This window comes from Pseudomonas putida, from assembly GCF_028682175.1.
GTDB classification, from domain to species: Bacteria; Pseudomonadota; Gammaproteobacteria; order Pseudomonadales; family Pseudomonadaceae; genus Aquipseudomonas; species Aquipseudomonas putida_AD.
Window position 1 is genome coordinate 1 of sequence record NZ_JANHKS010000005.1, and the last position, 57,324, is coordinate 57,324.

A 57,324-nucleotide genomic window follows, 5' to 3' on the forward strand; every position below is an offset into this window, starting at 1 on the left:
TATAGAGGGGGGCAACATCACCTTCGCCTGCCCGGGGACGATGACCTTGTATGCGGCTGAGCATTTGTTTGATCCGGAAATAGCGGTGCCTTATGGGTTGCCGCAATTTCCTGAGTCGGTGTGCATTGAATGCATGCTCAAAGCCGCACGCGACGGCGCTGCTTTTGCGGAGTTGCAGTAAATGACGTTGCACTTTGCTTGTGATCCCATCGCGGAAGGTACAGCCGAAACACTCCTGGACTGGATGCAGTCACGCCCTGCGCCATGCTTCGCCTTGATCGACATGGCACTGCTTGATGCGCAACAACGACAGACGCTCATCCAGCGCCATCAAGGAGCACTGGTCAACGCGTTCGCCAGTACCTCACTGGCCACGTTCGGCGAGCACGCCCCGCACCTGCTAACGCTCAGCACTGACCCGATCCAGCGATCAGCAGAAGTGACATGCTTGCTGGAGTTCATCGGGATCGCCCCGGCATTGAGTTGGATATGCAGCGCCTCGCCGCTTGCCGAGCTGCACTCACTGTTTGGCTATCTGGGGAAGGTCCAGGCCGAGGGGCGTCCACGCCCCATGCACTGTCGTTTTGCTGATGTGCGTGTCCTGTCCGGCCTGCTCGATGACCTTGCGCCCACGCAACAACGCCGTATCGCCAAGGTCATCGAGTCCTGGGGCTGGGTGAACCGCGATGGCCATTGGCGCACCTGGGACGAAGCACCCTCATCAGATCATGAACGGGCACCCGACAACGAAGCGTGGCTGCACCTGTCATTGCAGCAATTCACACGTATTGACGACCGCACCGAGGCCGACGGCATCTTTCGGCAACTGATGGAGCAAGGTCCCCACACCCCGAATGGCCTGTCAAACGCCCAACTGCATCAACGACTACAGGCGTGCCTGAACACTGCGACCACACTGCATCTCGCGTGCGCGCAGGATCGTTATGAGTTTGTACAGTTGTGTCTGAACTTTGGCGACGAATTCCATCGCCATGAGCAGCTGCAACCGACCTGGGTATCCATACGGAAAAACAGCGACTCACTCGTCGAATTGAAACGCTTGTGGCCTGAGGAACTGTGGGCAGCATTACAAGTAAAGCGCGATATCGCTAATCAAGGTCTGCACCCATGACATCATTTAAACCTATGCAGTCCCAGTTGAGCTATTCATTAATTTTTTTACTATTGATGCTGGGGTTGGTTGGCTGCGAGAAAAAGCCAAAAGTTATTGAACCATCCTTTATAAACATCACTGCGTACAACCATACCGAGGATTACATTCATCAGTATTATGTTGATCAGAGTGGGGGGGCAAATGTTCGTGCTTATGGCGGGGGTGGGAAGTTCACCTGCTGCATCGGCGTGCCCGGCGAGTGGCGGCCAGGGATGATGGCGACGGTGCGCTGGACGACCTCCGCTTCCCGTAAGAGTAAAAAACCCTATACCGGCGAAACCTGGCATGAGGAGCGGGTACTGATAGAACCCTACGACGAAGAGGCGACCACACTGGGTGTGCATTTTCTGCCGATGGGTAAAGTCCGCTTGATTATCAGTCGGATGGGAGCAGGTCATCCAGACTACCCGGGGCCCGCATATCCCGTACCGCCCGCCGACTGGCCGGTTGACTAAGTTTAAAAAGGAGAAGTAACGATGAAGGAATTCAAACCCGGCTGGTATCGCGCCAACCTTTCAAGGACTGCATCATGAAACTGCTCAACTCTAGTCGAATCTGGCAGGGCTATCTGTTCACTGTTTTAATACTGACGCTGGGATTAAGTGGGTGCGATAAAAAGCCAGAGGTAGCCGAAACTGCCTACGTCAAGATGAGAGCGTACAACCATACTGAGGATTACGTTCATCAATACTACATCGACGGTGCTTGGGGTGGTAACTCGTTCGCTTATGGAGGCGGCGGAAAATTTGTCTGCTGTATTGGGGTGCCCGAAGAATGGCGGCCGGGTTTGACAGCGACTGTGCGCTGGACGACCTCGGCTTCCCGTAAGAGTAAAAAGCCTTATACCGGCGAAACCTGGCATGAGCAAGTTGTAATAATCGAGCCATACGGTGAAGCCGGTAGCACAATGAACACCCATTTCTTGCCTGATAATAAAGTGCGTTTAATTGTCAGCAACTTCAGCTCGGGTTACCCCAACTACCCTGGTCCCGCTTACCCGGAAAAACCTGCCGACTGGCCGGTCGACTAAATTTAAAAAGGAGAAGTAAAGATGAAGGAATTCAAACCCGGCTGGTATCGCGTTGACCGTACACTCCTTGGCGTCGAAGAGTGCTGTTACTTCGATACGCCGACGACACACACCGCGCAATGCTCGATTGAACTTAATGGCAGTCAGTCGCACTGGTGGGACGCAGAACGCAATCCGCCCAAGAGGGAGAGGGTCTGGCAGAAAGAATTCAAGCCAATGCCTGCTCTGCTGAACGCGGCGCATTGGGATGACTATTCCTGCACGGTGGGCAGCCCTGAAACCCAATCACCTATTGAAATCGCCCGGCTGGGACGCGAGCACACCGAACGGGAGCAGTTCCTGCGGTCTAGAACTACGGACTTCACGGGATCGGACGGCAGCTGTGTGCAGGCAATTCATGTCGGGGTGTTTTTTGATGACATCCATAACAACCTGCCGCAGGCACCTGCGCCTATCTTTTTTCATATAAAGCGCAATGTCGCTAATCAAGGACTGCACCCATGACACCATTTAAATCTAGGCACTCTCGACTGAGCCGGCTATTCATTTTTTTACTATTGACGCTGGGGTTGATTGGCTGCGAGAAAAAGCCAAAAGCTATCGAGCCTTCATTTATAAAAATAACCGGATACAACCATACCGAAGATTACATTCATCAGTTTTATGTTGATCAAGGGGGTGGCGGAAATGTATTTGCTTATGGCGGGGGGGGGAAGTTCACCTGCTGCATCGGCGTGCCCGGCGAGTGGCGGCCAGGGATGATGGCGACGGTGCGCTGGACGACCTCCAGCTCCATTCCCGGCACTCATTCCGGCGAAACCTGGCACGAAGAACGGGTACCGATAGAACCCTACGACGACGAAGCGACCACACTGGGTGTGCATTTTCTGCCGATGGGTAAAGTCCGCCTGATTATCAGCCGAATGGGCGCTGGCAACCCCGACTACCCTGGCCCCGCGTATCCCGAAAAACCTGCCGACTGGCCTTACTAATCGAGTTAAAGGGAGTTATAACGATGAAGGAGTTCAAACCCGGCTGGTATCGCGTTGACCGTACATTGCTTGGCGTCGAAGAGTGCTGTTACTTCGATACACCGACGACATACACCGCGCAATGTTCTATTGAACTTAACGGCAGTCAGTCGCACTGGTGGGACGCAGAACGCAATCCGCCCAAGCGGGAGAGGGTCTGGCAGAAAGAATTCAAACCAATGCCTGCTCTGCTGAGCGCGGCGCATTGGGATGACTATTCCTGCACGGTGGGCAGCCCTGAAACCCAATCACCGATTGAAATCGCCCGGCTGGGGCGCGAGCACACCGAACGGGAGCAGTTCCTGCGGTCTCGCACCACGGACTTCACGGGATCGGACGGCAGCTGTGTGCAGGCAATTCATGTCGGGGTGTTTTTTGATGGCACCAATAACAACATGCTGCGCGACCGCCCCACCAATAGTCACTCCAATATCGTCAGCCTGTATGACGCCCACAAGAATGACAAGAAAACCCACTTTGCCTATTACCTGCCTGGAGTGGGAACAGCCTTTCCGGAAATCGGTGAACCGGAGGAAACCACTTCCGGCAAGAGCTTTGCCACCGGCGGTGAGGCGCGGATTCACTACGCAATGCTTCAGATCTACAACGCCGTGTGTTGGTCTTTCTATGAGTTCGACTTGATCCCGCAGAAGGAAATGAAAACCCTCGTCGCCGAGGAGCTGAGCAGTTTCTATCGACGCAAGATCAACGACAACCAGATGCGCCGAGTCTTTCAGGCGCTGAATAAACGCTTGCTCAAGGCGATCCTGGGCAAGCGGCCCCGCATCATCAAATTGCACCTGTCGGTGTTTGGCTTTTCCCGCGGCGCAGCAGAGGCGCGGGTGTTCTGTAACTGGATCCGCGAAGCCAGCGGCGGAATGATCGGCGAGGCGGAATTGAACCTGCGCTTCCTGGGTATCTTCGACACCGTAGCCTCCGTCGGGCTGGCGGACTCCTCGCCGGTAGGCCGTGGTTTTCTCGATTGGGCGCACAACAATCTGGGTATTGGAGACATCGACAATACCGTGCATTACCTGGCGGGCCATGAGATTCGCCGCTCGTTTCCGGCGTCCACCGTTCGCGATGGCAACCGCTGGCCAAAGAACACCAAAGAGTACGTCTACCCCGGCACGCATTCGGACATTGGTGGCGGCTACTCCGTGGGGGATCAAGGTAAGTCGCTTGGTGGCCGCAGCGCCCTGCTGTCGCAGATCACCCTGAACGACATGTACGAAGAGGCCTTTATAGCCGGGGTGCGACTCAAGCCTCGTATTGGCATGATCGACACCCTCGCCGCAGACTTCGCCATCGACCCAGACATGCACGCCGCCTTCATGGCTTACCTGGCCTGGACGCACGAGGTGAATGAACAGAAAGAGGACCTGTCCGGCAGCCGCGTCGGCGTGGTCAACAACCGTTTGCACACGCAGATGCAGCACTACTGGCGCTGGCGGGCAAGCAAAAGAACCGAGGCGCAGTTCAAGGCCATGCAAAGCTATCAGCAGGCGTCGGATCAGGACAAACACGATTTGTGGGAGTCCGAGCAGGACTGGCAGGCGGACATCGCCCAGGCACGCAAGGCCCATTTACCAACGCTGCGCACGGTGATCCGCCAAGGGGTCGGCATGATCAGCACCGTGCCAGCGCCTGCACCTGCCAGCCAGACCCAACGCGACCTGGTGCTGGCCGTGGACGATCGAGCACCCATACCCCCGCTGGTAGACCGGTTTTTCGACCGGTACGTGCATGATTCCCACGCAGGGTTCTGGCTATTGGGGCCGATCACTCAGTGGGACAAACAGCAGTTCGTAGCGGAAATCCGCAGGAAGAAAGCGTTCTACGACGCGTTGATGGCCGAGGCACAAACCCCCGTTCTGCCGGTGGAACAATCTGCCCTCGATGCCAGCCTCTTCGCCCTCAACCGCTTCGAACAAAAGGTGTATGACGCCAACGGTCCTGACCCCGAGCAGAAACCACCCACTACGCCGCATATTCCCGTGATGACCGACGACGACGCCAGCGATTTGCGCGCTAACGCAGGCATCGCCGGCCTGGTCGTGAAATATGGAATGGGCAGCGCCACGCGCCGCGAAGCCAACGGACCGGGGCAATACCGACGCCTCTTTGACCGCGACCATGAAGGCTTCGCTGTGATTGACGAGGTCGGCTATCAGTTGGGTATGGCAAGTGACGCGCTCAAGCACAAAGCCAACGAAGTCGCTGATGGCATCGGCAAGTCGAAAGATGAGGCACTTGAGGGGCTCATGAGTATTCCTGGCAAGGCTGCCGATGCGACTTTGGATGCTGGCAAAGACGTTTTAGGAAAAGTAATACCGAAAGGGTTGGGGCCGTTTAGATGAAGAGGCGAAGGATCAATCCGTGGCGGGGTGTTAATGGTGCGCAAACGACCGGGGTTTGACGTGCGCAGTACTATCACGCTGGCGAAACGATGACGCGTGGCAGCGGCCAAGTCATCGGTTACCTCCGCGGCGCGCAACAGGCCGAGGCCATCGGCCTCTCGCTGATCAGCGGTGCAGGCCTGCTCGACGTGCGAGCCCAACAGGACGAAAGAAGGTGCAAAAAACGCCAGGCCAAAGACAGCTCGCCGCTGCTTCGCCTCCAGATTGAGTTATCGGATAGCTGTTGATACATCCAGTATCAGCCGCTAATCTTGTCAGGAGAACATTTGTACTCCAAACGGTATCCCCATGACTGACAAAGCCTCTATCCCAGAAGACACTCCTTTCGATCTCGGTGTACCCACGGAGCTGGAAAGCTATCAGCATCAGTGCCTGATGCTTCTGGATGAGCTCCACGAAGCATGGGCAGATATCAGAAAGCTCAAGGGCGACACACGTACACTAGTCGCCATGAATGACGCGCTGACGGCAGAGCTGAACGCGCTCAGGGCCGCCCGACCGAGCACGCATTGAACAAGACGTCGGGCTCACAATCAGGGGCTAGTTTCTCTGCTCCGCAAGATTGCGATACTGCCCTTTGAAATACAGCAGCGGCTGCTCAGCCGCTGCCTCTTTAAGGCTCAACGCCTTGACCTCACCAATAACAATCAGGTGATCGCCAGCGGGATACTCAGCGTGGATTTCGCAATCAAGCCAGTGCAGGCTGCCGCCAATGATCGGGTTGCCCAAGGGCGACTGATGCCAGTCAACGCCTTGCCACTTGTCCGTGCCTCGGCGTGCGAACTGATTGGAAATATCGACCTGCTCACCGGAGAGGATATTGACCGCAAACCGGCCGGCCTGGCGAATCCTGGGATAACTGGCCGATTGGGACATGACGCTGAATGACACCAGTGGCGGACTCATCGACACGCTGTAGAACGACTGGCAGGTAAAGCCAATCGGCTCGCCGGCGATGTGCGAGGTAACCACGGTGATGCCCGATGCGTAATGCCCGAGCGCTTCGCGAAAGTGCAAGGGCTCGATGGCAGTACCGGTAAGCGACATAACAGATCCTGGATAAAAGTCCGCCACTTCAATAGTGGTTCAGCCTTGGTTTGAAAGTTCTCTGCGCACGATCTCTGCGCCCGCGCTCAATGCTTGCAGCTTGCCGCTGGCAACCCGACGAGGCAGAGGTGCCATGCCGCAGTTGGTGCAAGGGTAGAGCTTGTCGGCGTCAACGAACTGCAGCGCCTTCCTAAGGGTGTTGGCAACTTCCTCAGGGGTTTCAATGGCGTGGTTCGCCACATCGATAGCCCCGACCATCACTTTCTTGCCGCGAATGAGTTCAATCAGATCCATGGGCACGTGAGAGTTGTGGCACTCCAGCGAGACGATGTCGATGCTGGACTTTTGCAGTTTGGGGAAAGCTTCTTCGTACTGGCGCCATTCCGAGCCCAGGGTTTTCTTCCAGTCTGTATTGGCCTTGATGCCGTATCCGTAGCAGATGTGCACGGCCGTTTCGCATTTGAGTCCTTCAATGGCCCTCTCCAGCGTCGCAACGCCCCAGTCGTTCACTTCGTCGAAGAACACATTGAATGCAGGCTCATCGAACTGGATGATATCGACCCCGGCGGCTTCCAGCTCCCTGGCTTCCTGGTTGAGGATCCTGGCGAATTCCCAGGCCAGCTTTTCACGGCTCTTGTAGTGGGCGTCGAACAGGGTATCAATCATTGTCATCGGGCCTGGCAGCGCCCACTTGATTGGCTGGCCGGTCTGTTGACGCAGGAATTTTGCATCTTCGACAAACACCGGCTTGCGCCGCGCAACTGCTCCCACCACTGTTGGCACGCTTGCATCGTAGCGGTCACGGATTCTCACGGTTTCGCGCTTTTCGAAATCCACGCCGTCCAGGTGTTCGATAAACGTCGTGACGAAGTGCTGACGTGTCTGCTCGCCATCACTGACGATATCGATACCCGCCAGTTGCTGTTCCTGCAATGACAGACGCAGCGCGTCCTGTTTGCCCTCGACCAATGCGTCGCCTTCCAGCTTCCAGGGTGACCAGAGTGTTTCGGGCTGGGCCAGCCAGGAAGGTTTGGGCAAGCTGCCGGCGGTCGAGGTGGGCAACAGTTTTTTCATGAACGATAACCTTGTTTTAAATGATTCAAAGGGCGCAGCTGACGGACCACTTCTCAAGCACGGCCTGATAGGGTTTGATGAACTGCTCTTCGGCAAACTTGCCTTGCTCGATCGCCAGCCGGCTGCGTTCTTCCCGGTCATAGACAATGCGAGTCAGGGAGTAATCCTGGTGTTTCAAGTTCGGCTGGTAGGATTTCCCCGCAGCCGAGTTGGCGTTGTAGATTTCAGGCCGGTATATCTTCTGGAAGGTGTCCATTGTGCTGATGGTGCCAATCAGCTCCAGAGGGGTGTAATCACTCAGCAGATCGCCTGAAAAGTAGAACGCCAAAGGCGCCGCGCTGTTAGGCGGCATGAAGTAGCGCACGGTCAATCCCATCTTCCTGAAATACTCGTCAGTCAACGAATACTCATCCTGCTTGTACTCGAACCCGAGCACCGGATGCTGGTTCTCGGTCCGGTGATAGGTCCTTGAACTGGACACACTCAGGCAGATCACCGGCGGTTTGTCGAAGTGCGCCTTGTAGGCACTCGAATTGACGAAGCACTTGAACAGCTTGCCGTGCAAGTCGCCAAAGTCTTCCGGCGTGCTGAACCCGACGCGGTTCTTGTTGTGTTCCAGCAGGCGCACACTGAAGTCGTAATCGCGCACGTAAGAAGAGAAGTTGTTTCCGACAATGCCATTGATACGCTCATGGGTGTGTTGATCGACGATGGTTGTTTTCAACACCTCGATCAGCGGGATGGCCTGTTCACGGCCTTGGGCATCGAGCGTCATTTCAGCGGAGATAATCTCAAGTTCCACCCGATAGCGATCGCCCGTAGGGTTGTCCCAGTGCGCCAGGGCATTGAAGCGGTTATCTATCATTTTCAGGGTGTTGCGCAGATTCTCCTGCCGGCTTTCCCCACGGGCCAGGTTGGCGAAGTTGGTGGTGATGCGCGTAGTGTCCGAGGGAAAATAATTCTCGTCGAAACAGATGCTCTTGATAGCGAATGCGAAGTCTGTGTTCATCTTGATCTGACACCCTGTGTTCTTTGCGCCAGACCTGAATGTGCTGCTTGTCTTCTCAGGCGTGGCCGACGTTCTGTTTTTTCACCCGGCAGGCTGCACGCCATCTGTGGTGAAGAGCAGTCCGCATGTTAGGGCGCTGGCTGTATGAACAAAAACGAATTGATTTCAATGGAGCATTAGCCAGATTCATGATGATGTGCGGGGCCCGGCAGCCATCCATCAACGCCCCGCCGCGAACCGATGTTGGTTCTGGTAGATTGCCGGGCTTTAGCGAACCGTTTGAGAACAGCCACAATGAGAGTGATTCGGAGCAAGGAATTCACCGCCACCCGTGCCTGGGGTGCTGACGACATCGCTAACATGGACGGCACCACCGTGCGCCTGCACTGGACCGATCAGCCCTACAAATGGCATGTGAATGACGGTGAGGAAGTGTTCGCCGTTCTGGACGGCACGGTAGAGATGCACTATCGCGAGTCAGGCATCGAGCGCGTCGTGACCTTGATGACAGGTGATGTGTTTTTCGCAGGGATTGGATGTGAACATGTTGCCCATCCCCGAGGCGAAGCGCGAATTCTGGTCATTGAACGTGAGGGCAGTGTTTGAGTGCCTCGCAAGCTCAAAACACAAGTGCCCTCACGTCGTTGATCTCGCGGCAGGGTCCGGGCACCAAGGTGCGCTAGGGTTCCAGTTTCAACAGCGGGACGTCTTTCTTCACGATGTAGGTTGCCAACTCCGAGCCGGTGGTGGTGCCGACGTTAGTTGCAACATGGGGAACCCCGGCCGGAATGTATAACGAGTCACCGGTATGAAGCGTCACGGCGGGTTGACCTTGCAACTCATATACGAAAGTGCCGCTGATCACATACGCAATCTCTACCCCCGGATGCGAATGCCTGGGGGCAGCGACGCCCGGCTCGAAGTCGACCCGGACTTGAATGGCCTCACGATCCGCGAAGTCCAGGTCCCTCTTCACCAGATCAGTGCGATGAAGGCCGGTTTGCCAGCTCTTTGCGGCCGATGAACTAGGTGGGCTTGCCTGCGCACTGGCATCTTGAGCCTGTGATATCCCGGCGAATCCGCAAAGGGCAGTCGCGAGGGCGATGACGAGCCGGGTCTTGCGAGTTAAGTACTGTGACATGGGTCTATTCCAGGAGTGAGCCGTCAGGGTGGCTGTTTCCGCTTGTGCGGTACTCCATTTGAATGACTCATTGTATCTGGCTCATTTCTGGCCGAAGCCTACTTGTATGCAAACGTGGCCCTGCCCCTGGGCGATACGTTGTGATACAGAACGGCCCTGATGGACGATGCGCCCCATGCCCGCTCGGCTGGCCGACTTCAGGTCGAAGATCGAAACCAGCAGGGCGAACGGTGCAGAGCCGATGCCGCAGGGCGAACCCCTACCCTTTCAGGCGTGATGTGGGCACCACGGTTTCAACCTTGCCGGTGGTCACGTCATACACCAGCCCGGTGACCATCACATCTGCAGGCAGGTTCGGATTGGCCTTGAGGGCCGCCACATCGATCTCGACCGATCTGTACGGATCGTCGATGGCCAGCGTTGCCAGTTTGCCCTCCTCCACGCCCATGTATCGAGCAAGGAGATGAGGCGCATGATGCAGGCAACCGGTGATCCCGCATTGGGTGTGGTGCAACACCACCAGATTCCAGCCTTCGCCGACGGGGTTGCCGCCGACTTTCGACACCGTGCCGAGAATCGCCATGGTCTGAAACAGCTCGGGGGTCACGCGGCCGCCCACGTTGCGAATGATGGCGGCCTCACCGGCGTCAAGTTTGAAGATATCCATCGGGTCCACCCGAGGATCAACGCAACCGATGATCATGGTTTTCTGCGAAGGGATGATTTTGAGATCTGCCGAGAAACCGTTCTCTGCGTACTCGGCATTGCGTTCGGTCAGGGTCTTGATGAAGTCCATGATTGTCTCCGTCATCAGGTTGAGGCTGGGGAAGTCAGGTCAGTCAGGGAAACCGGCTCGAGATGCACGAACCGGTCGAGCCCGTTTCATTTGCCGTTGAGCCTGACGGCATGCAGGCGGGCGAATTCGCCAACGGCGAGCACCGCAGCGTCTCGCTTGCGATGGAGCCAATATCGTCGCTTGGCGGGGCCGCCGGTAGCCGTCGATTTGGTCTAACATCTATCTCGAATCAGCATTAATGAACCTCCGTTCATGGCATGATCGCCCGCTGTGGGGTGCACCTCGCCCGCACGCTGATCGGGCCTGATCGATCACGGGTCGACGCGAATGCACCGGGCTGTGTGGGCTGACGAAATGGACGGAGCACTGGGAAGATGGCGCTGAAAGACATCGTCGCGTTGCGCATCTACACGCGGGTCGCGCGGCTGGGGAGCTTTTCGGCAGCGGCCCGGGAAAGCGGGCTCGCGCAATCCCAGGTCTCGCGAATGATTGCTGAGCTGGAAGCCAGTCTCGGCGCCCGCCTGCTGTCCCGAACCACCCGCGCCGTGACGCCAACCGAAGCAGGTCTGGAATTCCTCATGCGCGTCGAACCCATCCTGGCGGCGGTCGACGATGCCGAAAACAGCGTGCGGGAAACCGGGGAGCTTCGCGGGTTGCTGCGCATCGGCATGCCTGCAACGATGGGGCTGCGCATCGTCATCCCGAGGCTCTCGACCTTCACCGAACAGCACCCGTCCCTGCATCTGGAACTGCTGCTTGAAGACCAGTGGCAGGACATGGTCAAGGACGCCGTTGACGTCGGCATCCGCGTCGGGCACCTGCCGGACCTTTCCGGGACGGCCCGGCAGATAGGCCTGATGCGGCGCGTGCTGGTGGCGTCCCCAGGCTATCTGGCCGAGCACGGCACGCCTGAGTGTCCAGCTGACATCCAGAGTCATCGAGTCGTCGGTGGCCCGGCAGGGTCCCAAGTCACCTCCTGGCAACTGGAGCGCAACGGCGAACAATCCTCAGTAAGCCCCAACGCGCAGCTTTCCATCAACAATACGGCCGGGGCACTGACCGCTGCCGTCGGTGGGCTGGGCATTGTGTCCACCACGTCGTGGGCCTGTGCCGCAGACTTGAAAGCCGGGACGCTGGTCCAGGTTCTGCCTGAATGGAAGATGGCCGAACTGCCCGTTCATGCCTATTTTCCGATGGGGCGAACCACTCGCATGTCTGCCCGAGTGTTTGTCGATTTCCTGGCCCGGATGCTGGCCAGCGAGCCATAGCTTCGGCAATCCTGCCGCATCAGAGCGGACAGCTCTGCACTCACCGAGCCCCCCTGGCATCTCGCACAGTGCGAGCGGGCTGTGTTCGCGCAATAAGATTACAGTTATCATTTGAATTGATTATGCAAATCAAGAAGCCGCAATTGCCCGGTTTATATGATAATCATAATGTTATACGCAGACGCACTCCACAGGGAGCGTTCATTTCATTGCTTGCCGCCGCTCACGGCCTGCCGGTGCCGGTTTCGTGAGCGAGCAGAGCCAGCCTTTCGCTAGCCAATCCATCCGACTTCTGAAGAGAACCTATGAAAACTGTTCATCACCCAAATACCCGCATCCGCCCTCTCGCCGGTGCCGTGGCGATGGCAATGGCTGGCCTGCTGGTCCTGAACCTGTCCGGTTGCGACGACGCCAGCGGAAAACCCGCTGATTCAGCGGTTGCCGCTGGCGCCGTGGTGTCCGCCGCGACGGTCGTGCAGAAAGCCGTGGTCGAAACCCAGGAGTTTTCCGGTCGAATGGAGGCCATCGAGCGCGTCGATATTCGTGCCCGGGTCCCGGGTTTCATCACCAGCGTCAACATTACCCCCGGTGCCATCGTCAAGAAGGGCGACGTGCTCTTCGTCATCGATCCGCGCCCTTATCAAGCCGAAGCCGACCGCACCGAAGCCGCCGCGGCTGCCGCACGGGCCAAAGTGGACCTGGCGCGTATCGAGCTGGCCCGCTCTCAGAAGCTGATCGGCGAGAAAGCCATCGCGCAGCGTGAGCTGGACGAAAACCTGTCCAATTTCAAGCAGCTGGAAGCCAGCGCCCGTGCTGCCGCAGCCGAGTCTGACAACGCCAGGCTCAACCTGAGCTATACCCGCGTGACCTCCCCCATCGATGGCCGCGTCGGCAAAGCCGATATCACGCTGGGCAACCTGGTCGACACCAGCGCCGTGCTGACCAAGGTGGTGTCCGACGACAAGATCTACGCCTCCTTCGACGGTGACGAAGACACTTACCTGCGTGTCGGTGCCGCTCACCACGGCGGCAAGGATGTAGACGTCAGGGTTGGCCTGGCCAACGAGCAAGGCTTCCCCCACGAGGGCAAGCTCGAATTTGTCGACAACCAGCTCGACCCGCAAACCGGCGGCGTGCGCATGCGCGCCATCTTCAGCAACGCCGACAAGACCCTGGCCCCGGGCCTCTTCGCCCGCGTGCAGTTGCTGGGTGGCACCCATGGCGGCAATGAAACCCAGGCCATCCTGATCAACGAGCGGGCGATCAACACCGATCAGGATCGCAAGTTCGTGTTCGTCGTCGATCCTCAGGGCAAAGCGGAATACCGTCAGGTCACCCTCGGAAACACGGTGGATGGTCTGCGTGTCGTGCGCAGCGGCTTGAAAGCTGGCGAGCAGATCGTGGTCAACGGCCTGGTGCGGGTGATGCCGGGCGCCCCCCTGGCACCGCACATGGTTTCGATGGATTTCAATCCTGATGAACCTGTCGCAGAAACCACCCCCGAAACAGCCTCCAAAACCACACCTGACGCCAAGTCAAAGGGTTGATCGATCATGAATTTCTCGAAATTTTTCATCGACAAGCCCATCTTCGCGGGGGTGCTGTCGATCATCATTTTCGTGGCAGGGCTCATCGCGCTGTTCACGCTCCCTGTCGCCGAGTACCCGGACGTGGTGCCACCCGCCGTGCAGATCCGCGCGCAGTATCCGGGCGCTGACGCCAGGGTCATTGCCGAGACGGTGGCCACGCCGCTGGAACAAGAGGTCAACGGCGTCGACAACATGCTCTACATGTCGTCGCAATCGACGGCCGATGGCAACCTGCTGCTGACCGTGACCTTCAAGATCGGCACCAAGGTTTCGCAAGCCGAGACCGACGTGGAAAACCGCGTGCAACGGGCCTTGCCACACTTGCCCGAAGAGGTGCGCCAGATCGGCGTCACCACCATCAAATCGACGCCCAGCCTGACCATGGTGGTGCACCTGACCTCGCCGGACGGTCGTTACGATGACCAGTACCTGCGCAACTACGCCACGATCAACGTCAAGGACCAGCTCGACCGCATCGCCGGCATCGGTCAGGTGCAGTTGAACGGCTCGGGCGACTACGCCATGCGTATCTGGCTCGACCCGGTGAAGATCGCCGCGCGCAACATGACCACCCTGGATGTCACCGACGCCATTCGCGAGCAGAACGTACAGGTGGCAGGCGGTGCAATCGGGCAGTCGCCGTCCAGAGGCAGCGATTTCCAGTTGTCCGTGAAAACCCAAGGCCGGCTGCAAACCCCTGAAGAGTTTGGCAACATCATCGTGCGCACCGGTGCCGATGGCGCCCTGACCCGCCTGCGTGACGTCGCCCGCATCGAGTTGGGTGCCAACGCCTATAACCTGCGTGCCCGCCTGAACAACCAGCCGGCTGTGGCGCTGGTCGTCTTCGAAGCGCCAAACGCCAACGCGCTGCAGATGTCCAGCGACATTCGCGACCGCATGGAACAGTTGAAGGCTGACTTCCCGCCGGGAATGGAATACAGCATCGTCTATGACACCACCCGCTTCGTGCAGGACTCGATCAATGCGGTGATTCACACCCTGCTCGAAGCCATCGCGCTGGTGGTGCTGGTGGTCATCATCTTCCTGCAAACCTGGCGCGCCTCGCTGATCCCGCTGCTCGCCGTGCCGGTCTCCGTGGTCGGCACCTTTGCCGTGATGCTCGCATTCGGTTTCTCGATCAACACCCTGTCGCTGTTCGGTCTGGTGCTGGCTATCGGTATCGTCGTGGACGACGCCATCGTGGTGGTGGAAAACGTCGAACGGAACATCGCGAGCGGTCTGTCGCCCCGTGAAGCCACACTACAGGCCATGAAGGAAGTGAGCGGTCCGATCATCGCCATCGCGTTGGTGCTCTGTGCCGTATTCGTGCCGATTGCCTTCGTGCCGGGCCTGTCCGGTGAGTTCTACAAGCAGTTCGCGCTGACCATCGCCATTTCCACCGTGATCTCGGCATTCAGTTCCCTGACTCTGGCGCCGGCATTGTCCGCTGTGTTGCTCAAGGGCCATGACGCGCCGAAAGATGCCCTGACCCGCATCATGGACACGCTGTTCGGCCGGTTCTTCCGGGTGTTCAACCGCTTCTTCGGGCGCTCGTCCGAGCGTTATGAAATGGGCGTCAAAGGCACCCTCAAACGCAAGTCCGGCGCCATCGCCGTCTACCTGATGCTGGCCGCCTGTGCCGGGTTGATGTTCAAACTGGTGCCTGCGGGCTTCGTGCCGCTGCAAGACAAAGGCTACCTGATCGGCATCGCGCAACTGCCGACCGCCTCCTCGCTGGACCGTACCGATGCCGTCATCCAGCGCATGGGCAAGATCGCCACTGCAACGCCCGGCGTCAGCGACGCTGTGCAGTTTCCGGGCCTGTCGGTCAACGACTTCACTGCCTCGTCCAGCGCGGGTATCCAGTTCAGCAACCTGCAGAGCTTCGCTCAACGCAGCTCCAGAGACCTGAGCGCAGGCGCCATCGCCGGTGAGTTGAACAAACGCATGACGTCGATCGAAGACTCGTTCATCCTCGTCGTGCCACCGGCTCCAGTGGACGGCCTGGGCACCCTCGGCGGCTTCAAGCTGATGGTGGAAGACCGCGGCAACGTCGGCTACGACGCATTGAACAAAGCGACGCAGGAACTCCAGGCCCGTGCGCGCAAAGCGCCTGAACTGGCGGGTGTCTTCACCGGCTACCAGATCAACGTGCCGCAGATCTACGCCGACATCGATCGTGACAAGGCCAAGCAGTTGAACGTGCCGCTGCAAACGATCTACCAGACGCTGCAAGTCAACCTGGGTTCTGTGTACGTCAACGATTTCAACCGCTTCGGGCGTACCTATCAGGTGCGGGTGCAGGCTGACGAGCAGTTCCGCAACCACGTGGAAGACCTGAAAAAGCTCAAGATCCGCAGCACCAACGGCGACATGATTCCCCTCGCCTCGCTGATGCGCGTGTCCAACACCTACGGCCCGGAACGGGTACAACGCTACAACGCTTATGTGTCGGCAGACCTCAACGGCAGCCCGGCGCCTGGCTATTCGTCCGGCCAGGCACAGGCCGCCATCGAACGTCTGGCCAAAGAAGTGCTGCCAAAAGGCATCACCTACGAGTTCACCGACCTTGCATACCAGGACATCCTCGCCGGCAACACCATGTTCTACGTGTTCCCGCTCTGTGTGCTGCTGGTGTTCCTGGTGCTCGCCGCGCAGTACGAAAGCTGGACCTTGCCACTGGCGGTGATCCTGATCGTGCCGATGTCGATCCTGTGTGCTCTGCTGGGCGTGAAGCTGACCGGCGGCGACAACAACGTTTTCACCCAGATCGCGCTGTTCGTACTCGTGGGACTCGCCTCCAAGAACGCGATCCTGATCGTCGAGTTCGCTCGCGAACTGGAGCACCACGGCCGCACGACCGTGCAGGCAGCACTGGAGTCATGCCGCCTGCGTCTGCGTCCGATCCTGATGACCTCGATCGCGTTCATCATGGGTGTGCTGCCGCTGGTGTTCTCCCATGGCCCAGGCTCGGAAATGCGTCATGCGATGGGTGTGGCCGTGTTTGGCGGCATGCTCGGCGTGACCTTCTTCGGACTGTTCCTGACACCCGTTTTCTACGTGTTGATGCGCTCGCTCGCCAAATTCCTGAGCCGCAGCAAAGCCACTAACTCGGCGGTCGTTCCTCACGCTCTTGAAGAGACTCACTAACATGAACGCCAATGTCTTCATCAAACGTACCGGTGCAGTCCTCATTGCCTTGGCGCTGGCCGCCTGTGCTGCACCCGATTTCAAACAACCGGAAATCGATGTGCCACAGGCATTCAAGGAAGCCCCTGATACGCCCGTCACCGCGCCAGATGGCACCCGCTGGCAGGCCGCCAGGGCAGCCGAAGCACAGCCACGCGGTGAATGGTGGCTGGCCTTCAACGACCCGGCGCTCACCGCCCTGATCAATGAAGCAGCCAGGGGCAACAACAACCTGGCAGAAGCCACAGCGCGTCTGAAACAGGCCCGTGCCATTGCCGGCATCGCCGCAGCGGACCGGATACCACAGATCGGTGTCAACGCTGGCGCGCAAAGAAACCGTGAATCCCCCAACAGCCTGCCTGGTGGCAGTGCTGTAGGGGCCCGCACGACCTATCAGGCCAGCCTGACCGCCAGCTACGAAGTTGACCTGTTCGGCCGAGTGTCGTCCAACGTCAACGCCGCCAACTCGGACGCGGCTGCCAGCGAAGCCAGTTACCGCTCGGTGCTGCTGTCGCTGCAAGCGGACGTCGCGCAAACCTATTTCCGCTTGCGCGAAACCGATGCCGAACTGGCAACCCTGAATGAAACCGTGCGCTTGCGCGAACAAACCGTGCAGGTCACCCAGAGCCGGTTCGATCTGGGAGATGTAGGCGAGTTCGACCTGTCGCGGGCCAGGACAGAGCTGTCGACGGCGCGCGCGGAAGCGGTTGCCCTGCAACAGCAGAGAACCACCCATGAGCATGCGCTCGCGGTGCTTCTGGGCAAGCCGGCATCGAATTTCTCGGCCAGCAGCCAACCCCTCGATGACATCGCCTCGCTGCCGCAGATCCCTTCGGGCATGCCGTCGAGCCTGCTGCAGCGCCGCCCGGACATCGTCATCGCGCAGCGTGAGATGGAAGCGGCGAACTCGCGTATCGGCGTTGCCCGTGCCGCGATGTTTCCGGCGCTCAACCTCAACGGCGGGATTGGTGGTGTCGGCACTTCGGTGGCGGACATCTTCAACTGGAGCAGTCGCTCCTGGGTCCTGGGTGCGCTGATGTCGATGCCGATCATCGATGGCGGCCGCAACAAGAACAACGTCAAGCGCAGTGAGGCCGCGCTGGAGGAGTCGGTCGCGACGTACCGTCAACAGGTACTGGTGGCGTTTGCCGAAGTCGAAGACAACCTGGCGGGCCTGCGCATTCTGGCCGATCAGGCGCAGCAGACCGACGAGGCCGTCGTCTCGGCACGCCGTTCGGCACAACTGGCCCAGATGCTGTATGAAGCCGGTCGCACGGGCTACCTGGACCTGCTGGAGGCACAGCGCAACCTCACCACGGTTGAGCGCAGCGCCGTGCAACTGCGCGGCAGTCGGGCCGTCACCACCGTTGCGCTGGTCCGCGCATTGGGCGGTGGATGGGATGGGCAGTCCGAAGTGACGTCTTCGCCGACGCCTGTGGCCAGCCGCTGAAAGCGCGGGTGTGGGCATCACCGAAGCGGCCGAGCCTTGCCTGCGCAAGACCGGCCGTTTTTCAGACATCCAGCGTCACACGGCTGGCTTCTGGACAGCGTCCTCCACAGCCACACGATCCTTACTCAGCAACCCCAGAACCACCGCCGCTGAAAACAGCGTGATGACGGTCAGGATGTGCAGCAGGTACTGGAAGGCCTGGGCATAACCGGCGATCAGCGCTTCATTGGCCAACCCCGGGATGCGGTCGATCGCATGGGCCATGTCGCCGGTGGTGACCCGCTGGGCGGTTTCGGCGATGGCGACAGTGTCCAGGCTTCCCGGCACGCCCTGCAGAATGTCGCTGAGGTGAGTGTGCAGCAACGAGGCCAGGATGGCCGCCACACTGGCCAGTGCAATGCCCTCCCCGGCGACCCGTACGGTGTTGAAAATACCGGCGGCCATGCCGGCACGCTCCTTGGGCACCACGCTGACCGACAGCCCGTCCATCAATCCCCAGGGCAGCCCGGCACCGATGCCGATCAACAACATGGGGCCCACCAGACCGAACCTTGGCTCACCGACGTTATACAAACTCAGCCAGTGCAGGCCCACCGCCGCAATCAGAAATCCCGCGCCGGACAGAATGCCGGGGGACACAAAGCGCGCCAGCGATGCCGCCATCATCGGCACCACCAGCATCGGGGCGGACAGCGCCAGCAACAGCAGGCCGGCGTCGATTTCGCTCAGCCCTTCGACACCGATGAAACGCAGCGGCAGCATCACCACCAGGACGATGTAGCAGTAGCAGGTGCCGATCGGCAGCATCTGCACACCAATGAAACGCGGGTAACGGAACAGGGTCAGGTCGAGCATCGGGCGCTTGACGCGCATTTCGATCATCACGAACAGGGCCAGCAGAACCGCCGAACCGATCAGCAGTCCGGACACCAGTGGGCTGCCCCAGCCGCTCTCCGGTGCCTGGATCACGCCAAAGGTGAACAGCGCCAGCACACCGGTAAAGGTGACAGTGCCGGGCCAGTCCAGGCCCTGGGCGTTCGGATCACGGGTTTCACGCATGCGCGGCAGGCCGAAGACCATGGAGATCACGCCGATGACGGCGGTGAACACGAAGATCGCCCGCCAGCTGAATGCTTCGATCAGGCCGCCCGCCAGCAGCGGGCCAAATGCCAGACCAATGCCGAACGTGGTGCCCAGCATGCTGTAGGCCCGTGTGCGCGCATGCCCCTCGAATTCCTGGGCGATGGCCGCCGAACCGCTGGCCAGCGCCGCAGCACCGGCTACGCCCTGCACCGCCCGCAGGATATCCAGCCAGAACACCGTCGGTGCCAGGCTCTGGGCAATCGAGGCGGCGGTAAACAGCATCATGCCAAGGGTGAACAGCTTCTTGCGGCCATAGACATCGGCCAGTGCGCCTGCAGCCATCAGCAGGCTGCCGAACGACAGCATGAACGCGTTGGTGATCCAGGTGAGCGCCACCGGGCTGCCCCCCAGTTCACGGCCAATCGCGGGGGTTGCGACAGCCCCACCGGTAAAACTCAGCGGCAGGACAAGCGCTGACAGGCAGATGGCCGCGAGAATCAGCAGCCTGTCGCGAGCAGTTGCCTGGTGGGCAATATTTGTCATGAGGGATATACCTGTTGTGCGAAAAGATGTGTCATTGTTGCTGGCGCAGATTCATCGATAAACGCGCCATCGAGAGACACTTAGTCGCTTGAAGAGAGACAATTATGGAACGTGCCGACACGTCATTTCCCGACATCGCCGCCTTCGTCGCCGTCGCCCAGACTGGCAGCTTCACGCGCGCGGCGGAGAACCTGGCCACCAGCAAATCCAACGTGGGCAAGGCCGTACAGCGCCTGGAGAGCCGGCTCGGCACGCGGATGTTTCAGCGCACTACACGGGCAGTGCGCCTGACCGAGGACGGCGAAACCTACCTGATCGCCGCCCAGGCTGCGCTCGACGGGCTGCGTGATGCGGCCCAGGCGTTGGCGGCACGCAAGGAAGAGCCCACGGGCCGAGTGCGCCTGGATATCCCTTCGGGTTTCCGCCAGTTGTTTCTGCCGAACATTTCCGACCTGCGTACCCGCTACCCGAAGGTCACTCTGGAGATGTCCATGACCGACCGCATGTCCGATGCGGTGGGTGAAGGCTGGGACATCGTGGTGCGTGCCGGGGAGTTGCCGCTGGACAGCGACATGACCGTGCGCAAGCTGTGCGACATCACCCTGAGCCTGTATGCGGCGCCGGAATACCTGGCGCGTCATGCCCCGGTCGAATCGGCCGCGGACCTGGTCAACCACGAAGCGGTGATCTTTCGCGGCTTTACCGGGCGTCTGCGGCCATGGTCGCTGGTGGAAAATGGCCACGCCCGCGAATTCTCGCCGACGCCAGCGCTGATCGTGTCCGATGGTCAGGGGGTGATCGATGCGACCGTGCTCGGCCTGGGCATCGCGCAACTCTACGACAAGGTTGCCCAGCCTTACGTCGAGTGCGGCAGGCTGGTGCGGGTGCTGCCTGCCGTGGATGCTCCCGGGCCGCCGGTGCATGCCTTGATCCCGCTGGGTCAGCGCATGCCGGCCAAGACCCGGGCGGTGTTGAATTATCTGGCGGACCGGCTGCGCTGAAAAAAACCATGACTGGCGCGGCCCGGCTTGTCAGCGGCGGCTCAGATATGGCCATCGCCGGCAAGCCGGACTGCTACAGCACGGCGGCGCGCTTACAGGGTTTTGTGGTCCCAGCCACCGCCGAGGGCGCGAATGAGATTCACCGTCGAGGCCATCTGCAAGCCCTGCAGCTGCACGGCTGCGCGGCGGGCCTGGAGTACGCTGCGTTCAGCGTCGATCACGTCCAGGTAAGTCACCGCACCTTCGTTGTACTGCGAACGCGACAACTGCGCGGCACGGGCCGTGGCATCGACGGCCACGGCCTGGGTGCGGGTCTGTTCCTCGAAAATGCGCAGGTCGGACAACCCGTCCTCGACTTCCTGGAACGCCACCAGCACTTGCTGACGGTAGGTCGCGACATTTTCTTCGTATACGGCGCGAGCGTTGGCCAGGTCGCCCTTGCGTTTGCCGCCGTCGAAGATCGGCAGGTTCAGCGCGGTGCCCGTCAATGGCCCGAGCAGGAAGGTCCTGCTGCTCCATTTGAACAGGCTGCCCAGGGAATCGGACTCGAACCCTGCAGCACCGGTCAGCGTCAGCGACGGGAAGAACGCCGCCTTGGCCACGCCGATCCGTGCATTGGCGGCGGCCATCGCGCGTTCGGCTGCGGCGATGTCCGGGCGACGCTCCAGCAGCGATGACGGCAAGCCTGCCGGGGTGCGCAATTTGACCGCAACCAACGGATTCGGCGCGATGGAAAACTGCGCCGGTGCCTTGCCCAGCAGCACCGCCAGGCTGTGCTCGGAGGTTGCCCGCAGGCGCTCGACCGTCATGCTGTCGGAGCGCGCCGTGGCCAGTTCGGCCTGGGCCCGGGCCAAATCCAGTTGGCTGATCTCGCCCAGGTCATAGCGCTGCTGCACCAGCTTGAGCGCCTGTTCGCGCAGCGCCACCGCATCGGCAAACACCTGGGCTTCAGCGTCGTACTCACGCAGCGCAAAGTAGTGTTGCGCGACGTCGGCCTGCAGCGCCAGCTGCACCGAACGCAGCAACGCTTCGCTCTGTTGCAGGTCGTCCCTGGCCGCTACCACCGTATTGGCAACCCGCCCGAACATGTCGACCTCGTAGGAGACCCCGGCCTGCGCACGCCACAGGGTTTGCGCGGGCAAGTTGGCGTTGTTCGACAGCCCCTGGGATGCGCCGGAAACTTTCTGCCGGGTCGGGCCGATCCCCGCGTCCAGCGTCGGGAACAGACCGGCCCGCGCCGCCACGTTCAGCGCCCTGGCCTCCTTCAGGCGGGCGGCGGCAGCGGCAAGGCTCTGGTTGGCACTGGCGGCCTGGGCCTCCAGATCGTTGAGGGTCGAGTCCTTGAACACTGTCCACCAGTCGCCTCGGGCCATCTCTTCGGACGGCTCGGCGGTCTTCCATGAACCGGCTTCGGCCGCCGACAAGGCCATGGGCGGCTCCTGGAGCTTTTCTTCCTTGTAGGCGGGCGGCATCGAAACGTTCGGCTTCAGGTAAGTGGGAGCCAGTGAACAGCCCGCAGTGGCCAGCACCGCAGTCAGCCATACCGAGCCGAAGAACATCCGGCTCAGAGCAAAGGTTTTCATGTGATTCTCCTTACTTCTCGAGCGCGGCTTGCGGCGCGCGAGTGGTGGAATGGGTGCTGTGGCCAGCGACGAAAGCGGCGTAGTCAGCTGTGTCATGGCTCTCAAGGTCCGCGGCCAGGTGCGGGCGCCGGCCGTGCCTGTCGATCAGATGCTCCACGCCCGACAGTTTGCGCAGGAGCACGTAGAACACCGGGGTGAGCAGCAGGCCGAACAGGGTTACGCCGAGCATGCCGAAGAACACCGCAACGCCCATGGCATGGCGCATCTCTGACCCTGCCCCGCTGGAAAACACCAGCGGCACCACGCCCATGATGAAGGCGATGGAGGTCATCAGAATCGGCCGCAGGCGCAGGCGGCTGGCCTCGATGGCGGCCTGCACGATGGTCCGCCCCTGCATTTCCAGTTCGCGGGCGAACTCGACGATCAGGATCGCGTTCTTGGCCGACAGCCCCACCAGCACCATCAACCCAATCTGGGTGAAGATGTTGTTGTCGCCATTGGTCAGCCACACGCCCAGCAGCGCCGACAGGATGCTCATCGGCACGATCAGGATGATCGCCAACGGCAGCGTCAGGCTTTCATACAGGGCAGCGAGCACCAGGAACACCAGCAGCACGCTGATCGGGAAGACCCACAGCGCCGAGTTGCCCGCCAGCACTTGCTGATAGGTCAGGTCGGTCCATTCGTACTTGATGCCGCGGGGAAACACCTCCTTGGCAATGCGATCGACCGCAGCCTGGGCCTGCCCGGACGAATAGCCGGGTGCCGGCCCGCCGTTGATGTCGGCGGCGGTGTAGCCGTTGTAGCGCACGACCATCTCGGGTCCGTAGGTGGTGCTGACCTTGACCAGCGACGACAGCGGCACCATCTCGCCCCTGACGTTGCGGGTCTTCAGCAGGCCGATGCTGTCGGCGGTGGCGCGGAATGGCGCGTCGGCCTGGGCCCGCACCTGATACACCCGGCCAAAGGCGTTGAAGTCGTTGACGTACATCGAGCCCAGGTAGATCTGCAGGGTGTCGAACACGTCGGTCACCGACACGCCCAGTTGCTTGGCCTTGACCCGATCCAGCTCGACATTGAGTTGCGGCATGTTGATCTGGAAAGTCGAGAACGACGGCCCCAGTTCCGGTGCCTTGGCCGCAGCGGCGAGGAAGTCCTGGGTGACCTTGTTGAGCGCCTCATAGCCCAGCGCACCACGGTCCTCGATCATCAGCTTGAACCCGCCCACCGTGCCCAGGCCGGCCACCGGCGGTGGCGGGAAGACGGCAATGGCCGCGTTCTTGATACCGGCGTACTGAGCATTCAACTTCCCGACAATGGCGGCTGCCGACTCTTCCTTCGAGCGGAACTTGGACGGCTCAAGCACCGGGAACACCAGCGCGCTGCTCGGGGAGTTGGCCAGGCTGACCGACAGCCCCGGAAACTGTGGCAAGTCCCTGACGCCGGGGATGGCCATGGCGATGTCGCCCATTTCATGCACCACTTTGTCGGTGCGATCCAGGGTCGCACCGCTGGGCAACTGCGCGATGGCAACCACGTAGTCCTTGTCCTGCGCCGGCACGAAACCTCCCGGCACGATCTTGCCCATCCACACCGCTCCACCCAGCAGGATGGCGTAGATCACCAGCATCACCAGCTTGCGGTTGACCACACCGCGCACGCCGCTGCCATAGTGCTCAGAGCCGCGATGGAACACGCGGTTGAACGCCCTGAAGAAACGGCCGAACAGCGCGTCCATCACGCGCGTCAGGCGGTCCTTGGGCGCATCGTGGCCCTTGAGCAGGATCGCCGACAGCGCAGGCGACAGGGTCAGGGAGTTGAACGCCGAGATGACTGTGGAAATGGCGATGGTCATCGCGAACTGCTGGTAGAACTGTCCGGTCAGGCCAGACATGAACGCCAGCGGCACGAATACCGCCACCAGAGTCAGCGCAATGGCGATGATCGGCCCGCTGACTTCCTGCATGGCTTTGTAGGTGGCGTCACGCGGTGACAGACCGTCGGCAATGTTGCGCTCGACGTTCTCCACCACCACGATGGCATCGTCCACCACGATACCGATGGCCAGCACCATGCCGAACAGCGACAGCGCGTTGATGGTGTAGCCAAAGCCCAGCAGCAGCGCGAAGGTACCGACGATCGACACCGGCACCGCCAGCAACGGAATCAGCGAGGCGCGCCAGGTCTGCAGGAACACGATCACCACCAGCACCACCAGGGCGATGGCTTCGAGCAGGGTCTGGATCACCGCATGGATGCTGTCGCGCACGAACTGCGTCGGATCGTACTTGATGCCGTAATCGACACCTTCGGGCATGTCCTGCTTGATCTCTTCCATGACCTTGCGCACGTCATCGGAAATCTGCAGCGAGTTGGCGTTGGGCTGCTGGAAGATGATCATTTGCACGGCCGGCTTGTTGTTGAGCATCGCCCGCAGGGTGTACTCGGAAGCGGCCATTTCCACTCGCGCGACGTCCGCCAGCCGGGTCACCGCCCCGCCGCTGGTCTTGAGAATGATGTCGCGAAACTCCTGCTCGGTCTTCAAACGCCCCTGGGCGTTGACGCTCAGTTGCAAGGGCACGTCAGTCAGCATCGGCGCGCCGCCGACGATACCCGCCGCGACCTGCACGTTCTGTTCGCGAATGGCTTTCACCACGTCGGTGGCCGTCAGGTTCAGGCGAGCGACTTTCTGCGGATCGAGCCAGATGCGCATCGAGTAATCGCCAGCGCCCCACATCACCACTTCGCCGACACCAGGGATACGTGCCAGCCGGTCCTTGACGTTGATCAGCGCGTAGTTGCGCAGGTAAGTCAGGTCGTAACGCTGATCGGGCGACAGGATACTCACGCCCATGGTCAGGGTTGGCGACGACTTGACCGTGGTCACGCCCAGGCGCTGCACGTCTTCGGGCAAGCGTGGCAATGCCTGCGCCACGCGGTTCTGCACGAACTGCTGGGCCTTGTCCGGGTCGGTGCCGAGCTTGAAAGTGACCGTGGTGGTCAGCTTGCCGTCGCTGTTGGCCAGCGATTGCATGTAGAGCATGTCTTCAACGCCGTTGATCTGCTCCTCGATGGGCGAGGCCACGGTTTCGGCGATGACCTTGGGGTTGGCTCCCGGGTACTCGGCGCGCACCACCACCGAAGGCGGTACGACTTCAGGGTACTCGGCGGTCGGCAGCCTGGTCAGGGCGATCAGGCCGGCAAGCAGCACCAGCACCGAGAGCACGCCGGCGAAGATCGGCCGGTCGATAAAGAATTTCGAAATGTTCATGATGAGTTCTCGTTAGGCCGCAGGCTTGGCAGCACGGCCGACGGCGGCCATGTCCACGCTGTTGACGCGAACCGTGTCGTTGGGACGGGCGCGCTGGATGCCGTTGACGACCACGCGGTCACCGGCCTTGAGCCCCGAGGTCACCACGCGCAACCCCTCATGCAGGTTGCCCAGGGTCACTTCGCGGTACTCGACCCGGTCCTGGGCGCCGACCACCAGCACGAATTTCTTCGCCTGATCGGTGCCGATGGCCGAGTCGTCCACCAGCACGGCATCGAAGGGCTTGCCGCCGCCGACCTTGATCCGCGCGTACAAGCCCGGCAGCAGCGCGCCACTGGCGTTGTCGAAGCGGGCACGGACCCGGATGGTGCCGGACTGGGTATCGAGCTGGTTGTCGATGGAATCGACAGCGCCCTTGCGCGAGTAGCCCTCCTCGTCGGCAAGCCCGAGAGACACAGGCGCCGCACTGCCGGACGCCTGATTCAGGTAGCGCAGGTAAGTCTGTTCATCGACATCGAACGAGGCGTAGATCGGCGACACCGACACCAGGGTGGTGAGCAACGGCGAGGTACCGGCCGCCACGATGTTGCCCACCGTCAGTTCGGCACGGGAAACCCGGCCGGCCACCGGTGCTGTGATGCGGGTGTACGACAGATTGACCCGGGCAGCGTCCAGCGCAGCCCTGGCCACCTTGACGTTGGCCACAGCCTCGCGGGATGCATTCTGTTTCTCATCGAAATCTCGTCGGGCAATGGCGTTCTGTTCAACCAGACGCTGGGCACGTGCGGCATCGGTCGCGGTCCAGGCGGCGCGGGATTCGGCGGCGGCAAGTTGCCCGCTCGCCCGATCCACTTCGGCCAGGTAAGGACGCTCGTCCAGCGTGAACAGCAGGTCGCCCTTCTTCACCAGGGCACCATCCTTGAAGTGCACCGCGACGATCGTGCCGGAAACCAGGGGACGGATGTCGACCTTGTCCACCGCTTCGAGCCGACCGGAATAGCCCTGCCACTCACTGATCGTCTTGAAGACCACGGTGGCCACATCCACTTCGGTCTTTGCAGGCATCACGTCCGAGGCCGCATGGGCCGAACTGACAGGCTCAAGGTGATCGCCATACTTCACGACGATACCGGCGGTGCCGGCCACCAAGAGCGCACTCAACACGACGGATAGCCGTTTGGGATTGGCGTTCATTGACTCTCTACTGCTCATGAATATCACTGAAAAAACACAAACTGCGGGCGCAACAGTGCCGCTCGGCCATTACTGAAAATGTCGATCAGCGCATCGTTGTAAGAACGCGGAAGTCAGAGGCCAGCAACCTGGCAGCCCTGTGAGTCCGCTGTCAGTTGCAACATCTAAAACATGATGTGGGCGGACAACGTGTCGATGTATTCATCGGTCATTCCACTGTCAGCCAGTGCGGCGCTCAGCTTGTGGACGTAGTCCGCGTTGCTGCCCATGGGGCCTTCTGCCCGGGCAATGCTGCTGGCGATGGCAGCCACGGTTGAATCGCTTTCATAGAGGGGGTGATCGGGCGCTGCGACAAACACCAGAGCGGTCACTTCGCGGCCATCCTCCAGTTCGATCCGGGTCCAGACCGGCTGGTAGGCTCCGGTAGGCATTTCCCGGATCCACAGCAGCAGCAACTCTTCATCCGCCATCGCCTCGGTCAGGCGAAACGCGATACCTTGAGTCGAGCCACCCGGTTCAAGCGCCAGCATCCGCCCCGGCCGCTCCGCCGTCGCCCGCCCGGCGATCATCCGCAGGCAGAAACTTCGGTGCCAGCCGTGGAGCGTCGCGGCCTGCTGTCCCGCAAAGCTCAACAGCGGATTCCAGATCAGCGAGCCGTAGCCGAAGATCCAGAAGTCACCCTGATCGGGACGTCGGCTGAGGGTGTCGTGCATGGACTGTTCGATGCGCTCCAGCGTCCACAGGATGCCCTCGGGTATATGTCCGAAGTTCAGCAAGTAGTCACCAGAAGCAATCATCTGTTTGGTCAGCATCGCCTGAAGAGGGATGCCCTGCGTATGCTCGGACATGATGAACTCCGGACCTGTCGGTGGAACGACGCCGTTGCAGCCGTCGTTTACTGGCCTCCACTATGCCCGGATACGTTGAAGCGATAAGCCAGGAATAAAGCGACGCTCTGTATCCCTGAGAGCGACAAATCCAGCGGTTTGGTCACGAGAGTCGCGCAAATGCGTGGCGTAAAAGAGTGTGCGGCGATTTTGCTCACTGTCTCCCCAGAGGCTACAGACAGTCTCGAACAGCGGTGTTTATCATTGATTTGGCCGAGAACAGACTGTGCTCACCGACCCGATACCCGGGTTCGAATCCCCCTTCGAGGTAGCACAGCATGAAACTCTACATCGCCAACCAGACCTGTTCCCAAGCGGTTCAAATCATCGCCAACGAGCTGGGCCTGGAACTTGAACTGGTGCACTTCGACGTGTTCGGCAAAAGCACTTCCAACGGCGACGATTTCGCGCAGATCAACCCCCTGCTCTACGTACCGGCGCTGGTGTTGAACAACGACCAGCAAGACATCCTGTCCGAAACCATCGTCGTCACCTCGTATCTGGCTGACCAGCATCCACAAGCCGGCCTGATTCCTGCCCATGGCACGCTGGAGCGCGTGAAGTTCGATCAGCTGCTGACCTTCATCGCCACCGAAATCGCCCAGAAACACATCCCGCTGATGCGCAAACTGCTGACCGAGGAAGGCACCGCCTGGACCCGCGCCAAACTCGTCACCGCCTATTCTGCGCTGGATACGCGCCTGGCCGATGGCCGCGCATTCCTGACAGGCGACACCTTCACCGTGGCCGATGCCTATGTCTTCGGCACCTGGTGGCACACCCGCTCCGGGGCGCAGATCGAACACCTGGAACACCTGATGGCCTACAAGGCACGCATGGACGCTTTGCCGTCAGTGCAAAAGGCCTTGAAAGAGGAAGCCGCGCTCTTCGCTGCGCATTCCGAAGCCATCCCTGCATAACTGCGTGCAACACAAAACGGGGCAGTCAATGACTGCCCCGCTTCTGTGTTGCACTTCAGACATCCCTTGCAAAACACCCCATGGCCGTCAATCCCGATACCCAGGCGCAACCCTGTCCAGCATCCGCAACAATGCGGACCAGGCCAGTTGCATGCCGTCCGGGTCGTTGAGCTGGCCTTCCTGGAGTGGCCGTTGCGGGTCGTTGAATTGCCGCTCGGTGTGCGCGCACACCTCATGGGACGGCAGCACCAGTTGACCGCTGGCTTGTGCGGCCAACTGGATTTCGCAGGCTTTCTCCAGGTAGTACATGCGCAGGAAAGCCTCGCTGACGCTGCGGCCCACGGTCAGCAGGCCGTGGTTGCGCAGGATCATCGCTGACTTGTCGCCAAGGTCGGCTACCAGGCGCTGTTGTTCACTCAGGTCCAGGGCAATGCCTTCGTAATCGTGATAGGCAATGCGCCCGTAGAACTCCATGGAAATCTGGTTCACTGGCAGCAAGCCACACTCCAGCGCCGCCACTGCACAACCGGCGCGAGTGTGGGTGTGCAGCACGCATTGGGCGTCGTCCCGTGCGCCATGAATGGCGCTGTGGATCACGAAGCCTGCCGGATTGACCGGGTAAGGCGTCGGCTCCACCGGGTTGCCCGCCAGGTCGATCCGGACCAGGTTGGACGCTTTGATCTCGTCGAACATCAGTCCGTAGGGGTTGATCAGGAAATGATGCTCCGGCCCCGGCAGGCGCACCGAGATGTGGGTGAAGATCAGGTCAGTCATGCGAAAGTGCGCGATCAGCCGGTAACAGGCGGCCAGTTCTTCACGCAATTGCTGTTCGGTTTTCATCGGTACGGGCTCACAATCCGGAGGGTAAAAGACAGCCGCCGGGCCGCCAGGCGACCCGGCACCCCGCGCTACTACTGGCTGGCCCAGGCGTTGAAGCGCTCTTCCAGCTCTTCGCCGTGGTCAACCCAGAAACCAACATTCATCGACAACGCACCCGCCATGTTCTCCTTGGAGGTGGGCACCCACCTGGCCAGTGCCGGATCCAGCTTCGCCGCCGCCAGGGTGTTGGTGGGGCCGTACGGGATCGCTTCGACATAGCGCACTTGAGCGTCGGGCTGGTTGGCGTAGGCTATCAGACGCTTGGCCTGATCGACGTGCCTGGAGCCCTTGATGATCGCCCAGTAATCCATGCCGTACAGGCTCCCCGGCCAGACCACCGCCAGCGGCGCACCGGCCTGCGCGGCGGCAGCGATGCGGCCGCTGTAGGTGGAGGTCATCACCACATCACCGGAGGTCAGCCACTGCGCAGGCTGAGCGCCGGCTTCCCACCACTGGATGTTCGGCTTGAGCTGGCTGAGCTTGGCGAAGGCCCGGTCCACACCGGCCGGGGTCGCCAGCACCTTGTAGACATCCTCGACCTTGACGCCGTCGGCCAGCAGGGCGAATTCCAGATTGTACACCGCACGCTTGCGCAGGCCGCGCTTGCCGGGGTACTTCTTCACGTCCCAGAAGTCGGCCCATGAGGTGGGCGCCTGGGCCAGCTTGTTGCGGTCGTAGGCGATGGCCACGCTCCACACCAGGGCTGCCGAACCACACTCCTCGGCCGCATCGGGAATCAACTGATCGGCATGGCCCAGGGCTTTCCAGTCCAGGCGCTCGTACATGCCTTCGTCGCAGCCGCGCATCAGGTCCGGCCCTTCGATCTGCACCACGTCCCAATCGACATTGCCGGTGTCGACCATAACCTTGATCCTGGCCATCTCACCGTTGTATTCGCTCTGGATCAGCTTGCTCTTGTCCTGGGCGCTGAAGGGCTGGAACAGCGCCAGGTCCTGGGCTTTCTGCCCCGCCCCGCCATAGCCGACCACCACCATGTCCGATCCGGCCTGGGACACGCCCGAGGCCAGGCACAGCAGCACGGCATGCAGGCAAGTCTTTCGTGCGAAAAATCTCATCGCTGAACCCTCTTTGTTGTTGTTTTGAGGTGCCCCCATGAAATGGGAGTGACTGGAAGCTAGCGTCGGACAATTAAAAAAACAAGTTGATTTTTTACTACAGGTACATTTTTATGAGTAAAAAATAACAACACCGGAGCCTGAACCATGTCGACCGCCTTCCCGCACCTGTTCGCGCCGCTGCAGATCCGTGGCAAGCGGTTGAAGAACCGCATCATGTCCACCGGCCACGACACCACCATGCCCACCGACAACCTGGTCAACGACCGGCTGGTGGCCTATCACAAGGCGCGCGCCGAGGGCGGGGTCGGGCTGATCGTGTTGCAGGTGGCCGGAGTGCATGAAAGTGCGCGCTACACGTCCCACGTGCTGATGGCCACTGATGACGCCTGCATCGACGGCTATCGGCGCCTGGCCGAGGTCTGCCACGAACAGGGCACGGTGGTGTTGTCGCAGATCTTCCATCCGGGGCGGGAGATCATGGAGTCCAGCGACGGGCTGCTGGCGGTCGCCTACTCGGCGTCGGCGGTGCCCAACGAGCGGTTCCGGGTGATGCCCCGGGAACTGGACCAGGCCATGATCGACGAGATTGTCGCCGGCTACGCAGCGGCTGCGCGGCGCCTGCATCAGGCCGGCATCGACGGCGTTGAAGTGGTCGCCAGCCACGGTTACCTGCCGGCGCAGTTCATCAATCCGCGGGTGAACAGGCGCACCGACGCCTATAACGGCGACCTTGAACAGCGGCTGCGCTTTGTGCGGGAAGTGATCACTGCGGTGCGCGCCAGCACCGACGAGCAGTTCATCATCGGCCTGCGTATCAGCGCCGATGAACGGGACAGCGAAGGCCTGAGCGAGGACGAATCGCTCGGTGCGGCGCGCGCCCTGCAAACCAGCGTCGATTACATTCACATCGTCGCGGGCACTTCGGCCTCTCTGGGTGGCGCGGTGCACATCGTGCCGCCGATGGCCATCGAGGCCGCCTACCTGGCCCGTGAAGCCGGCACCTTCAAGGCGCATCTCGACATTCCGCTGTTCGTCACCGGCCGGATCAACCAGCCCCAGGAGGCCGAGCTGATTCTGGCCCGTGGCCAGGCGGACGTGTGCGGCATGACCCGGGCGCTGATCTGCGACCCGCAGATGCCGAACAAAACCGACACCGGTCATGTGGAGGACGTGCGCGCCTGCATCGCCTGCAATCAGGCGTGCATCGGGCATTTTCATCGCGGCCTGCCGATTTCCTGCATCCAGCACCCGGAAACCGGCCGCGAGGAACAGTTCGGCCGTCTGGCACCGGCCAGTGTTCGTCAGCGGGTGATGGTGGTCGGTGGCGGCCCTGCCGGCATGAAAGCCGCCGCCGTCGCCGCAGCGCGAGGGCATCAGGTGACCCTGTACGAAGCCAATGCACAACTGGGCGGCCAGGTCCTGCTCGCGCAACTGCTGCCCCGGCGCAGCGAATTCGGCGGCGCCAGTACCAACCTGCAGCGCGAGATGCAACTGGCTGGCGTCGAGGTCGTGCGCAATACCCGGGTGGACCGTGCGCTGGTCGAGCGGGAGCGACCCGACACGGTGATCGTCGCCACCGGGGCAGAACCCTACTGGCCGGCCTTCGAGCGTGGCGGCGAATTGCAGGTGATCGACGCCTGGCAGGTGCTGCGCGACGAGGTCAAGCCTGGTCGTTCGGTTCTGGTGGTCGACTGGCGCAGCGACTGGATCGGCCCCGGTATCGCCGAGCGTCTGGTGCGCGCCGGGCATCAGGTGCAGCTTGCGGTCAACGGCACCCACTGCGGCGAAGCCCTGCCCTTGTACGTGCGTGACCAGATGGCGGGCGAACTGCACAAGCTCGGCATCCCCATCACCCCATACGCGCGCCTGTACGGGTGCGACGACAATACGGTCTACCTGCAACATACCGCCAGCGGCGAGGCGATGATCTTCGAGGACATCGACACCCTGGTCCTGTGCCAGGGCCATCAGTCCGTGGATACACTGGCCGGGCAGATCCAGGACCTGGCCCGGATGGTCCGCATCGGCGACTGCCTAACGCCACGTACCGCCGAAGAAGCGATCTATGAGGGGTTGAAGGTCGCCGCCAGCCTGTGACCCTGTTTATACTTCGGCACTTTGCACGGCCGAGCGGAACGCCTGATGACCAGCATCAAATCCAGAACACCCGGTTCCGAAGACGGCAGCGCTGCACCGCAGTTTCTCGGAACCCGGATTCGCGGCCTGCGCAAACGCCGTGGCATGACCCTGGCCGAGCTTGCCGAACAGAGCGAGCTGACCGCCGGCTACATCAGCCAACTGGAACGCAACCTGTCCTACCCCTCGATCCCGGCGCTGTTCAACATTGCCCGCAGCCTGGGCGTGACCATCCAGTGGTTCTTCGCCAGCGAAGCCGTGACCGCCCCTGAAGACGAAGGCTACGTGGTGCGCAAGAACAGCCGCCTGAGCGTGCACTACGAAGACGGCATCGTCGATCAGTTGCTGACCCCGCAACCCAACCGCGAACTGGAAATCCTCCACTCGCGCTTCCCTCCCGGCACCTACAGCCAGACCAGCTACAGCCATGAAGGCGAGGAAGCCGGCTACCTGCTCTCCGGCACCTTCGAGCTGTGGGTGGGAGAGCGGTATTTCCAGTTGAACGAAGGCGACAGTTTCAGCTTCTCAAGCCAGGAACCCCATCGCTACGGCAACCCCGGCGACGTGGACGCCGTGGTGATCTGGGTGATTACGCCGCCGACCTTCTGAGCCGACGGATCCCCGAGCAGCATGGGTTTCTCGAAGCGCAGCGCCTGGGCGTGATCTTCGTAGAAGTCATCGACAGTGGCAAAGCGCTGATAGCCATTGCTCTCGTACAGGCGGATGGCGGCAGGGTTGTCGGCGCGCACTTCCAGACGCAGCCGCGCACAACGTCGCCCAACCGCGCAGTCCTGCGCCTGTTCCAGCAGACGTTGCCCCAGGCCGTGACCTCGGCACTGGGGGCTTACGGCAATCGAATACAGACGCGCATGCGGGCTGCCCCTACGAAACAGCACCAGGGCGTAACCGACGAGAGATTCCTGGACAGTGGCGACGATCAGGCTGGCATTGGCCCGGCTGAGCATCCAGCGAAAGTGGCGCGGGCGCAATCGGTCCAGGGTGAAACATGCCTGCTCGAGCGCAACCAGATCATCGACATCGTCGGTCGATGCAAAGCGAAAATCAAAAAGCATGGCAACACCGTAATGTTTGAGTAACGAGACGGGACACACGCAGATGCCCGTGATTTATTGAAGCGGCCTGTTCTTCAATAGAGATCGATTACTCATGTCAGCGGTGCTAGCCAAGGTGCACGAAGTATTGGATAAATCCGAGCGTTCCACAATCACCCCGAGCGAGGAACCTCCCAGTCGCAAGCCGGCGGGCAACCGCTTGCTGATTCTCGTCGAACGCAAGGAAGACTGGGCCGACTACCTGCCCAGCGAAAGCCTGATGCTCGCTCAGGATTACCTTGAGCACAGTGACGAATTCCCTCACCGCACCCAGGTCATCAACCTGTGCCGTCACTACAAATACCTAGGGCAAGGCTACTACTGCTCGTTGCTCGCCGAGGCCCGGGGACATAAGGTTTTCCCGTCGGTGCGCACCATCAGCGAACTGGCGCGCAAAGCGCTGTACGGAGTCGGCCTGGATGACCTCGAGCGCACACTGGAGCGGGCGCTGGCCAACCACCCTTATGGCCAGACCGAAGCGTTCACCCTCTCGTTGTATTTCGGCAAGGCGTCCATTGCGCCATTGCAGGAGATCGGTCGCCAGCTCTTTGAAGCCTTCCCCTGCCCCATCCTGCTGGTGGAGTTTCGCCGTGGCGAAACCTGGCAGATCGCCGGAATCAAGGCCGGTGCCCTGCACAGGCTGCGGGACGAACAGCAGCATGCCTTCGCCGATGCCCTCGATGCCTTCAGCCGCCGGACCTGGCGGCAACCGGCCTCGAAACGGGTTGCCCGCTACGACCTGGCGATCCTGCACGATCCCCACGAAGCCCTGCCACCGTCCAATCCGCTGGCGTTGCAGCGCTTTGTCGAGACCGGCAGGCAGCTGGGTATCGATGTCGAGCTGATCGAGAAAAAAGACTACGCACGCCTCGCCGAATTCGACGCGCTGTTCATCCGCGAAACCACCCGGGTCGACGACCACACCTACCGCTTCGCCAAAAAGGCGGAAAGCGAGGGTTTGGTGGTCATCGATGATCCATCGTCCATTCTTCGCTGCACCAACAAGGTGTACCTGGCCGACCTCTTGAAGCGGCGGGGGCTGGGCATGCCCGCCACCGAAATCCTCTACAAGGACCGGCCTCAGGAGCTGGAACAGGCAGGCCGGCGCCTGGGCTTTCCGCTGGTACTGAAGATTCCGGACGGCTGTTTCTCCCGCGGGGTGATCAAGGTCGCCGATGCCCAGGCGCTGTCGGCTGCGGCGCAAGAGTTGTTCGAGCACTCGGTGCTGTTGCTTGCCCAGGAATATTGCTACACCGAATACGACTGGCGGGTCGGCGTGCTCAACGGTGAGGCGCTGTACGCCTGCCGGTATTTCATGTCCAAGGGGCACTGGCAGATCTACAACCACAAGGCCGTGCCCGGCGAGGTCAACGGGCTGTGCCAGGCCGTGCCGGTGGATCAGGCCCCGGCCGAGGTCATCAAGCTCGCCCTGGACACCGCCCGGCTGATCGGTGACGGCCTGTACGGCGTCGATCTCAAGCAGGCCGGCGACCGCGTGCTGGTCATCGAGGTCAACGACAACCCCAACCTGGATGCAGGCATCGAAGACGCCGTGCTGGGGGATGAGCTGTATCGGCGCGTGTTGCATGCCTTTACCCAGAGACTGGAACTCAAACACCGTGGCCAGGCGCTCTAGCAGATGATCGAAGGTTACGGCATCCAGTCCGGCGCCCTGCAGCAGGCGCCCCAGGACAAGGCAAGTGTGTGGCTGTGCGTTGCACCTGATGCAGCCGAACAGCGGGTGTTGCAGGGGTCTCTGGGGATCGGCGCCCAGGCGCTTGAGTCTTCGCTGGATCCGGATGAGGTCGCACGGATCGAGATAAAGGCCAATCACCTGTTCCTGATCTGGAAGCGCCCGGAGAGTTTCGATGGCCGGGCGTTCAACGTCTCCTCGTTCGGTGTGGTGCTGAGCGAGCAGCGGCTGGTGGTGATCTGCGCCAGCAACTCGCTGTTATCCAGCCTTGCGAGTGAGACGGCGCTCAAGGGCCCGCTGGATGTGCTGATGGCCCTGCTCGCAGAAAGCGTTCATCACTATCTGGGGCACCTGCGGGTGGTCAAACAGGTGGCTCGGGAGATTCAGCAGCAATTCACCCGAACCATGGACAACCAGCAACTGGCGCAGATGTACAACCTGAGCGAAAGCCTCGTGTACTACGTCAACGCGATTCAGAGCAACGGTGCGGTATTGAACCTGCTGCGAAGCCACGGTCAGCGGCACGGTTTCAGTTCGAGCCAGCTCGACGCGCTGAACGATCTGGTCATCGAAAACGAGCAGAGCTATCAGCAGGCCAGGATCCACGCCAAGGTGTTCGCGAACCTGATCGAGTCCCGCGGGAATCTTGCAAACAACGGCATGAACCTGGCGCTGCGCAAGCTCACGTTGATCAACGTCGTGTTCCTGCCGCTGAACCTGATCGCGGGCATCGGAGGGATGTCCGAATTCAGCATGATGACATCGGGCGTGCCCTGGTGGTGGTCATTCCCGGCACTGATTGCCGGCATGACGCTGCTTGGCGCGGCAATGGTCGTCGCGCTGCGCAGGATGGCCTGACGCAGCGCTTCTGGGGTTTTCCAACGTACGTGGATTCAGGGAGTAGACAATGCAAGCTTCAAGTATCGGCTTGTTAATGCTGATAGGAATCGCGGTAGTGGGCAGCCTGATAAGCCTGCTGGACCACCGTTCTCAGCTGACGGCCGCCAAGCCCGAGCCTGCGACCAAGGAAGAGCCTGTCCAGCCGGACAGTACCCTTCCCTGACATTGTCACGGCTACAGTGAGGTGCTGGCCAGGTTCACAGCACCTTCAGCACAATTTTGCCAATGTGCTCGCCGTCTTCCATGCGTTGGTGCGCCTTGCTGGCATCGGCCAGCGGGAACACCCGGTCGATGATCGGCAGGCACTGGCCCTGGCTGAGCAACGGCCAGACATTGGCCTGCACCGCCCGGGCGATTTCGGCTTTTTCTGCGGCGCTACGCGAGCGCATCATCGAGCCGGTCACCGAGGCCTGTTTGTCGATCAGCGACAGCAGGTTGAAATCCTTCACCGAGCCGCCGCCCAGGAAGCCGATGATCACCAGCCGGCCACGGCGTGCGAGGGAAGCCACGTTGGCGTCGAAATAGCTGCCGCCCATGATGTCGAGGATGACGTCCACGCCTTTGCCTTGGGTCTTTTCGGCGATGACCTTGGCGAAGTCGGCCTCACGGTAGTTGATCGCCTCGGCCCCCAGGGCGCGAATCTGCTCGCATTTTTCTTCACTGCCCGCGGTCGCGAATGCCTTGATGCCCAGCGCCTTGCACAGCATCAAGGCGGTGGTGCCGATGCCGCTGGTGCCGCCGTGGATCAGCGCGGTGGCGCCTTCGCGGGCCTGGCCCAGCTCGAACAGATTGGCCCACACGGTGAAGAAGGTTTCCGGGATGGCAGCGGCCTGGATCATGTCCACGCCGTCGGGAATCGGCAGCACCTGAGTCGCGGGCACCACGCAATATTCCGCGTAGCCACCGCCATTGGTCAGCGCACAGACCTTGTCGCCGAGGTTGAATCCGGATACCGCCGAACCGCTCCCGACCACCTCACCCGCCACTTCCAGGCCAGGTACCGGGCTCATGCCGGGCTTCATCGGGTACTTGCCGGCCCGCTGAATCACATCAGGACGGTTGATCCCTGCGGCGTGAACCTTGATCAACACCTCGTGCTGATCAGGCTGGGGGACGTCGGCCTGCTGCAACTGGAGCACCTGCGGCCCACCGGGTTGGGTGATCTGGATGTAATTCATGCGAGCTGGATGACTCATGGGAATACCTTTTGTGAACAGTGAGTGCAGGCTTGGACATCAGCCCGTTGAAGGCATTCAGCATACTGACTTTGCTGCGTGCAATAATGCAGCGATTCGTCATTATAGCGATGCATAAGTGCATCATCTGGAGCTGAAATGAATTGGGACGACGCCAGGTTTTTCCTGGCCGTGGCGCGCATCTCGACGTTAAGGGGTGCGGCTCGGGCGCTGAACGTAGACCAGGCCACCGTCGGGCGGCGAATCGTGGCGCTGGAGCGAGCGCTGAAAGCGACGCTGTTCCTGCGCACCTCAGACGGCTATGCCCTGACCACGGCGGGAGAAGCCGCTCTGGATGCCGCCGAGAAAATGGAGCAGGCAGGCAACGAACTGCAACGCCGCATCGAAGGACTGGATGAGCGGCCAACGGGCCTGGTGCGCATCGCCTCCACCGACTCCCTGGCCGTGGAATTCGTGATTCCGGCCATTGCCCGTCTGCATGAGGTGTACCCGGACGTCAGGGTGGAAATCAAAGCCGGCACCGACATGCTGAACCTGGCCAAACGCGAAGCCGATATCGCCCTGCGCACCATCAAGCCCGACAACCCGGACTTGCTGGTGCGTCGGCTGGTCAGTTGGCCGATCGGGCTGTTCGCCTCACGCCAGTACCTCGACAAGAGAGGCACGCCCAAGCCCGGCAGCGGCTTTGCCGGCCATGACATCGTCGCCTTCCAGGCCCACGTCGATGCCGGCGAGCGCTACAACCTGGCGCAGGAATCCACCCAGAGCGCGCGCCTGGTTGCCAGCGCCAACAGCAGCCTGCTGGTGCGCACGGCGCTGGCAGCGGGACTTGGCCTTGGAGAAATCCCGATCCACATGGGCGAGCGCGACGGGCTGGTACAGGTGTGGCCCCACCAGACCCGCGCGCAGACCTACGACGTTTGGCTGGTGACCCACAAGGACCTGCGCCATACCGCACGGGTCAGCAAGGTGATTGATTATCTGGTGATGGCGTTTGAATCTTCAGCCGGCCTGTCGCAGGTCTGAAATACTGCCGCCGTCGGGAGTGGGCACTCGACCTGAAGCGCCAACTGCGCGCACAACCCCACAGGTGTACGGTTGTGCAGCGTCAGGCAGGCGCCGAGCGCCCGACTCAACTGATGAGCGATTGCCAGCCCCAGCCCCGCGCCCCCGGCGCTGCGATGCGGCTCTCCCGGCAGTTGAAAGAAGGGTTTGAATACCTCCTCCAAACTGGCTTCGGCAATGCCGGGGCCTTCATCCAGTATCCGCACCTGCACATAGCCCTGCGCTTCGAGCCGGGCTTGAACATGCGCGCTGCCGGCGTATTTCAGTGCGTTATCGATCAGGTTCGTCAGCACCCGGCGCAGCGCATGGGGGCGGGTTTGCAGCAGCACGCCGCAGCGCTGGCCCCGGGTCACCGCCCGGCCGCAATCCTGGTAGTCGCTGACCAGCCCGTCGAGAAAAGCGTCAAGATCGACACGACATGGCGGCTCGCTGAGGCTGTTCACGTTACGCACGTAGGCAACGCCGGTCTGCACCAGATGCTGCATTTCGTTGAGGTCCTTCCAGAGTCGCTGCCGTTCGTGGCTGTCGTCCATCTGCTCGACGCGCAGCTTCATGCGTGTGATGGGCGTCATCAGGTCATGGGAGATGGCAGCGAGCATGGTCAAGACCGGCCCCGGCAGGTCCCCTGCCTCGGGCAGTTCAGGAGCGACGAGTTGTTGCATGGGCACCCTCTCCTCACGATTTCTGCAAAATGCATGGGCTGACCATAGAGATTTCAAGCGATCAGCACCCATAATTTCACTCAGGGCCCGGCCAACCATAAGTACCAGTTTGGAGGTTTTTCCATGAACCAGTTTTCCGGCAGGCCAGGTGCGGGGCACCGCGGCTCGGAGCGCGGGATCTACACCGAGCTGCGCAGGCAGATAGAGGATGGAACCCTGGCAGCCGGTCAGAAGCTGCCGTCGACCCGGGCGCTGGCGGCGGAGCTGTGCGTGTCTCGCACCACGGTAACGGCTGCTTACGAACAATTGGCCGCAGAAGGGTTCGTGCAGACTTCGTCCGGCAAGGCCGCCCGCGTGATGGCCGTGGCGGGTGCATCGTCCAGCGCCGCGAAGGCCAGTTCGACGCTGCCCAGGGAAACGGCGCCCGTGCTGTCCCGATATGCTCAGCGGGTTGCTGCCATGCAGCCGTACCGCATGGCCTACGCCCAGGCACGCATCGACTTCAGGTTTGGCGCGATCGTTTCTGGAGATTTTCCAGCCCTGAGCTGGCAGCGGGCTTACCGCGACGAGTTGATCAAGCGCCAGCCTGGCGGCTATCACAGCGTGCCTGAGGGCGAGACGCGATTGCGCACCGCGTTACAGGGTTACTTGCGGCGAGCACGAGGCCTGACCTGCGATCCGCAACAGATTCTCGTGGTTCACGGCTCGCAGCAGGGGCTAGACCTGTGCGCGCGCCTGTTGCTCAACCCAGGGGATGCATTCGTCTTCGAAGACCCCGGCTATCGCATGGCCAGGCAGTGCTTCGAGGCCACGGGCGCGAGCCCGCTTGCCATTGCTGTAGACACGTCAGGGCTGGATACCCGCTGCCTGCCAGACAGTGATCAGGTGCGGTTGGCCTACGTCACACCCTCCCATCAATTCCCGATGGGTGCGGTGCTTCCCATTACCCGTCGTCTTGAGCTGCTGGCCTGGGCGAGTCGCAATCGCGCCTGGATCATCGAAGACGACTACGGTGGCGAGTTTCGCTATGGCCAGCGCCCCATCGATGCGCTGCAATCCACTGACACGGATGGTCGGGTGATTTACGTCGGCACGTTTTCGAAAGCACTGACACCGCAACTGCGGCTAGGGTATCTGGTGCTTCCCCGCGAGCTGGTGCAGGTGTTCCGCGAGGCCAAGCGTCTGACCGATCGCCACTCGGCGAGCTGGGAGCAGAATGTCCTCGCCTCGATGATAGAAAGCGGCGCCTACGAGCGTCATGTTCGCCGGCTGCGACGCGAGAACGAACGCCGCAGGAAGGCGCTGCTCGAAGCGGTCGAGGCGCACCTGGGAGGGATCAGCGAGCTGCGCGGCATGGCTGCCGGGCTTCATGGGGTGCTGCGCCTGCCGACACTCAGTGCCAGGCACGAGGCCTCGTTGCAGGCCGCCTTGCTTGAACGCGGGGTCGGCGTGTACCCCCTCTCCCCGCTGTTCGCCACACCTGTCTCGCCTGACTGCGAACGCCCCGCCGCACTCATCCTGGGCTATGCAGGGCTGACGTCGGAGCAGATCGATGAAGGCGTGCGCATCCTCGCAGCGGTGGTTCGCGACCATCTGGCCCAAGGGGATCAGCCAAGGTAGCCGCTGATACCATCCCACAGCAGCTTGAGCGCCGTGACCACCAGCAGCCCATAACAGGCGCGGTACATCTGGCGCTGGTCCAGGCGGGCGTGAAGCCGCCAGCCCAGCCACACGCCACAGGGAACCGCAAGCAGGCAAACGCCGGTCAGGCTCAGCACGTTGCCGGTGGGTCTTGCGAGCAGCAGCCAGGGCCCGGCCTTGAGCAGGTTACCGACGGTGAAGAACATGCTCGTGGTCCCGGCGTAGACCTGCTTGCTCAGCCCAAGCGGCAGCAGGTAAATCGCCAGCGGCGGCCCGCCGGAGTGAGCCACCATCGTCGTGATCCCGGAAGTGATCCCGGCGGCCACCGCCTTGCCCGAAGAGCGCGGCTGCACCTTGACCTCCCCGCCCGCCCTGAACCACAGGCTGACAAACACCAGGGTCACCGCCGCCATCACGATAGCGATGGCCCGATGATCGAGCACGCGAAACAGCACAAAGCCCACACCGATCCCCAGCACAAGCCCTGGGACCAGACGGAACAGATCCGGCCGCGACCATGTAGAAGGTTTCCAGTAACGCAGGCTGTAGATATCCATGGCGACGAACAGCGGCGCCAGCAGGCCGCCGGCGGTGATCGGGTCCATCACCAGCGAAAGGATCGGAATCCCGACAATCGCAAAGCCACCGCCGAAAGCGCCTTTCATGAAACAGATCAGAAAGACGCCGGCGAACGCGACGATCAGGGTGACGGCAGTCAGTTCCAAGGGGGACTCCTTTCGTTTCAAGGCTGTGGTCGGCGTAATGTCGACTCAGCCCAGCGTTGAAAGAAGTGCCAGTTTTGAAGTTTTGAAATGGACCAGTTGCCGGGTCAGGCTCGAAGGGGATCTCAGTCCCCGGGATCACCAGACCGGAATGATATGCGGCGCCTCGATCCTGGCCTTTAGGCGGTCAACGAAGGACTGCGCCTCTGCCATGCTGCGAAATGTCAGCGGGTAATCGTTCAGCATCACCAGCCAGTCAGGACCGCAAACAGCCTTCTCGATCGTGATAACCATGCACAGGTCTCCTCTGAGTCGTTCATCATCCCTCGAAGAAAACCGCACAGCGCAACGAAGGTCGGTATTGGGTTTGGGGCCAGTCAGTATGGCCCCTGTTTGCGCCTGCGCCAGCGACTCACGGTCTGATAGCGCGTTGCTCGTCGGAAAGGCGGCGGCCACCCGTAGCAGCACGGCTTGCCGATGGCGGCGATCTCACGGCCGCCGTCGCGGGCAAGCGCGCTCCTACAGGGATCGGTGGTCACACCACCTGAGCACACCCCCCCCCCCGTAGCAGTCCGGCTTGCCGGCGACGGCGATCTTGAAAACGCCGACGCCGACGCCGGCAAGCCGGACTGCTACGGACTTCATGCGTGGCAATCCCCCCGAATCAACCACGATTCGTGTCCTCTACCCTCACCCCTGCGCTATTGATGCCTTTTTCGTTGTGAATATGCTGGGGCCATCCGCAACCGTGACCCTGCCTTGATAATGAGAAAGAGCGACCTGCCATGAACAGCCCTCGTACCCTCTACCAGAAACATATCGACAGCCACACTGTGTGCACGCTGGACGATCAAGGGCATGTGCTGCTCTACATCGACCGTCAGGTGGCCAACGAGTACACCAGTCCCCAGGCCTTTAGTGGCCTGCGGGAAGCCGGGCGCACGGTGTGGCGGCCATCGGCGACGCTGGCGGTGGTCGATCATGTGAACCCGACCGCGGCCAACCGCGTCGCCCGGATGCCGGACGCCGGCGGCGCGCTGCAGGTGTCGTACTTCGAGGAGAACTGCCGCGACTTCGGCATCGAGTTGTTCGATGTGCTGGACAAGCGCCAGGGCATCGAGCATGTGGTCGCGCCCGAGCAGGGCTTCATCCTTCCGGGGATGGTGGTCGCTGCCGGCGACAGCCACACCACGACGTACGGCGCACTGGGCGCCTTCGGGTTTGGCATTGGCACCTCGGAAATCGAGCACCTGCTGGCCACCCAGACGCTGGTCTACAAACGCCTGAAAACCATGCGCGTCACCGTGACCGGCGAGCTGGGCATGGGTGTCACCTCGAAGGACGTCATCATGGCCCTGATCGAAAAGATCGGTGCCTCCGGTGCCACGGGTTACGCCATCGAGTTCACGGGGCCGGTTATCTGGGCGTTGAGCGTCGAAGCCCGGATGACCATCTGCAACATGGCGGTGGAAGCCGGTGCCCGTGGGGCCTTCATGGCGCCCGACGAAAAAGTCTATGCCTACGTCAAGTCCAGGCCGCGTGCGCCTCAGGGAGAACAGTGGCAAGCGGCCGAAGCGAAGTGGCGTGAGCTGTTCAGCGATGACGGCGCGGTGTTCGACAGCGAAGTCAGTGTCGATGTAAACGCCCTGGAGCCAATGGTGACCTGGGGCACCAGCCCCGACCAGGCCGCCCCTGTGAGCAGCACGGTGCCCGACCCCGCCATGATCGATGACCTGATCCTGCGCCAGGGTATGCAGCGTGCCCTGACCTACATGAGCCTGGAAGCCGGCATGCGCTTGAGTGATGTGCAGATCAGCCACGCCTTCATCGGCTCATGCACCAACGCGCGCATCGAGGATCTGCGCGACGTGGCACGAGTGGTCAAGGGCAAGAAGGTCGCGCCGACCGTTCGGGCGATGATTGTGCCGGGTTCGACCCTGGTGCGTGACCAAGCGGAAGAAGAAGGACTGGCCAGGATCTTTCTCGACGCAGGGTTCGAGTGGCGTCAGTCCGGCTGCTCCATGTGCCTTGCGATGAACGATGACGTGCTGGCTGCGGGCGACCGCTGTGCGTCGAGCACCAACCGAAACTTCGAAGGGCGTCAGGGCGCGGGTGCGCGCACTCACCTGATGAGTCCTGCGATGGTGGCTGCGGCGGCGATCCGTGGCCATCTGACCGACGTTCGCCTGTTTGCCGAGGAGGCTTGAGCCATGCAACCCTTTGATATCGTGACCGGCAAAGCCGCACCCTTTCTCGCATCGAACGTCGACACCGACGTGATCATGCCCAAGCAGTTCCTCAAGGGCATCGATCGCAGCGGCCTGGACAAAGGAGTGTTCTTCGATCTGCGCTTCCTGAAATCCGGCGAGCCTGACCCGGCGTTCGTGCTCAACCGCCCTCAGTGGAATGGCGCAAGCTTTCTGGTGACCGGGCCGAACTTCGGCTGTGGTTCCAGCCGTGAGCATGCGGTGTGGGGCCTCAAGCAACTGGGGATCCGCGCGCTGATCGGCACCAGCTTCGCCGGGATTTTCTACGACAACTGCCAACGAAACGGGGTGCTTGCGATCCAACTGCCTGAGGCAGAGTTGCAGGCCCTGGGTCGCATGGTCAGTGACGGCGCCAGCGCCACGATCAGCGTGGACCTGCCCAACCAGCAGATTCGCTTGAGCGACGGCTCGATGATCGATTTTGCCATCGACGAGTTGCGCAAGCAGTCGCTGCTGCTCGGCCTTGATGCCATCGGGAGCACCCTGCAACGGGAGGCCCAGATTCGTGATTTCGAAACCCGCCACTACGCCGCCAATCCCTGGCTGAGTTGAGGGAGCGCGAGAGCAATGAGCAGGTATTTGCTGCAATAAGAAACGACTTTTTTGCCGCAATGGCATCCAACGTCCAGAGGGCCGGCCGGCCCTCGAACCCGATCACTTCGGCATAGGACTGCAGATGACTTTCTATATCTTCCTCATCGCCTGCTGCGCTGCGGCCAGCACCGGCATCATCTTCAAACCCGGCAGTTGGTACGAATCGCTCCAGAAGCCGTCGTTCACGCCACCCAACTGGCTGTTCCCGCTGGCCTGGACGACCATCTACCTGCTCATCGCCTGGGCCGGGTATCGCCTGACTCTGATACCCGGCAGCCAGACGGTCCTGGCATTGTGGGCGGCGCAGATCGCGCTGAACACCCTGTGGACACCGGTATTCTTCGGCGCCAACCGCATCGTCGCCAGCATGGTTATTCTCGCCATCCTCTGGCTGGTGGTGGCGGTCATGGTGGTGCTGGCCATCGAACTGGACCTGATCACGGGACTGATCCTGTTCCCGTATCTGGCCTGGCTGACGGTCGCTGCAGCGCTGAACTTCTCGATCATGCGCCATAACCGCTAAAGGGTTTTGAGGGGGATGCATCCTCAAACGCAGACCCCTCTACCCTCAAAACCGATAATCGAACCCCGCCCCCGCGTACCAGGACCGGCCCGGCGCGGCTTCGTAGTAGCGCGCGTTGCTGTCGCCGACGATGACCGAGCCTACGTATTGCCGATCCAGCAGGTTGTCCAGACGCAGCAGTTGGTGGAAGGTCCAGTGACCGTAATCCTGCTCGAAACGTGCACGCCAGTTGAACACCGTGTACGCGGGCGCCGCCTTGTCCTGATTGCTGTCCTCGACGTACACCTGGCTGCGGTACTGGGCCTCCAGGCCGGTGCTCATCCCGTCGCGAGGCTTCCACACCAGTTCGCCAAAAAGGCTGTTGAGGGGCACGCCCGGCAGTTGATTGCCCTTTTCGATGAGCTTGCCGCTCTGGATGAAGTCCTCGTCGTAGGTCGCGTCCGTGCGGGTGTAGGCCAGGGTCGTCTGCCACTGCTGGCTGAGCTGGCTTTCCAGGCTGATCTCGACGCCCCGGCGCAGGGTTTTCCCGGCGTTGGTATAGCTGGTGCGGCCGTCGGCTGAGCTGGCAACGACGATCTCGTCCTCGGTGTGGATTTCGAACACCGCCGCGTTGAGGCGGGTGCCCTCCCCCAGGCGCGCCTTGAGGCCCATTTCGTACTGAGTGCTGGTGGCCGGATCGAGGCCGAAGTTGAAGCTTTCCGCCAGCCCCGGCGCGTAGGCCATCTCGGCCTGGGTCGGGGTTTCGAAGCCTTTGCCGACGCTGACATAGCCATGCAGGTCGGGAGTGAATGCATACATGACCGACAGCGACGGGGTGTTCTGCTGGTATTTCTTCGAACCGCTGCCATCTCCGTTGGCCAGGTAATGATCATCCACATCCATGGTCATGGTGCTGTGGCGCACGCCGGCTTCCATGACCCAGTTGCCCAGCGCCCAATGGGCCTGAACGTAAGGATCGAGGCTGGTGGCGGTGTCCTGTTCGTCGCGGCGCAACTGGCCTTTGACGCCCAGCTGGCTGCCGCTGAAGTTCTGGTAGCCGCGACGATCATCCTGGCTGCGGTCGTAGTCCGCACCCACTGTCACTTTGAAATCTCCGGGCAGCGCGGACACCGGCTGAATCCAGCGCAGGGTGCCACCGTGAAACTCGCGGTCGAAGTCCACCACACCGCCGCCACGCTGGCTGTTGGAGGCCACCGTGCGCGGAATCGACAGGTACTGGATGACGCTGCGTTGCCCGGCGTACAGGTTGAACTGCAAGGTGGCGTCGCCGAAGTAACGCTCGTAGTTCATGCCCAGTTGCTGATGATCGATGCTCTTGCGCGTGTTGTAGGTCTCTGCAACCGAGGCCACCGAACGCGGGTCTTGCTTGTAGGCATCCCAGGTCTGGCCGAGGGGGTCCTGGGTATTGTTCTGCTCCAGGCTGCTGTAGATCAGCGCCAGGTGGGAGTCTTCGTCAGGGTTGAGCGTCAGCTTGCCGAAGGTCTGGTCACGCCGGGCCGCGCTGTGGTCGCGATAGCCATCGGTGTCCATGCGCGAGGCATCCAGCACAAAGCCTGCCGTCTCGTTGCCGCCCTGGGCCGACAGATGATTCTTGTTGAAGCCGTCGCTGCCAAAGGTGGTTTCTGCGCCGACAGTGGCCGGCCCCTGGCCGTCGCGGGTGAACATCTGGATCACGCCGCCGGCATTGCTGCCATAGATGGTCGAGGCCGGGCCGCGCAAGACTTCGATGCGGTCCGCCACATCGAGGTTAAGAGACGCCGCCTGCCCCTGGCCATCGGGGGTGCTGGCCGGGATGCCGTCGCTGAACAGCTTCAAGCCACGGATGCCGAAGGCCGAGCGTGCGCCATATCCCCGCGAGGAAATCTGCAGATCCTGGGCGTAGTTCTGACGGTTCTGCACCACCAGCCCCGGCACCCGTGACAGCACCTCGGACAGGTTCACGCCGAGCTGGCCGTCGGTGCCTCTGGACAGGTCAACGGTGTCGATGGAAAACGGCAGCTCGAAACTGGAGGTCGGCGCATAGCTGCCGGTGACCACTGTGGGCTCGGCAATTTCGACCGTCGAGGCAGTGGAGTCTGCATAGCCCAGGCTGCTCGTGCCTACGCCCCAGCAAAAGAGGGTCAGGTTGAGGGGGACGCTCAAGCTGGAGCGGGTAAAGCGAGGTGACATCTGAAACTTCCTGTTTTAGCGGGCAGCGCATAGGCGATGATCAAGGGGGGCGCGATTATCCGTGGTCCCGGCGCCGGTTGCACCCCCGCAGACGCATTTCCCGAGGCCTTCCTAAAATGAACTCCCGCAAGTCGCAGCCCCCTAACCAGAAACACCTACAATAACCACCTGAAATCCAACGCTGGTTGCGCTTGTACCCGCAAGCCCCGGCGATGAGAGGTATGCAATGGCTCACGCTTTCCTGAAAGGCCTGGTCGCGATCCTGCTGGCGGGCGCCACGAGCCTGGCGGCTGCGGATGAGCCCGCGATCCGGGTGGTCACCGAAGAGCTTCCCCCGTACAACATGTCAGAGAACGGAAGCGTAACGGGGCTGAGCACGGAGATCGTGCGGACGGTCATGAAAGGCGTGGGGGCCTCTGCGAACATCGAGATCCTGCCCTGGGCACGGGCCTATGACCTGGCGCTGCACACCGAAAACGTGCTGATCTACTCCATCGCCAGGACGGCCGAGCGCGAGCCTCTGTTCAAATGGGTCGGCGCCATTGCACCGACGCGATGGTACCTCTTCAGCCTGTCGGATCGCCCGATCCAGTTGACGACCCTGGACGATGCTCGCCGCTACCACATCGCAACGGTCAACCAGGACGTCGGCGAGCAATACCTGATCGCCCATGGATTCGTAGTGGGCAAGGAGTTGCAGTCCAGCAGCATGTACGAAAACAACTACCGCAAGCTTAAAGTGGATCACGTCGAGCTGTGGATTTCCAACGAGTTGAACGCCATCAACCTGATGCGCAAGAACGGTGACGATCCCGACACCACCATGGTGCGCTCATTGCCCCTGCCTGAACTGTCGAGTGAGAACGGGCTATACATGGCGTTCAGCCCGGGCACGCCGGACGAAACGGTGAACCGCTTCAAGGCCGAGCTTGAAAGGATCCGGCGCGACGGTACCTATGCAGCCATCCTCGACAAATGGCTCAAGGGTGCCGGGCCTGTACATTGATTCGGCCCCTGTCGCGCAGCCAGGCCACCGAGTCCTCGGGCGACATCGGTTTGGCGATCAGATAGCCCTGCACCAGCACGCAGCCCAACCTTCTCAAGACTTCAAGTTCTTGCGCGGTTTCCACGCCTTCGCTCACACACTCCAGGCCCATGTCGGCGCTCAGCGCCAGCAGCGACTTGACGATCTTGTAGCTGGCCGGATTGCTCTGAATGTTGGTAATGAATGAGCGGTCGATCTTGAGCTTGGTCAGCGCCAGCCCGTGCAACTGACTGAGGCTGGAATAGCCGGTGCCGAAGTCATCCAGCGAGATGCCGCAGCCCAGGGTGCGAAAGGTCTGGACAGCCCACTGGGCCTGCTCGATGTCCTGTATCACGGCTGTCTCGGTGATCTCGAAATCAATGCGAGCCGGATCGATTCCGCTTTCCTCGATCAGCCTGACGAGGGTGCGCACCGCTTCCCTGGAGCCGCAATCATGGGCTGACAGGTTGAACGCCAGGCGCACATCGTGCGGCCATGCCATCGCCCCGGCCAAGGCCTTCCTGAGCAAGGGCACGGTCAAGCGGTTGATCAGCCCCAGACGTTCAGCGACGGGTATGAATTGACCGGGGGCCACCGGGCCGAGCTGAGGGCTCGTCCAGCGAGCCAAGGCTTCGAACGCCACCGTGTTGCCCGAGCGGATGTCGAGAATCGGCTGGTAGACGACACTGAATTCCTGCGCCACATCGGCCTTGCGCAACCCCTGCTCCGTGCGGATATCGCGGTTCAGGTCCAGGTAGTGGGCCGCCGAAAACTGGCAGATGCTGCCCGGCCCTTCGCGCTTGCTCTGGTACAGCGCGTAGTCGGCGAACTCGTAGGCCTGGGTGGCATCGCTGGCCATGTCCGGGTAGATCACAAAGCCCAACGAGGCACTGATGGACACCTGAATGTCACCGATGCTGAAGGGCTCCTGGAGTAACGTCTGGATGTCAGTCCCCAGCGCTGCCAACACGTCTTGTGACGCATCTTTTTTCAGCAGGCCGAACTCGTCGCCGCCCAGACGCGCCATGTGCAGGCCGTCGCTTTCGTAGCCCATCAGGCGCTGCCCCACCTGGAACAGCAGCTTGTCACCGACGCTGTGGCCATAGAGATCGTTGACCGGCTTGAAGCCGTCGAGATCGATGAGGCCTACGGCAAAACGTGACTGCTGCTCGGAGGCACTGGCCAGATGATCGTCCAGCAAAGCGAAAAACTGCCGACGGTTCGGCAGCCCGGTGAGGCTGTCCTGATTGGCCAGCCGTTCATTGTCGGCGCTGAGTTTCTCGGTATGGGCCTGGATGTTCACCAGCCGGGTGAAATCCTTGTAATGGTCTTGAAGCACCCAGATCATTGCGGCAGACACCAGCAGTACGTTGACTGCCATCGCCATGTAAACGTAAGTGCCGGTGGACACGAAAAAGCCGATGAAGGCGATGTTGACCACGGCCGTGGTGATCAGGGCGGCGGAACGCAGGTGCATCATGCAGAAGATGCAGGCTATCACGGTGATCGCCATGTAGAACGCAATGTGCGAACGGGAGTAGGCATCGCCGTAGGGATACAGCGCCAACGCCCAGGCCGTGAAGCCAAACGCCAGGAACACCGCCAGCCGATTGGTGCGGGTGAGCGTCTGCAGGATGGCGTCAGGGTGGGCCGGCACACCGCGCTTGCGCCACCACAGCATGGCCCGCAGGCTGCCGACCCCGGTCAGAAGCGCAGGCAGGTACACCGCGAGCCAGCGCGGGGCCAGATGCACGTGGGTGAAGGCCAGGGCGATGGTGTTCACCAGCAGGATGACGTACATCACCGGCAGTTGCCGGGACAGTGCAACGTACTGCGCATTCAGCAGTTTTGCGTTGTCACGGTCCACGGAAAACAGTGCCCTGAACCGCGAGAAAAGGTTGTCTCTCATTGATCGGGAAGTCCCGCAGCGCTCACAACCGTTACCATTTCAACTTTCCACCGGTTCTATCGACGTTGTTCAGGATCATTCCTGTGTACTCGGCTTGCCTGCTCATTTCTGAAGACCGTTCGTAAGTAAGGCGCAGACATGATCTTCAACACGTTTTTCAAGGCCGCTGGATGAATGGAAAGATACGAAGTTCGCACTCGAGCGGATTGATTTTTATCCGTTCTTGGCGCACGACCAGAAGTCTGCAGGAGCGCGCTTGCCCGCGACGGCGGTGGGTCATTCGACATCGAGGCGTGGGGTCACGCCTCGGAACGTCCGGAATTCAAGGCAGCCTGGATGCACGCGACAAGGGGTTGTTCGTCGAACGGCTTGGTCAGATACCCCGCAGCCCCGAGGCGTTGCGCCGCGAGCCTGGGCGCGGGCTCGGCGGAGGCTGTCATGAAGATCACCGGTATCTGGACGCCCTGCGCGATGAGGTGCTCGCACATGTTCAGGCCACTCATGCCCGGCATCTGTATGTCAGATATCAGGCAATCGGTGACTCCCATGAGTTCAGAGCAGAGGAAGTGTTCGGCGCTGTCGAACAACTGAATGGTGTACCCATACGAACGCAGCAGACTGCCGAGAGAGAGCCGAACATAATCATCATCGTCGACAATCGATATAATCGCAGGAGTGGGCAATTTACGTACCTTGCGTTGATAAGGTACAAGTCAAATGACTTCGCCTGCTCGCACAATACGCCTTCACATTTCCCGCTTAATCATACTTGCGTATAAATCAACGTTTGATGGCCAGGTTCAATGTCTCAGCCATGCGCACCAGTTCGGCGAAGGTCTTGGCTTGCATCTTTCGCATGACACTGGCCCGATGGATTTTCACGGTGATTTCACTCAGGCACACCTCACCTGCGATCTGCTTGTTCATCAATCCCGACGCTGCCAGCGCCATGATGCCCTGCTCCCGCACCGTCAGGCTCTGGTAGCGGCTGCGCAGGCCGGCCAGCCCTTTGTTGACCTCGCGCTGTTCCAGATCCTTGCTCAATGCCAGCGCGACGGCATCCAGCAGGTCCTGCTCGCGAAACGGCTTGGCCAGAAAATCGATCGCGCCGGCTTTCATCGCACGTACCGTCATGGCGATGTCGCCATGCCCGGTCATGAAGACGATTGGCACGGTTTCCTCTTTCCTGACCAGTTCGTTCTGGAAATCCAGCCCGCTGACACCTTGAAGCCTCACGTCCAGAACCAGGCAACACGGCGCATCTGGCCGCTTGAAATCAAGAAAGTCCGCCACTGACGCGAAGATTTCCACGCGCAGGCCGATGGAACGAAGCAAGCTGCTCAAGGACTCGCGCAGCAGTTGATCGTCATCGACAATGTAGACAATAGAGGCTGGGGTAGTCATTTCGCCAACGGCCTGAAGTGTGCCCACGGTTATCATTCCTTGTTCGTAAAGAGCCTGACGCCCGGAACGCGCAACGCCTCTGAGTGGTGTACGGCGAGTGCAGGCCAGTTGCAGACATCACCCCTTACCCCCACTCACGCACTGTCTTCTGTCGCCGCGCCAGGCGAATGTACAGGCGACCTACTGTAAAAAGTTACCGCGCAGGTCGATAGGACATAAACCCCTGTATTTCAGCCATTTGTTCAGACACATACATTCGTGATTGCGGTCCGCAGCGTTGAACGAGAGGCCTACCCAAGGCCGGTTTTCACTGTAAAGTGAGCGTGCTGAATATCCTGTGCAAGCGCACTGTGACTGGCCGTCGTATCTGGAAAACCTATGGCAGAACAAATACCGTTGACTCCATTCAAATCGGTTGGGTGCGCTGAGTGTCGGAACCTCGATAACCTGGGTTTCAGCTTCACCATGGCGTTCCAGCCAATCTTCAATGTCAGGACAGGCTTGCCGTACGCCTACGAAGCCCTTGTTCGTGGTCTCAATGGCGAATCCGCTGCCAGCATCCTGGGATTGGTGAATGATCAAAACCGATACCGCTTTGATCAGGCGTGCCGGGTGCGAGCCATTGAGCTCGCGGCGGAACTGGGCCTCCCCGCGATCCCGGACTGCAAGCTCAGCATCAACTTCCTTCCCAATGCCGTGTACAGGGCCGAAACCTGCATTCGTGCAACACTGGAAGCTGCCCGCACGTTTGACTTCCCGGTTGAGCGCCTGATGTTCGAGGTCACCGAAGGGGAGCGAGTCGACGACCCTGATCACCTGAAATCCATCTTTCAGGAGTACGAGCGCCAGGGTTTCACGACCGCAATCGATGATTTTGGATCAGGGTATTCCGGACTCAACTTCCTCGCGATGTTTCAGCCCAACGTTCTCAAGATCGACATGGCGCTGACACGCGGTATTGACCGGGATGGAGTACGGCGCGCCATTGTTGAAGGCATCGTACTGGTATCTGAGCGGCTGGGTATTACCGTCGTGGCCGAAGGCATCGAGACGCTTGAAGAACGAGACACGCTGCTGGCGTTGGGCGTCGATCTCATGCAGGGCTTTCTTTTTGCCAAACCCGCCGTGGGCAAACTGCAGACAATGCCGCAGGCGTTGATCCCTGCATCTCGCCGCACCTGATCCAGGCCTCTGCACGCCCCGGTTCCGCCCTGCCCGTTGGCAAGCCGGCGGGCGCCCCTTTCGCACTCGTCGGCGCGGCCTGTCACTCGGTTGGCGAGTCGATGTCGATGTCAGACGCTCGGTCCGGTGATCTTTTTATTCTGAACCATACAGGGCTGAAGGACTCAGCTTAATGGACGGATGCGACATCAGAATCTCCCAGTTTCGCCTGGATACTCCGGGTTCTGATCTCTCCCGCTGGGCGATGGTCCTGAAAGCTGATGCCTCGACATCCTCAAATTTCCCCACCAAAGGAATGATCCATGACGTCCAAACTCTCAATCGCTGCTTTATCCATCACTCTATTCTGCGCAGTTTCAAGCGTTTCCTACGCGGCTGATGAACCTGGCGTGACGCTCAATCGCCCTGGAACCGGGGACAGGGAATACAAAGTGGGCGATCCCGTGCCTGACGAATATCAACGTGAAAGCATGGAAGTCAAAGACTGGAAAAGTCGGCACTTGAAGGCGCCCGCCGAGCACGAGCAATGGGTGCAAATCAACGGCAAATATGCCTTGATCAGTGTGCCGACGGGCACCATCAAGGAAATGGTCAACAAGTGATGGGGAGGCGTTCAGCCATATCGCCACCAAGCTTGGCAGTCGGGGCCGCATTCACAAACAGCCCGTGCAGGGCACGGGCAACTTCCTGGCTCAAGCGCCACAGGATGCGGTCCTGCCTGCCTTGAATCAAAAGAACGTGTAGGTGTAGTTGAAGATCAGTCGGGTCTGGTTGGTGTCGACAATCGGACTGCCGCCGCCACGGTAGATGCCGTGGCGCAGGGTGGTCCCAAAGCCCTTCAACGGCCCGGATGGCACCACGTAATCGACGCGCATGTCAGTTTCCCACTCGTGGGTGTCAGGGCCGGTGCCATTGGCGGCCCTGGCGTCTTCACCACGCAGGTAGGCCACCGAGGTCTTCAGGCCCGGCACCCCGACGCTGGAGAAATCATAGGCGTACTGGGCCATGGTGGTGTTCTCGCCAGCGCGGGAGAAGTTGCCCACCACCGCGTCCGACCAGGAATAGAACGACGCCCCGCCCTCCCCGTCGTTGCGCCCGCGACCATCGACCACGTTGGCCTGGTTGGCCCAGACGAAGCCGCCGTCACTTGACACATGCTGATAACCCAGACTCAGGCTATGGCCGTGCAGGGTGTAGGTGAAGGTGGCGATGCCAGTGTCGTTGTCCACCTCGCCCGGATCCTTCGCGTAGCCACCGTTGTTGTTGAAGCGGTAGCCGACATCGCCGTTGGCCCCGTCCGAGCGGCTTCTGAAATAGCGCAGGTCAGTCTTGAAGCTCTGGCTCTCGCTGATCGGCAGGACATGCTGCAGGCCGAAGAAATGCTGGGTGTAGAAGTCTTCAAGGTTGGCGTAGTAGTACTGCAGCGTGAGGTTTTTCGTAGCCTTCCAGTCACCACCAGCGAAGCGGAATTTGTTGCTGTCCCGTGTAGCACCGGCTACCGATAGGCCCGAACTGTTAGTCGAGGCTCGGCCCCGAGCGCTCTCGATCTGGCCACCCGTGAGGGTGAGGTTGTCGATTTCCCTTGAGGTGAACATGAACCCACCGAACGTCTGCGGCAGCAGCCGGCTTTCGTTGGCGATCAGGATCGGCAGGTTCGGCGACAGCGTGTTGCCGTAGCGCAGTTCGGTTTTCGAGAACCGCAGCTTGGCTGTGGCACCCCCGGCACTCCACTCATGGGGCGCCGAACCATCGCTGTCGCTGGGGGTGAAGGTGTTGCTGTCCGGGTGGTGGCCCTTGCCGCCATCCAGGTGGATGCCCACCAGGCCCTGCAGGTCGAGACCGAAGCCTACGGTGCCCTCGGTGAAACCGGACAGGTAATCGACCTTGAAGGCCTGCGCCCACTCGCGCTGGTCCTTGCCGCCTTCGTGGTTGTCGACGTCGTAGTAATAGTTGCGCGCGTTGACCGTCAACTTGCTGTCTTCGATGAACCCTGCGTGAACCACCTGTGCAACGCCAAGCGCCGCGGTGGTCATCATCAGGCGCGCGGGGAATCTGCTCTTTGTGCTCATTGTCCTGCTCACTCTTGTTGTGTGCGTGCAGCCGATACCGCCGCATTTATTGTTCGGGTGCTGCGCGATGGGCGCAGTGCCCAACCGGTCAGAGGCTGTGGCGGAGCAAGGCTAGAGCAGGCAGCGAGCGGCAAATAGCGGGGCTGCGGACAAACAGTTTTTACATGCTGGGGGGGTAATCGGCAGCGTAGACAGCAACAAGGCGGACAGCCGATCCTCATTGTTCAGCCTGCTGAAAACTCATTTCGGCGCCGGGGCGTATAAGCGAACGGTCGGTCTGGATAGAGTCCTGCCATCTCGATTTCCCCTATCTCCCGTCATTCGGGACCCCAGGAGTTTCCAATGGCAGACACCGCGCAAGACTATCAGCCCGCCGGCTATATGCCTGACAAGATATGGCAACCGAAGACCGAGTACGGCGGCCAATTCGCAAGCATCAACCGCCCTGACTCGGGCGCGCGATTCGACCAGCCGCTGCCAGTCGGCAAGCACCCGCTTCAGCTGTATTCCCAAGGCACCCCCAACGGGCAGAAGGTGACGATTCTGCTGGAGGAATTGCTGGCGCTGGGGCACACGGGCGCCGAGTACGATGCCTGGCTGATCGACATCTTCAAGGGCGATCAGTTTGGCAGCGGGTTCGTCGGCATCAACCCGAACTCGAAGATCCCGGCGCTGGTGGACCGTTCGATGAACCCGGCCCTGCCCGTCTTTGAAAGCGGCTCAATCCTCGTCTATCTGGCGGAGCGCTTCGGCGAGTTCCTGCCGACAGAGCCACGAGCACGGGCGCAGACCTTCAACTGGCTGATGTGGCAGATGGGCACCGCGCCTTTCGTGGGCGGCGGGCTGGGCCACTTCTACGCTTACGCGCCGATCAAGATCGAATACGCCATCGACCGCTACGCCATGGAAACCAAGCGCCAGTTGCACGTGCTGGACACCCATCTGGCAACGCGGGAATACCTGGCGGGCGATCAATACACCATCGCCGACATGGCGGTGTGGCCGTGGCATCCGGGCAGCCTGTTTGGCGTCTACAACACTCACCAGTACCTCGAAGTCGAGCAGTACAGCCACCTGCTGCGCTGGTATCACGCCATTGCCGCACGCCCCGCCGTGGCCCGGGGCCGCATCGTCAATCGCACGTCCGATGCACCGGGAACCTTTCTGCGCGAGCGTCACGACGCCGCTGATTTCGCGCCGTTTTTCAAGTAGCCACTCCGGTGTGGCCGTGATCAGTGCAGGGTGCTGGTGTTCGCGCACAGCTCGGCGATCCAGTCGACGAACACCCGCACCTTGGTCGAGAGGTGACGGTTTTCCGGGTACACGGCGTACAGCGGCAGCGGCTCGTTGGCCCAGTCGTCGAGCACGGTAACCAGACGCCCCTCCCGCACCCAGGGCGCCAGCAGGAAATCCGCCATCTGAATAATACCCAGTCCCGACAGGCCTGCTGCGGTGTAGGCATAGCTGTCGCTCAAGGCGACGGGGCTGGACAGGGCCACATGCACACGCTCCTCATCTCGGGTGAAGTACCAGTCGAACATCTTGCCGGTGCGCGCGGAGAAGTAATTCACGCAACGGTGCTGCGCCAGATCGTTGGGGTGCAGCGGGCGGCCATGGCGTTCCAGGTAGGCCGGCGAGGCACAGGTAGCGTAGTGCATCGTCCCGACAGGCCGGGCGATCAGGCGCGAATCGGCAAGCTGTCGGCCGCCGCGTATGGCGCAGTCCACGCCCTCTTCGACCAAGTCCACCGGGCGGTCGCTGCACCCCAGTTCCAGTTGAATGTCCGGATAGCGCTCGAAGAAATCCGGCAACGCCGGGACAATCACTTCGCTGGCAAGGCCGGTTGGCACATCGACCCGCAAACGCCCTGAAGGGCTGAGACGGCTTTGCGAGACGGCCTCTTCGGCGTCACGCACCTCGCGCAATATGCGAAGGCAGCGCTCGTGGAACGATGCGCCGTCGGCGGTGACGCTGACGTGGCGTGTCGTACGGTTCAGCAGCTTGACCGACAGCGACGCTTCCAGCGACTGAATGAGAGTGGTAACAGTCGCTTTCGGCAACTTCATGTTTTCCGCCGCGCGGGTGAATCCTCCCGTGTCCACGACCTGGACGAAGACTTCCATTGCCAGCAATTTGTTGATCAAGGTCCTGGCCCCTGGCCGTGGGTGAAAGCCCATCATAAAGGGCGACAGCGCAAAGGGGGTCGATTTTCAGGAGGCTGACCGCGACCCCGTAGCAGCCGGGCTTGCCCGCGGGTGGGCCTCAAGGTCGCCCCGCCGGCAAGCCGTGCTGCTACGGGACGGTGTAATCTGCCAGCATGCAGGCAATGAAAACGGGGAACCTCTCTCACTGGACGTTTTCAGAGCTTTGTTGCGAAGCGAGCGCACGGACCACCACG

Annotated in this window: 51 protein-coding genes and 2 pseudogenes; 30 read left to right on the forward strand and 23 right to left on the reverse strand. The window is 61.1% G+C overall.

What is annotated here, in order from left to right:
* The 9 genes from NPS29_RS05270 to NPS29_RS05310 all read left to right on the forward strand — a co-directional run.
* Positions 1-181 (forward strand): hypothetical protein (locus NPS29_RS05270; RefSeq protein WP_274131151.1); only part of this gene is annotated, 181 nt, incomplete at its 5' end.
* Complete coding sequence (locus NPS29_RS05275) at positions 182-1,132, forward strand: DUF4123 domain-containing protein (RefSeq protein ID WP_274131152.1); 951 nt, start codon at positions 182-184, stop codon at positions 1,130-1,132. It abuts the gene before it with no gap.
* Positions 1,129-1,629 carry a DUF3304 domain-containing protein gene (locus NPS29_RS05280; protein ID WP_274131153.1) on the forward strand — a complete coding sequence of 167 codons (501 nt, stop codon included), beginning with the start codon at positions 1,129-1,131 and terminating at the stop codon, positions 1,627-1,629. Before NPS29_RS05275 ends, NPS29_RS05280 begins: the two co-directional genes overlap by 4 nt.
* Positions 1,630-1,703: 74 nt before the next feature.
* The gene (locus NPS29_RS05285) at positions 1,704-2,204 is read left to right on the forward strand and encodes a DUF3304 domain-containing protein (protein WP_274131154.1); all 501 of its coding nucleotides are present in this window, start codon (positions 1,704-1,706) and stop codon (positions 2,202-2,204) included.
* 21 nt (positions 2,205-2,225) lie between these two features.
* Positions 2,226-2,708, forward strand: coding sequence for a hypothetical protein (locus NPS29_RS05290; protein WP_274131155.1), 483 nt, complete (start codon positions 2,226-2,228; stop codon positions 2,706-2,708).
* Positions 2,705-3,196, forward strand: a complete 492-nt coding sequence (locus tag NPS29_RS05295) for a DUF3304 domain-containing protein (protein WP_274131156.1) — start codon at positions 2,705-2,707, stop codon at positions 3,194-3,196. Before NPS29_RS05290 ends, NPS29_RS05295 begins: the two co-directional genes overlap by 4 nt.
* Positions 3,197-3,219: 23 nt before the next feature.
* Entirely contained in the window at positions 3,220-5,595 is a 2,376-nt protein-coding gene (locus NPS29_RS05300) for a T6SS phospholipase effector Tle1-like catalytic domain-containing protein (protein ID WP_274131157.1), read from the forward strand.
* Positions 5,596-5,684: 89 nt separating this feature from the next.
* Positions 5,685-5,882, forward strand: a complete 198-nt coding sequence (locus NPS29_RS05305; protein ID WP_274131159.1) for a hypothetical protein — start codon at positions 5,685-5,687, stop codon at positions 5,880-5,882.
* Positions 5,883-5,943: 61 nt separating this feature from the next.
* Positions 5,944-6,168 (forward strand): hypothetical protein, encoded by a 225-nt coding sequence (locus NPS29_RS05310; RefSeq protein ID WP_274131161.1) that lies wholly within the window; start codon positions 5,944-5,946, stop codon positions 6,166-6,168.
* 27 nt (positions 6,169-6,195) lie between these two features.
* On the opposite strand, the gene NPS29_RS05315 is transcribed toward NPS29_RS05310, so the two are convergent.
* The 3 genes from NPS29_RS05315 to NPS29_RS05325 are packed head-to-tail and all read right to left on the reverse strand — an operon-like array spanning position 6,196 to position 8,785.
* A complete protein-coding gene (locus NPS29_RS05315) occupies positions 6,196-6,702 on the reverse strand; it encodes a flavin reductase family protein (protein WP_274131162.1) in 507 nt (168 codons plus the stop codon).
* Positions 6,703-6,741: 39 nt separating this feature from the next.
* Positions 6,742-7,776 carry a methionine synthase gene (locus tag NPS29_RS05320; protein ID WP_274131163.1) on the reverse strand — a complete coding sequence of 345 codons (1,035 nt, stop codon included), beginning with the start codon at positions 7,774-7,776 and terminating at the stop codon, positions 6,742-6,744.
* Positions 7,777-7,801: 25 nt separating this feature from the next.
* Entirely contained in the window at positions 7,802-8,785 is a 984-nt protein-coding gene (locus NPS29_RS05325; RefSeq protein WP_274131164.1) for a DUF1852 domain-containing protein, read from the reverse strand.
* Positions 8,786-9,079: 294 nt separating this feature from the next.
* Between NPS29_RS05325 and NPS29_RS05330 the strand changes: the two genes are divergently transcribed.
* Positions 9,080-9,391 carry a cupin gene (locus tag NPS29_RS05330; RefSeq protein WP_274131165.1) on the forward strand — a complete coding sequence of 104 codons (312 nt, stop codon included), beginning with the start codon at positions 9,080-9,082 and terminating at the stop codon, positions 9,389-9,391.
* A 73-nt stretch (positions 9,392-9,464) separates the two neighbouring features.
* On the opposite strand, the gene NPS29_RS05335 is transcribed toward NPS29_RS05330, so the two are convergent.
* Together NPS29_RS05335 and NPS29_RS05340 are read right to left on the reverse strand one after the other, a co-directional pair.
* Complete coding sequence (locus NPS29_RS05335; protein ID WP_274131166.1) at positions 9,465-9,926, reverse strand: cupin domain-containing protein; 462 nt, start codon at positions 9,924-9,926, stop codon at positions 9,465-9,467.
* A gap of 259 nt (positions 9,927-10,185) precedes the next feature.
* Positions 10,186-10,722 (reverse strand): carbonic anhydrase, encoded by a 537-nt coding sequence (locus tag NPS29_RS05340; protein WP_274131167.1) that lies wholly within the window; start codon positions 10,720-10,722, stop codon positions 10,186-10,188.
* A gap of 374 nt (positions 10,723-11,096) precedes the next feature.
* On the opposite strand from NPS29_RS05340, the gene NPS29_RS05345 reads away from it, so the two are divergent.
* From NPS29_RS05345 to NPS29_RS05360, 4 genes are all read left to right on the forward strand, one after another.
* On the forward strand, positions 11,097-11,990 hold the full coding sequence (locus NPS29_RS05345) for a LysR family transcriptional regulator (RefSeq protein ID WP_274131168.1): 894 nt from the start codon (positions 11,097-11,099) through the stop codon (positions 11,988-11,990).
* A 305-nt stretch (positions 11,991-12,295) separates the two neighbouring features.
* The gene (locus NPS29_RS05350) at positions 12,296-13,537 is read left to right on the forward strand and encodes an efflux RND transporter periplasmic adaptor subunit (protein ID WP_274131169.1); all 1,242 of its coding nucleotides are present in this window, start codon (positions 12,296-12,298) and stop codon (positions 13,535-13,537) included.
* Between the two features lie 6 nt (positions 13,538-13,543).
* Positions 13,544-16,729 carry an efflux RND transporter permease subunit gene (locus NPS29_RS05355; RefSeq protein WP_274131170.1) on the forward strand — a complete coding sequence of 1,062 codons (3,186 nt, stop codon included), beginning with the start codon at positions 13,544-13,546 and terminating at the stop codon, positions 16,727-16,729.
* 1 nt (position 16,730) lies between these two features.
* Positions 16,731-18,218 (forward strand): efflux transporter outer membrane subunit, encoded by a 1,488-nt coding sequence (locus NPS29_RS05360; RefSeq protein ID WP_274131171.1) that lies wholly within the window; start codon positions 16,731-16,733, stop codon positions 18,216-18,218.
* A gap of 75 nt (positions 18,219-18,293) precedes the next feature.
* Here the strand turns inward: NPS29_RS05360 and NPS29_RS05365 are convergent, their stop codons facing one another.
* Positions 18,294-19,844: an MFS transporter gene (locus NPS29_RS05365; RefSeq protein ID WP_274131172.1), complete on the reverse strand. Its 1,551-nt coding sequence runs from the start codon at positions 19,842-19,844 to the stop codon at positions 18,294-18,296.
* 104 nt (positions 19,845-19,948) lie between these two features.
* Between NPS29_RS05365 and NPS29_RS05370 the strand changes: the two genes are divergently transcribed.
* Positions 19,949-20,845 carry a LysR family transcriptional regulator gene (locus tag NPS29_RS05370; protein ID WP_274131173.1) on the forward strand — a complete coding sequence of 299 codons (897 nt, stop codon included), beginning with the start codon at positions 19,949-19,951 and terminating at the stop codon, positions 20,843-20,845.
* Positions 20,846-20,937: 92 nt separating this feature from the next.
* Here the strand turns inward: NPS29_RS05370 and NPS29_RS05375 are convergent, their stop codons facing one another.
* From NPS29_RS05375 to NPS29_RS05390, 4 genes are all read right to left on the reverse strand, one after another.
* Positions 20,938-22,428, reverse strand: coding sequence for an efflux transporter outer membrane subunit (locus NPS29_RS05375; protein ID WP_274131174.1), 1,491 nt, complete (start codon positions 22,426-22,428; stop codon positions 20,938-20,940).
* A gap of 10 nt (positions 22,429-22,438) precedes the next feature.
* Positions 22,439-25,699, reverse strand: a complete 3,261-nt coding sequence (locus NPS29_RS05380; protein WP_274131175.1) for an efflux RND transporter permease subunit — start codon at positions 25,697-25,699, stop codon at positions 22,439-22,441.
* A 12-nt stretch (positions 25,700-25,711) separates the two neighbouring features.
* Entirely contained in the window at positions 25,712-26,893 is a 1,182-nt protein-coding gene (locus tag NPS29_RS05385; protein WP_274131176.1) for an efflux RND transporter periplasmic adaptor subunit, read from the reverse strand.
* A gap of 164 nt (positions 26,894-27,057) precedes the next feature.
* Entirely contained in the window at positions 27,058-27,741 is a 684-nt protein-coding gene (locus NPS29_RS05390) for a gamma-glutamylcyclotransferase (RefSeq protein WP_274131177.1), read from the reverse strand.
* Positions 27,742-28,058: 317 nt separating this feature from the next.
* Between NPS29_RS05390 and NPS29_RS05395 the strand changes: the two genes are divergently transcribed.
* Positions 28,059-28,700: a glutathione S-transferase C-terminal domain-containing protein gene (locus tag NPS29_RS05395; protein WP_274131179.1), complete on the forward strand. Its 642-nt coding sequence runs from the start codon at positions 28,059-28,061 to the stop codon at positions 28,698-28,700.
* A gap of 87 nt (positions 28,701-28,787) precedes the next feature.
* Here NPS29_RS05395 and NPS29_RS05400 read toward each other — a convergent pair whose 3' ends face one another.
* Both NPS29_RS05400 and NPS29_RS05405 read right to left on the reverse strand, forming a co-directional pair.
* Positions 28,788-29,540, reverse strand: a complete 753-nt coding sequence (locus NPS29_RS05400; RefSeq protein WP_274131181.1) for a class II aldolase/adducin family protein — start codon at positions 29,538-29,540, stop codon at positions 28,788-28,790.
* Positions 29,541-29,611: 71 nt separating this feature from the next.
* Positions 29,612-30,655, reverse strand: coding sequence for an ABC transporter substrate-binding protein (locus tag NPS29_RS05405; RefSeq protein WP_274131192.1), 1,044 nt, complete (start codon positions 30,653-30,655; stop codon positions 29,612-29,614).
* Between the two features lie 147 nt (positions 30,656-30,802).
* Between NPS29_RS05405 and NPS29_RS05410 the strand changes: the two genes are divergently transcribed.
* Positions 30,803-32,755 carry an FAD-dependent oxidoreductase gene (locus NPS29_RS05410; RefSeq protein ID WP_274131194.1) on the forward strand — a complete coding sequence of 651 codons (1,953 nt, stop codon included), beginning with the start codon at positions 30,803-30,805 and terminating at the stop codon, positions 32,753-32,755.
* Positions 32,756-32,800: 45 nt separating this feature from the next.
* Complete coding sequence (locus NPS29_RS05415) at positions 32,801-33,403, forward strand: cupin domain-containing protein (RefSeq protein WP_274131196.1); 603 nt, start codon at positions 32,801-32,803, stop codon at positions 33,401-33,403.
* 5 nt (positions 33,404-33,408) lie between these two features.
* Here NPS29_RS05415 and rimI read toward each other — a convergent pair.
* Positions 33,409-33,867: pseudogene (gene rimI / locus NPS29_RS05420) on the reverse strand (ribosomal protein S18-alanine N-acetyltransferase); the annotation flags it as partial.
* 94 nt (positions 33,868-33,961) lie between these two features.
* On the opposite strand from rimI, the gene NPS29_RS05425 reads away from it, so the two are divergent.
* Genes NPS29_RS05425 through NPS29_RS05435 form a run of 3 tightly spaced genes read left to right on the forward strand, consistent with a single transcriptional unit; the run spans position 33,962 to position 36,662 of the window.
* On the forward strand, positions 33,962-35,542 hold the full coding sequence (locus tag NPS29_RS05425; protein WP_274131199.1) for a RimK family protein: 1,581 nt from the start codon (positions 33,962-33,964) through the stop codon (positions 35,540-35,542).
* A gap of 3 nt (positions 35,543-35,545) precedes the next feature.
* Entirely contained in the window at positions 35,546-36,457 is a 912-nt protein-coding gene (locus tag NPS29_RS05430) for a magnesium transporter CorA family protein (RefSeq protein ID WP_274131201.1), read from the forward strand.
* 49 nt (positions 36,458-36,506) lie between these two features.
* A complete protein-coding gene (locus NPS29_RS05435) occupies positions 36,507-36,662 on the forward strand; it encodes a hypothetical protein (RefSeq protein ID WP_274131203.1) in 156 nt (51 codons plus the stop codon).
* Between the two features lie 34 nt (positions 36,663-36,696).
* Here the strand turns inward: NPS29_RS05435 and NPS29_RS05440 are convergent, their stop codons facing one another.
* Positions 36,697-37,695 (reverse strand): NAD(P)H-quinone oxidoreductase, encoded by a 999-nt coding sequence (locus NPS29_RS05440; RefSeq protein ID WP_274131205.1) that lies wholly within the window; start codon positions 37,693-37,695, stop codon positions 36,697-36,699.
* A gap of 138 nt (positions 37,696-37,833) precedes the next feature.
* Here NPS29_RS05440 and NPS29_RS05445 point away from each other — a divergent pair, with 138 nt between their 5' ends.
* Positions 37,834-38,721: a LysR family transcriptional regulator gene (locus NPS29_RS05445; RefSeq protein WP_274131207.1), complete on the forward strand. Its 888-nt coding sequence runs from the start codon at positions 37,834-37,836 to the stop codon at positions 38,719-38,721.
* Between the two features lie 35 nt (positions 38,722-38,756).
* Here the strand turns inward: NPS29_RS05445 and NPS29_RS05450 are convergent.
* Positions 38,757-39,365 (reverse strand): annotated as a pseudogene (locus NPS29_RS05450) (sensor histidine kinase); the annotation flags it as partial.
* A 180-nt stretch (positions 39,366-39,545) separates the two neighbouring features.
* On the opposite strand from NPS29_RS05450, the gene NPS29_RS05455 reads away from it, so the two are divergent.
* On the forward strand, positions 39,546-41,042 hold the full coding sequence (locus NPS29_RS05455; RefSeq protein ID WP_274131208.1) for a PLP-dependent aminotransferase family protein: 1,497 nt from the start codon (positions 39,546-39,548) through the stop codon (positions 41,040-41,042).
* Here NPS29_RS05455 and NPS29_RS05460 read toward each other — a convergent pair.
* A complete protein-coding gene (locus NPS29_RS05460; RefSeq protein WP_274131209.1) occupies positions 41,030-41,788 on the reverse strand; it encodes a sulfite exporter TauE/SafE family protein in 759 nt (252 codons plus the stop codon). The genes NPS29_RS05455 and NPS29_RS05460 overlap by 13 nt on opposite strands.
* Before the next feature lie 135 nt (positions 41,789-41,923).
* Positions 41,924-42,079, reverse strand: coding sequence for a hypothetical protein (locus tag NPS29_RS05465; protein WP_274131210.1), 156 nt, complete (start codon positions 42,077-42,079; stop codon positions 41,924-41,926).
* 491 nt (positions 42,080-42,570) lie between these two features.
* Here NPS29_RS05465 and leuC point away from each other — a divergent pair, with 491 nt between their 5' ends.
* From leuC to tspO, 3 genes are all read left to right on the forward strand, one after another.
* Entirely contained in the window at positions 42,571-43,992 is a 1,422-nt protein-coding gene (gene leuC, locus NPS29_RS05470; RefSeq protein ID WP_274131211.1) for a 3-isopropylmalate dehydratase large subunit, read from the forward strand.
* A 3-nt stretch (positions 43,993-43,995) separates the two neighbouring features.
* Entirely contained in the window at positions 43,996-44,604 is a 609-nt protein-coding gene (gene leuD, locus NPS29_RS05475) for a 3-isopropylmalate dehydratase small subunit (protein WP_274131212.1), read from the forward strand.
* A gap of 124 nt (positions 44,605-44,728) precedes the next feature.
* Positions 44,729-45,169: a tryptophan-rich sensory protein TspO gene (gene tspO, locus NPS29_RS05480; RefSeq protein WP_274131213.1), complete on the forward strand. Its 441-nt coding sequence runs from the start codon at positions 44,729-44,731 to the stop codon at positions 45,167-45,169.
* 45 nt (positions 45,170-45,214) lie between these two features.
* Here tspO and NPS29_RS05485 read toward each other — a convergent pair whose 3' ends face one another.
* A complete protein-coding gene (locus tag NPS29_RS05485; RefSeq protein WP_274131214.1) occupies positions 45,215-47,338 on the reverse strand; it encodes a TonB-dependent receptor family protein in 2,124 nt (707 codons plus the stop codon).
* Positions 47,339-47,564: 226 nt separating this feature from the next.
* On the opposite strand from NPS29_RS05485, the gene NPS29_RS05490 reads away from it, so the two are divergent.
* Entirely contained in the window at positions 47,565-48,344 is a 780-nt protein-coding gene (locus NPS29_RS05490; protein WP_274131215.1) for a substrate-binding periplasmic protein, read from the forward strand.
* Here NPS29_RS05490 and NPS29_RS05495 read toward each other — a convergent pair.
* From NPS29_RS05495 to NPS29_RS05505, 3 genes are all read right to left on the reverse strand, one after another.
* Complete coding sequence (locus NPS29_RS05495) at positions 48,319-50,271, reverse strand: putative bifunctional diguanylate cyclase/phosphodiesterase (protein WP_274131216.1); 1,953 nt, start codon at positions 50,269-50,271, stop codon at positions 48,319-48,321. The two genes, NPS29_RS05490 and NPS29_RS05495, sit on opposite strands and share 26 nt — an antisense overlap.
* 299 nt (positions 50,272-50,570) lie before the next feature.
* Positions 50,571-50,954 carry a response regulator transcription factor gene (locus tag NPS29_RS05500; RefSeq protein ID WP_274131217.1) on the reverse strand — a complete coding sequence of 128 codons (384 nt, stop codon included), beginning with the start codon at positions 50,952-50,954 and terminating at the stop codon, positions 50,571-50,573.
* 97 nt (positions 50,955-51,051) lie between these two features.
* On the reverse strand, positions 51,052-51,675 hold the full coding sequence (locus NPS29_RS05505; protein ID WP_274131420.1) for a response regulator transcription factor: 624 nt from the start codon (positions 51,673-51,675) through the stop codon (positions 51,052-51,054).
* A 378-nt stretch (positions 51,676-52,053) separates the two neighbouring features.
* Here NPS29_RS05505 and NPS29_RS05510 point away from each other — a divergent pair, with 378 nt between their 5' ends.
* Both NPS29_RS05510 and NPS29_RS05515 read left to right on the forward strand, forming a co-directional pair.
* A complete protein-coding gene (locus NPS29_RS05510) occupies positions 52,054-52,857 on the forward strand; it encodes an EAL domain-containing protein (protein ID WP_274131218.1) in 804 nt (267 codons plus the stop codon).
* A gap of 302 nt (positions 52,858-53,159) precedes the next feature.
* Positions 53,160-53,459, forward strand: coding sequence for an RcnB family protein (locus tag NPS29_RS05515; protein ID WP_274131219.1), 300 nt, complete (start codon positions 53,160-53,162; stop codon positions 53,457-53,459).
* A gap of 126 nt (positions 53,460-53,585) precedes the next feature.
* Here the strand turns inward: NPS29_RS05515 and NPS29_RS05520 are convergent, their stop codons facing one another.
* The gene (locus NPS29_RS05520) at positions 53,586-54,926 is read right to left on the reverse strand and encodes an OprD family porin (RefSeq protein ID WP_425312448.1); all 1,341 of its coding nucleotides are present in this window, start codon (positions 54,924-54,926) and stop codon (positions 53,586-53,588) included.
* A 342-nt stretch (positions 54,927-55,268) separates the two neighbouring features.
* Here NPS29_RS05520 and yghU point away from each other — a divergent pair, with 342 nt between their 5' ends.
* Positions 55,269-56,138, forward strand: coding sequence for a glutathione-dependent disulfide-bond oxidoreductase (gene yghU, locus NPS29_RS05525; RefSeq protein ID WP_274131220.1), 870 nt, complete (start codon positions 55,269-55,271; stop codon positions 56,136-56,138).
* A gap of 20 nt (positions 56,139-56,158) precedes the next feature.
* On the opposite strand, the gene NPS29_RS05530 is transcribed toward yghU, so the two are convergent.
* Positions 56,159-57,070, reverse strand: coding sequence for a LysR family transcriptional regulator (locus NPS29_RS05530; protein WP_337993879.1), 912 nt, complete (start codon positions 57,068-57,070; stop codon positions 56,159-56,161).
* Positions 57,071-57,324 lie beyond the last annotated feature (254 nt).

Bases quoted from the DNA above. Each gene is read 5' to 3' on its own strand.
- NPS29_RS05275 (WP_274131152.1), top strand. From the start codon at position 182: ATGACGTTGCACTTTGCTTGTGATCCCATCGCGGAAGGTACAGCCGAA.
- NPS29_RS05280 (WP_274131153.1), top strand. From the start codon at position 1,129: ATGACATCATTTAAACCTATGCAGTCCCAGTTGAGCTATTCATTAATT.
- NPS29_RS05285 (WP_274131154.1), top strand. From the start codon at position 1,704: ATGAAACTGCTCAACTCTAGTCGAATCTGGCAGGGCTATCTGTTCACT.
- NPS29_RS05290 (WP_274131155.1), top strand. From the start codon at position 2,226: ATGAAGGAATTCAAACCCGGCTGGTATCGCGTTGACCGTACACTCCTT.
- NPS29_RS05295 (WP_274131156.1), top strand. From the start codon at position 2,705: ATGACACCATTTAAATCTAGGCACTCTCGACTGAGCCGGCTATTCATT.
- NPS29_RS05300 (WP_274131157.1), top strand. From the start codon at position 3,220: ATGAAGGAGTTCAAACCCGGCTGGTATCGCGTTGACCGTACATTGCTT.
- NPS29_RS05305 (WP_274131159.1), top strand. From the start codon at position 5,685: ATGACGCGTGGCAGCGGCCAAGTCATCGGTTACCTCCGCGGCGCGCAA.
- NPS29_RS05310 (WP_274131161.1), top strand. From the start codon at position 5,944: ATGACTGACAAAGCCTCTATCCCAGAAGACACTCCTTTCGATCTCGGT.
- NPS29_RS05315 (WP_274131162.1), bottom strand. From the start codon at position 6,702: ATGTCGCTTACCGGTACTGCCATCGAGCCCTTGCACTTTCGCGAAGCG.
- NPS29_RS05320 (WP_274131163.1), bottom strand. From the start codon at position 7,776: ATGAAAAAACTGTTGCCCACCTCGACCGCCGGCAGCTTGCCCAAACCT.
- NPS29_RS05325 (WP_274131164.1), bottom strand. From the start codon at position 8,785: ATGAACACAGACTTCGCATTCGCTATCAAGAGCATCTGTTTCGACGAG.
- NPS29_RS05330 (WP_274131165.1), top strand. From the start codon at position 9,080: ATGAGAGTGATTCGGAGCAAGGAATTCACCGCCACCCGTGCCTGGGGT.
- NPS29_RS05335 (WP_274131166.1), bottom strand. From the start codon at position 9,926: ATGTCACAGTACTTAACTCGCAAGACCCGGCTCGTCATCGCCCTCGCG.
- NPS29_RS05340 (WP_274131167.1), bottom strand. From the start codon at position 10,722: ATGGACTTCATCAAGACCCTGACCGAACGCAATGCCGAGTACGCAGAG.
- NPS29_RS05345 (WP_274131168.1), top strand. From the start codon at position 11,097: ATGGCGCTGAAAGACATCGTCGCGTTGCGCATCTACACGCGGGTCGCG.
- NPS29_RS05350 (WP_274131169.1), top strand. From the start codon at position 12,296: ATGAAAACTGTTCATCACCCAAATACCCGCATCCGCCCTCTCGCCGGT.
- NPS29_RS05355 (WP_274131170.1), top strand. From the start codon at position 13,544: ATGAATTTCTCGAAATTTTTCATCGACAAGCCCATCTTCGCGGGGGTG.
- NPS29_RS05360 (WP_274131171.1), top strand. From the start codon at position 16,731: ATGAACGCCAATGTCTTCATCAAACGTACCGGTGCAGTCCTCATTGCC.
- NPS29_RS05365 (WP_274131172.1), bottom strand. From the start codon at position 19,844: ATGACAAATATTGCCCACCAGGCAACTGCTCGCGACAGGCTGCTGATT.
- NPS29_RS05370 (WP_274131173.1), top strand. From the start codon at position 19,949: ATGGAACGTGCCGACACGTCATTTCCCGACATCGCCGCCTTCGTCGCC.
- NPS29_RS05375 (WP_274131174.1), bottom strand. From the start codon at position 22,428: ATGAAAACCTTTGCTCTGAGCCGGATGTTCTTCGGCTCGGTATGGCTG.
- NPS29_RS05380 (WP_274131175.1), bottom strand. From the start codon at position 25,699: ATGAACATTTCGAAATTCTTTATCGACCGGCCGATCTTCGCCGGCGTG.
- NPS29_RS05385 (WP_274131176.1), bottom strand. From the start codon at position 26,893: ATGAACGCCAATCCCAAACGGCTATCCGTCGTGTTGAGTGCGCTCTTG.
- NPS29_RS05390 (WP_274131177.1), bottom strand. From the start codon at position 27,741: ATGTCCGAGCATACGCAGGGCATCCCTCTTCAGGCGATGCTGACCAAA.
- NPS29_RS05395 (WP_274131179.1), top strand. From the start codon at position 28,059: ATGAAACTCTACATCGCCAACCAGACCTGTTCCCAAGCGGTTCAAATC.
- NPS29_RS05400 (WP_274131181.1), bottom strand. From the start codon at position 29,540: ATGAAAACCGAACAGCAATTGCGTGAAGAACTGGCCGCCTGTTACCGG.
- NPS29_RS05405 (WP_274131192.1), bottom strand. From the start codon at position 30,655: ATGAGATTTTTCGCACGAAAGACTTGCCTGCATGCCGTGCTGCTGTGC.
- NPS29_RS05410 (WP_274131194.1), top strand. From the start codon at position 30,803: ATGTCGACCGCCTTCCCGCACCTGTTCGCGCCGCTGCAGATCCGTGGC.
- NPS29_RS05415 (WP_274131196.1), top strand. From the start codon at position 32,801: ATGACCAGCATCAAATCCAGAACACCCGGTTCCGAAGACGGCAGCGCT.
- NPS29_RS05425 (WP_274131199.1), top strand. From the start codon at position 33,962: ATGTCAGCGGTGCTAGCCAAGGTGCACGAAGTATTGGATAAATCCGAG.
- NPS29_RS05430 (WP_274131201.1), top strand. From the start codon at position 35,546: ATGATCGAAGGTTACGGCATCCAGTCCGGCGCCCTGCAGCAGGCGCCC.
- NPS29_RS05435 (WP_274131203.1), top strand. From the start codon at position 36,507: ATGCAAGCTTCAAGTATCGGCTTGTTAATGCTGATAGGAATCGCGGTA.
- NPS29_RS05440 (WP_274131205.1), bottom strand. From the start codon at position 37,695: ATGAGTCATCCAGCTCGCATGAATTACATCCAGATCACCCAACCCGGT.
- NPS29_RS05445 (WP_274131207.1), top strand. From the start codon at position 37,834: ATGAATTGGGACGACGCCAGGTTTTTCCTGGCCGTGGCGCGCATCTCG.
- NPS29_RS05455 (WP_274131208.1), top strand. From the start codon at position 39,546: ATGAACCAGTTTTCCGGCAGGCCAGGTGCGGGGCACCGCGGCTCGGAG.
- NPS29_RS05465 (WP_274131210.1), bottom strand. From the start codon at position 42,079: ATGGTTATCACGATCGAGAAGGCTGTTTGCGGTCCTGACTGGCTGGTG.
- leuC (WP_274131211.1), top strand. From the start codon at position 42,571: ATGAACAGCCCTCGTACCCTCTACCAGAAACATATCGACAGCCACACT.
- leuD (WP_274131212.1), top strand. From the start codon at position 43,996: ATGCAACCCTTTGATATCGTGACCGGCAAAGCCGCACCCTTTCTCGCA.
- tspO (WP_274131213.1), top strand. From the start codon at position 44,729: ATGACTTTCTATATCTTCCTCATCGCCTGCTGCGCTGCGGCCAGCACC.
- NPS29_RS05485 (WP_274131214.1), bottom strand. From the start codon at position 47,338: ATGTCACCTCGCTTTACCCGCTCCAGCTTGAGCGTCCCCCTCAACCTG.
- NPS29_RS05490 (WP_274131215.1), top strand. From the start codon at position 47,565: ATGGCTCACGCTTTCCTGAAAGGCCTGGTCGCGATCCTGCTGGCGGGC.
- NPS29_RS05495 (WP_274131216.1), bottom strand. From the start codon at position 50,271: ATGAGAGACAACCTTTTCTCGCGGTTCAGGGCACTGTTTTCCGTGGAC.
- NPS29_RS05505 (WP_274131420.1), bottom strand. From the start codon at position 51,675: ATGACTACCCCAGCCTCTATTGTCTACATTGTCGATGACGATCAACTG.
- NPS29_RS05510 (WP_274131218.1), top strand. From the start codon at position 52,054: ATGGCAGAACAAATACCGTTGACTCCATTCAAATCGGTTGGGTGCGCT.
- NPS29_RS05515 (WP_274131219.1), top strand. From the start codon at position 53,160: ATGACGTCCAAACTCTCAATCGCTGCTTTATCCATCACTCTATTCTGC.
- NPS29_RS05520 (WP_425312448.1), bottom strand. From the start codon at position 54,926: ATGAGCACAAAGAGCAGATTCCCCGCGCGCCTGATGATGACCACCGCG.
- yghU (WP_274131220.1), top strand. From the start codon at position 55,269: ATGGCAGACACCGCGCAAGACTATCAGCCCGCCGGCTATATGCCTGAC.